General features: G+C 71.2%; 55 protein-coding genes and 4 pseudogenes (1 of these 59 running past the window's edge). 36 read left to right on the forward strand and 23 right to left on the reverse strand.

Translation table 11 applies throughout. The features are described 5' to 3' along the window. The coding region (locus CLM62_RS14650) for a maltotransferase domain-containing protein (RefSeq protein ID WP_143659073.1) at positions 1-661 on the reverse strand (661 nt) is incomplete at its 3' end. Between the two features lie 71 nt (positions 662-732). Then, on the reverse strand, positions 733-1032 hold the full coding sequence (locus CLM62_RS14655) for a DUF5133 domain-containing protein (RefSeq protein WP_095750420.1): 300 nt from the start codon (positions 1030-1032) through the stop codon (positions 733-735). 302 nt (positions 1033-1334) lie between these two features. On the opposite strand from CLM62_RS14655, the gene CLM62_RS14660 reads away from it, so the two are divergent. Continuing rightward, the gene (locus CLM62_RS14660; protein ID WP_095750305.1) at positions 1335-1847 is read left to right on the forward strand and encodes a pep a2; all 513 of its coding nucleotides are present in this window, start codon (positions 1335-1337) and stop codon (positions 1845-1847) included. Beyond that, positions 1844-3985 carry a glycogen debranching protein GlgX gene (glgX, locus tag CLM62_RS14665; RefSeq protein ID WP_095750306.1) on the forward strand — a complete coding sequence of 714 codons (2142 nt, stop codon included), beginning with the start codon at positions 1844-1846 and terminating at the stop codon, positions 3983-3985. Before CLM62_RS14660 ends, glgX begins: the two co-directional genes overlap by 4 nt. A 123-nt stretch (positions 3986-4108) precedes the next feature. Here the strand turns inward: glgX and CLM62_RS14670 are convergent, their stop codons facing one another. Next, entirely contained in the window at positions 4109-4912 is an 804-nt protein-coding gene (locus CLM62_RS14670) for a VOC family protein (RefSeq protein ID WP_095750307.1), read from the reverse strand. A gap of 171 nt (positions 4913-5083) precedes the next feature. Between CLM62_RS14670 and CLM62_RS14675 the strand changes: the two genes are divergently transcribed. Further along, positions 5084-5416, forward strand: coding sequence for an ANTAR domain-containing protein (locus CLM62_RS14675; protein ID WP_095750308.1), 333 nt, complete (start codon positions 5084-5086; stop codon positions 5414-5416). Positions 5417-5431: 15 nt separating this feature from the next. Here CLM62_RS14675 and CLM62_RS14680 read toward each other — a convergent pair whose 3' ends face one another. Then, a complete protein-coding gene (locus tag CLM62_RS14680) occupies positions 5432-6223 on the reverse strand; it encodes a SigB/SigF/SigG family RNA polymerase sigma factor (protein WP_095750309.1) in 792 nt (263 codons plus the stop codon). A gap of 248 nt (positions 6224-6471) precedes the next feature. Between CLM62_RS14680 and CLM62_RS14685 the strand changes: the two genes are divergently transcribed. The 4 genes from CLM62_RS14685 to CLM62_RS14700 all read left to right on the forward strand — a co-directional run bounded on the left by CLM62_RS14685 (position 6472) and on the right by CLM62_RS14700 (position 9363). Further along, positions 6472-6939: a MarR family winged helix-turn-helix transcriptional regulator gene (locus CLM62_RS14685; RefSeq protein ID WP_095750310.1), complete on the forward strand. Its 468-nt coding sequence runs from the start codon at positions 6472-6474 to the stop codon at positions 6937-6939. Beyond that, positions 6936-7826, forward strand: coding sequence for an ABC transporter ATP-binding protein (locus CLM62_RS14690; RefSeq protein WP_095750311.1), 891 nt, complete (start codon positions 6936-6938; stop codon positions 7824-7826). The genes CLM62_RS14685 and CLM62_RS14690 overlap by 4 nt, the downstream gene beginning before the upstream one ends. Further along, on the forward strand, positions 7786-8646 hold the full coding sequence (locus CLM62_RS14695; protein ID WP_095750312.1) for an ABC transporter permease: 861 nt from the start codon (positions 7786-7788) through the stop codon (positions 8644-8646). Before CLM62_RS14690 ends, CLM62_RS14695 begins: the two co-directional genes overlap by 41 nt. A 189-nt stretch (positions 8647-8835) precedes the next feature. Then, on the forward strand, positions 8836-9363 hold the full coding sequence (locus tag CLM62_RS14700) for a hypothetical protein (protein ID WP_095750313.1): 528 nt from the start codon (positions 8836-8838) through the stop codon (positions 9361-9363). 215 nt (positions 9364-9578) lie between these two features. Here the strand turns inward: CLM62_RS14700 and hemC are convergent, their stop codons facing one another. From hemC to CLM62_RS14720, 4 genes are all read right to left on the reverse strand, one after another. Further along, entirely contained in the window at positions 9579-10514 is a 936-nt protein-coding gene (hemC, locus tag CLM62_RS14705; RefSeq protein ID WP_095750314.1) for a hydroxymethylbilane synthase, read from the reverse strand. A 66-nt stretch (positions 10515-10580) separates the two neighbouring features. Then, the gene (locus CLM62_RS14710) at positions 10581-11357 is read right to left on the reverse strand and encodes an NPP1 family protein (protein WP_095750315.1); all 777 of its coding nucleotides are present in this window, start codon (positions 11355-11357) and stop codon (positions 10581-10583) included. 144 nt (positions 11358-11501) lie between these two features. Beyond that, positions 11502-12482: an RNA ligase family protein gene (locus tag CLM62_RS14715; protein WP_095750316.1), complete on the reverse strand. Its 981-nt coding sequence runs from the start codon at positions 12480-12482 to the stop codon at positions 11502-11504. An 85-nt stretch (positions 12483-12567) separates the two neighbouring features. Continuing rightward, complete coding sequence (locus CLM62_RS14720; protein ID WP_095750317.1) at positions 12568-14049, reverse strand: MFS transporter; 1482 nt, start codon at positions 14047-14049, stop codon at positions 12568-12570. 260 nt (positions 14050-14309) lie between these two features. Here CLM62_RS14720 and CLM62_RS14730 point away from each other — a divergent pair, with 260 nt between their 5' ends. The 9 genes from CLM62_RS14730 (at position 14310) to CLM62_RS14770 (ending at position 22573) form a co-directional block, all read left to right on the forward strand. Further along, the gene (locus CLM62_RS14730; RefSeq protein WP_095750421.1) at positions 14310-14963 is read left to right on the forward strand and encodes a TetR/AcrR family transcriptional regulator; all 654 of its coding nucleotides are present in this window, start codon (positions 14310-14312) and stop codon (positions 14961-14963) included. 31 nt (positions 14964-14994) lie between these two features. Then, positions 14995-15717: a response regulator transcription factor gene (locus tag CLM62_RS14735; RefSeq protein ID WP_095750319.1), complete on the forward strand. Its 723-nt coding sequence runs from the start codon at positions 14995-14997 to the stop codon at positions 15715-15717. A gap of 215 nt (positions 15718-15932) precedes the next feature. Continuing rightward, positions 15933-17162 carry a cytochrome P450 gene (locus tag CLM62_RS14740; RefSeq protein WP_095750320.1) on the forward strand — a complete coding sequence of 410 codons (1230 nt, stop codon included), beginning with the start codon at positions 15933-15935 and terminating at the stop codon, positions 17160-17162. Between the two features lie 50 nt (positions 17163-17212). Next, on the forward strand, positions 17213-17410 hold the full coding sequence (locus CLM62_RS14745; RefSeq protein WP_095750321.1) for a ferredoxin: 198 nt from the start codon (positions 17213-17215) through the stop codon (positions 17408-17410). Then, positions 17407-18594, forward strand: a complete 1188-nt coding sequence (locus CLM62_RS14750) for an NAD(P)/FAD-dependent oxidoreductase (RefSeq protein ID WP_095750322.1) — start codon at positions 17407-17409, stop codon at positions 18592-18594. The genes CLM62_RS14745 and CLM62_RS14750 overlap by 4 nt, the downstream gene beginning before the upstream one ends. A gap of 121 nt (positions 18595-18715) precedes the next feature. Continuing rightward, entirely contained in the window at positions 18716-19234 is a 519-nt protein-coding gene (locus CLM62_RS14755; protein WP_095750323.1) for a MarR family winged helix-turn-helix transcriptional regulator, read from the forward strand. Between the two features lie 78 nt (positions 19235-19312). After that, positions 19313-19693: a DoxX family protein gene (locus tag CLM62_RS14760; protein ID WP_095750324.1), complete on the forward strand. Its 381-nt coding sequence runs from the start codon at positions 19313-19315 to the stop codon at positions 19691-19693. Further along, on the forward strand, positions 19690-20169 hold the full coding sequence (locus tag CLM62_RS14765; protein ID WP_095750325.1) for a peroxiredoxin: 480 nt from the start codon (positions 19690-19692) through the stop codon (positions 20167-20169). Before CLM62_RS14760 ends, CLM62_RS14765 begins: the two co-directional genes overlap by 4 nt. 64 nt (positions 20170-20233) lie before the next feature. Then, positions 20234-22573, forward strand: a complete 2340-nt coding sequence (locus CLM62_RS14770) for a SpoIIE family protein phosphatase (RefSeq protein ID WP_095750326.1) — start codon at positions 20234-20236, stop codon at positions 22571-22573. 30 nt (positions 22574-22603) lie between these two features. Here the strand turns inward: CLM62_RS14770 and CLM62_RS14775 are convergent. Further along, a pseudogene (locus tag CLM62_RS14775) lies at positions 22604-22966 on the reverse strand (ATP-dependent DNA ligase); the annotation flags it as partial. A 372-nt stretch (positions 22967-23338) separates the two neighbouring features. Between CLM62_RS14775 and CLM62_RS14780 the strand changes: the two are divergent. Continuing rightward, positions 23339-24058: a carboxylesterase family protein gene (locus CLM62_RS14780; protein ID WP_257003844.1), complete on the forward strand. Its 720-nt coding sequence runs from the start codon at positions 23339-23341 to the stop codon at positions 24056-24058. A 164-nt stretch (positions 24059-24222) separates the two neighbouring features. Further along, a complete protein-coding gene (locus CLM62_RS14790; RefSeq protein ID WP_218835595.1) occupies positions 24223-24633 on the forward strand; it encodes a cyclophilin-like fold protein in 411 nt (136 codons plus the stop codon). Positions 24634-24659: 26 nt separating this feature from the next. On the opposite strand, the gene CLM62_RS14795 is transcribed toward CLM62_RS14790, so the two are convergent. Further along, positions 24660-25613, reverse strand: a complete 954-nt coding sequence (locus CLM62_RS14795) for an AraC family transcriptional regulator (RefSeq protein ID WP_095750327.1) — start codon at positions 25611-25613, stop codon at positions 24660-24662. A 128-nt stretch (positions 25614-25741) separates the two neighbouring features. Between CLM62_RS14795 and CLM62_RS14800 the strand changes: the two genes are divergently transcribed. Together CLM62_RS14800 and CLM62_RS14805 are read left to right on the forward strand one after the other, a co-directional pair. After that, on the forward strand, positions 25742-26137 hold the full coding sequence (locus CLM62_RS14800) for an MmcQ/YjbR family DNA-binding protein (protein ID WP_095750328.1): 396 nt from the start codon (positions 25742-25744) through the stop codon (positions 26135-26137). Then, a complete protein-coding gene (locus tag CLM62_RS14805; RefSeq protein ID WP_095750329.1) occupies positions 26134-26502 on the forward strand; it encodes an MmcQ/YjbR family DNA-binding protein in 369 nt (122 codons plus the stop codon). The genes CLM62_RS14800 and CLM62_RS14805 overlap by 4 nt, the downstream gene beginning before the upstream one ends. Positions 26503-26896: 394 nt before the next feature. Here CLM62_RS14805 and CLM62_RS14815 read toward each other — a convergent pair whose 3' ends face one another. Both CLM62_RS14815 and CLM62_RS14820 read right to left on the reverse strand, forming a co-directional pair. Further along, complete coding sequence (locus CLM62_RS14815) at positions 26897-27499, reverse strand: DNA polymerase ligase N-terminal domain-containing protein (RefSeq protein ID WP_095750330.1); 603 nt, start codon at positions 27497-27499, stop codon at positions 26897-26899. A gap of 43 nt (positions 27500-27542) precedes the next feature. Then, entirely contained in the window at positions 27543-28373 is an 831-nt protein-coding gene (locus CLM62_RS14820; protein ID WP_095750331.1) for an aldo/keto reductase, read from the reverse strand. A gap of 343 nt (positions 28374-28716) precedes the next feature. Between CLM62_RS14820 and CLM62_RS14825 the strand changes: the two genes are divergently transcribed. Then, positions 28717-29691: a TauD/TfdA family dioxygenase gene (locus tag CLM62_RS14825; protein ID WP_095750423.1), complete on the forward strand. Its 975-nt coding sequence runs from the start codon at positions 28717-28719 to the stop codon at positions 29689-29691. A 104-nt stretch (positions 29692-29795) separates the two neighbouring features. On the opposite strand, the gene CLM62_RS14830 is transcribed toward CLM62_RS14825, so the two are convergent. The 5 genes from CLM62_RS14830 to CLM62_RS14850 form a co-directional block, all read right to left on the reverse strand. Further along, positions 29796-30827, reverse strand: a complete 1032-nt coding sequence (locus CLM62_RS14830) for an LLM class flavin-dependent oxidoreductase (RefSeq protein ID WP_095750332.1) — start codon at positions 30825-30827, stop codon at positions 29796-29798. Between the two features lie 97 nt (positions 30828-30924). Continuing rightward, on the reverse strand, positions 30925-32427 hold the full coding sequence (locus tag CLM62_RS14835) for a metallophosphoesterase (RefSeq protein ID WP_095750333.1): 1503 nt from the start codon (positions 32425-32427) through the stop codon (positions 30925-30927). A gap of 56 nt (positions 32428-32483) precedes the next feature. Then, entirely contained in the window at positions 32484-33377 is an 894-nt protein-coding gene (locus tag CLM62_RS14840; protein WP_095750334.1) for an MHYT domain-containing protein, read from the reverse strand. Between the two features lie 213 nt (positions 33378-33590). Further along, positions 33591-34346 (reverse strand): dienelactone hydrolase family protein, encoded by a 756-nt coding sequence (locus tag CLM62_RS14845; RefSeq protein ID WP_095750335.1) that lies wholly within the window; start codon positions 34344-34346, stop codon positions 33591-33593. 139 nt (positions 34347-34485) lie between these two features. Beyond that, the gene (locus tag CLM62_RS14850) at positions 34486-35106 is read right to left on the reverse strand and encodes an L-threonylcarbamoyladenylate synthase (protein WP_179382100.1); all 621 of its coding nucleotides are present in this window, start codon (positions 35104-35106) and stop codon (positions 34486-34488) included. Positions 35107-35245: 139 nt separating this feature from the next. On the opposite strand from CLM62_RS14850, the pseudogene CLM62_RS14855 reads away from it, so the two are divergent. The 3 genes and pseudogenes from CLM62_RS14855 (at position 35246) to CLM62_RS14860 (ending at position 37959) form a co-directional block, all read left to right on the forward strand. Further along, a pseudogene (locus CLM62_RS14855) lies at positions 35246-36179 on the forward strand (MerR family transcriptional regulator). A 56-nt stretch (positions 36180-36235) separates the two neighbouring features. Beyond that, the gene (locus tag CLM62_RS51480; protein WP_257003845.1) at positions 36236-36370 is read left to right on the forward strand and encodes a hypothetical protein; all 135 of its coding nucleotides are present in this window, start codon (positions 36236-36238) and stop codon (positions 36368-36370) included. Positions 36371-36426: 56 nt separating this feature from the next. Continuing rightward, positions 36427-37959 (forward strand): helix-turn-helix domain-containing protein, encoded by a 1533-nt coding sequence (locus tag CLM62_RS14860; RefSeq protein WP_095750425.1) that lies wholly within the window; start codon positions 36427-36429, stop codon positions 37957-37959. A gap of 125 nt (positions 37960-38084) precedes the next feature. On the opposite strand, the pseudogene CLM62_RS14865 reads toward CLM62_RS14860, so the two are convergent. Beyond that, a pseudogene (locus CLM62_RS14865) lies at positions 38085-38669 on the reverse strand (cytochrome P450); the annotation flags it as partial. Next, positions 38609-38740: a hypothetical protein gene (locus CLM62_RS53040; RefSeq protein WP_373559143.1), complete on the reverse strand. Its 132-nt coding sequence runs from the start codon at positions 38738-38740 to the stop codon at positions 38609-38611. The gene CLM62_RS53040 and the pseudogene CLM62_RS14865, both read right to left, overlap by 61 nt. Positions 38741-39025: 285 nt before the next feature. On the opposite strand from CLM62_RS53040, the gene CLM62_RS14870 reads away from it, so the two are divergent. Then, positions 39026-39262, forward strand: a complete 237-nt coding sequence (locus tag CLM62_RS14870; RefSeq protein ID WP_095750336.1) for a hypothetical protein — start codon at positions 39026-39028, stop codon at positions 39260-39262. 148 nt (positions 39263-39410) lie between these two features. Here CLM62_RS14870 and CLM62_RS14875 read toward each other — a convergent pair whose 3' ends face one another. Then, positions 39411-40244, reverse strand: a complete 834-nt coding sequence (locus CLM62_RS14875) for an SAM-dependent methyltransferase (protein WP_095750337.1) — start codon at positions 40242-40244, stop codon at positions 39411-39413. 210 nt (positions 40245-40454) lie between these two features. Between CLM62_RS14875 and CLM62_RS14880 the strand changes: the two genes are divergently transcribed. The 7 genes from CLM62_RS14880 (at position 40455) to CLM62_RS14910 (ending at position 49167) form a co-directional block, all read left to right on the forward strand. After that, positions 40455-40790, forward strand: a complete 336-nt coding sequence (locus CLM62_RS14880; RefSeq protein WP_095750338.1) for a helix-turn-helix transcriptional regulator — start codon at positions 40455-40457, stop codon at positions 40788-40790. Beyond that, positions 40790-41536 carry a cation transporter gene (locus CLM62_RS14885; protein WP_095750339.1) on the forward strand — a complete coding sequence of 249 codons (747 nt, stop codon included), beginning with the start codon at positions 40790-40792 and terminating at the stop codon, positions 41534-41536. Before CLM62_RS14880 ends, CLM62_RS14885 begins: the two co-directional genes overlap by 1 nt. Positions 41537-42080: 544 nt before the next feature. Beyond that, positions 42081-43676 (forward strand): NAD(P)-binding domain-containing protein, encoded by a 1596-nt coding sequence (locus CLM62_RS14890; protein ID WP_095750340.1) that lies wholly within the window; start codon positions 42081-42083, stop codon positions 43674-43676. Between the two features lie 5 nt (positions 43677-43681). Continuing rightward, positions 43682-44815 (forward strand): alpha-hydroxy acid oxidase, encoded by a 1134-nt coding sequence (locus CLM62_RS14895; RefSeq protein WP_095750426.1) that lies wholly within the window; start codon positions 43682-43684, stop codon positions 44813-44815. After that, positions 44812-46206 (forward strand): cytochrome P450, encoded by a 1395-nt coding sequence (locus tag CLM62_RS14900; RefSeq protein ID WP_095750341.1) that lies wholly within the window; start codon positions 44812-44814, stop codon positions 46204-46206. The genes CLM62_RS14895 and CLM62_RS14900 overlap by 4 nt, the downstream gene beginning before the upstream one ends. A gap of 13 nt (positions 46207-46219) precedes the next feature. Then, positions 46220-47494 (forward strand): cation:proton antiporter, encoded by a 1275-nt coding sequence (locus CLM62_RS14905; protein WP_095750342.1) that lies wholly within the window; start codon positions 46220-46222, stop codon positions 47492-47494. Continuing rightward, positions 47491-49167, forward strand: coding sequence for a thiamine pyrophosphate-dependent enzyme (locus CLM62_RS14910; protein ID WP_095750343.1), 1677 nt, complete (start codon positions 47491-47493; stop codon positions 49165-49167). The genes CLM62_RS14905 and CLM62_RS14910 overlap by 4 nt, the downstream gene beginning before the upstream one ends. Before the next feature lie 378 nt (positions 49168-49545). Here CLM62_RS14910 and CLM62_RS14915 read toward each other — a convergent pair whose 3' ends face one another. Further along, on the reverse strand, positions 49546-50247 hold the full coding sequence (locus CLM62_RS14915) for a response regulator transcription factor (protein WP_095750344.1): 702 nt from the start codon (positions 50245-50247) through the stop codon (positions 49546-49548). Positions 50248-50649: 402 nt separating this feature from the next. Here CLM62_RS14915 and CLM62_RS14920 point away from each other — a divergent pair, with 402 nt between their 5' ends. Together CLM62_RS14920 and CLM62_RS14925 are read left to right on the forward strand one after the other, a co-directional pair. Next, a complete protein-coding gene (locus CLM62_RS14920; RefSeq protein ID WP_095750345.1) occupies positions 50650-52335 on the forward strand; it encodes a hypothetical protein in 1686 nt (561 codons plus the stop codon). 51 nt (positions 52336-52386) lie between these two features. Continuing rightward, positions 52387-54693 carry a DUF5682 family protein gene (locus CLM62_RS14925; RefSeq protein ID WP_257003846.1) on the forward strand — a complete coding sequence of 769 codons (2307 nt, stop codon included), beginning with the start codon at positions 52387-52389 and terminating at the stop codon, positions 54691-54693. Between the two features lie 73 nt (positions 54694-54766). Here the strand turns inward: CLM62_RS14925 and CLM62_RS14930 are convergent, their stop codons facing one another. Both CLM62_RS14930 and CLM62_RS14935 read right to left on the reverse strand, forming a co-directional pair. Then, complete coding sequence (locus CLM62_RS14930; protein ID WP_095750346.1) at positions 54767-55141, reverse strand: peptidase M23; 375 nt, start codon at positions 55139-55141, stop codon at positions 54767-54769. Between the two features lie 134 nt (positions 55142-55275). Then, positions 55276-55824, reverse strand: a pseudogene (locus tag CLM62_RS14935) (hypothetical protein). Positions 55825-55892: 68 nt separating this feature from the next. Between CLM62_RS14935 and CLM62_RS14940 the strand changes: the two are divergent. Beyond that, a complete protein-coding gene (locus tag CLM62_RS14940) occupies positions 55893-56627 on the forward strand; it encodes a phenylalanine--tRNA ligase beta subunit-related protein (RefSeq protein ID WP_257003847.1) in 735 nt (244 codons plus the stop codon). Between the two features lie 14 nt (positions 56628-56641). After that, positions 56642-56861, forward strand: partial view of a PLP-dependent aminotransferase family protein gene (locus tag CLM62_RS14945; RefSeq protein ID WP_095750347.1) — the 5' portion only. It continues 1316 nt past the right edge of the window; the window shows 220 of its 1536 coding nt (coding positions 1-220); the start codon lies at positions 56642-56644; the stop codon falls past the right edge of the window.

The raw sequence follows: 56861 nt of genomic DNA on the forward strand, positions 1-56861 counted from the left end.
AGGTGCCGTGGGGGCGTTCGGGGGTGCCTTCGGAGCGGGGGAAGAACTCGTACCAGGAGCCGTACAGGGCGCGTTCGCGTTCCACCAGCAGCGGCAGGGTCTGCGAGGCGGTGACCATCTCCCGCAGTGGATGCCGGGCCAGCACCGCGTCCACCTCCGGCGTCAACGCGGCGGCGAGACGCGGAGCGACCGGCAGCGATTCGTCGCGCAACACCTCCGCGGCCGCCAGCACCGCCGCCCGCGCCGGGCCCTGCGGCACTCCGGCCGCCGCCCGCTCGTACAGGTCCGCGCCCTCCTCCAGGACCAGCTCGGTGTCGATCCCCGCCGGGACCTTGATGCGGGCCGTCCGGCGCCAGGTGGACAGCGGGTCGCTCCAGGCCTCGACGCGATACGTCCAGTTGCCCACGACGTCGGGGGTGACCTCGGCGCCCCATCGGTCCGTGCCGGGGGCGAGTTCCCGCATCGGCGTCCACGGGCCGTGCCCGCCCTCGGGATCCGTCAGAACGACGTTGGCGGCGACGGCGTCGTGACCCTCGCGGAACACGGTCGCGGTGACCTCGAACGTCTCGCCCACGACCGCCTTCGCCGGACGTCTGCCGCCTTCCACGGCGGGCCGGACGTCCCGTACCGGGATGCGGCCGATGGCCTGGGTCGAGCTCATGCATCTCACCTCCGTCGTGCTCGAGGCCGGACCGTGGCCCGGCCGGGGATCCAAGCCGCGCCGGAAGGTGCCTACCTCCCCGCGGGGGAACGCCGGTTCGCCGCCGGAGGGCCGCGTCGGCCGCCGGAACGCGTGCGGGGCCGCTCGTCCTCCTCCCGGAGGTAGGCGACCAGGCTGGTGCACAGATAGCGTTCGGCGGCGTCCGCGGCCTCGCGCGCGCAGCGCTTGCCCATCAGCACGCAGAGGGTGTAACCCGAGTCCTCGAAGGTGGCCCGGATCCTGCGGTCGTCGGGGGCCGCGAGCATCATGCGCTCCCACGCCCGGTACCGCCGCAGTTGCCGGGCCACTTCGGCTTTGGCCGGTAGCAGCATGGCGCCGTTCACCTTCCAGGGCTCGATGGCACGTCTCCCGACCGTCGGGCGGCGGCCGCGCGCGGACACGCACGGATCCGTTACGGTCATCGAGGTCTTCACACATGGTGCACGCACGGCGACCCAGCGTCTTGTTGGATCTTCAACCACTCGGTCGGTCCGCTCGTGTTGCACGGATGGCGTAGGACCCCCACCCTTGAGGTGACTCGGAAGCGATCAGTGCTCACGCTTCGTGTTCGGGGCCCTGGGCCCCGCAGGGGGCGAGGGGAAGCGAGAGCTTCGCCGGTGAGGAGCCAACGACGATGAAGACCGCATCGCCCTGCTACTACCACCTCGACGTGGAGGTCAGCCCGGAACGGGTCGGGCAGGTCAGCCGCATCCTGGCCGCTCACCTCCGGTACTGGGACCTGGAGAACCTGGTCCAGCCCGTCTGCCACGGCGCCGAGCTGCTGCTGAAGGCCATCGACGAGCATGCCACGGACAAGAACGCGTCGATCGAGATGTGGTGGAACGGCCAGCACCTCATCACCGCCATCGGTGAGAACGACTGCGAGCTGCGCCCGGACCAGGACCTGCGTGGCTGCCTGGAACACATCGCCGCGATGAGCGACGGCTGGGGCTGCTGCGCCACGGACACCGGCAGCAAGGTCATCTGGTTCTCGCAGCGCGCCCGGGCCGGCGAACGCGTCCCACTGGTGCCGGTGGCCCCCGCGCCCAGCCTGCGCGAGGGGCTCCAGGTGCCCCGCGAGGTGCCCGTCGCGGCCCTGGCCGGGCCCGCGAGCACACCGGACGGCGTCCTCGAGGACGCGCGGTGACCGTGCGATCGCGCCGGAAAGGGGTGCCCGTCTGGAGCGGGCACCCCTACCCGTTGGGCGCCGCCCACGACGGCAAGGGCACCAATTTCGCGCTGTTCAGTGAGGTCGCCGAACGCGTCGACCTCGTCCTCGTCGACGACGACGGCCGCGAAAGGCGGGTGCCGATGACCGAGGTCGACGGGTTCGTGTGGCACTGCTACCTGCCCGGGATCGGACCGGGGCAGCGTTACGGCTACCGGGTGCACGGGCCCTGGCAGCCGGCCCTGGGCCAGCGGTGCAATCCGGCCAAGCTGCTCCTGGACCCGTACGCCCGGGCGATGGACGGGCAGGTCGACAACCACCCCTCCCTCTTCGAGCGCACGCCGGGCGGCCCGTCCCCGGCCGACAGCGCCGGGCACACCATGCTCGGCGTGGTCACCGACCCGGCCTTCGACTGGGGCGACGACCAGCCGCTACGGACCCCGTACGCCGACAGCGTGATCTACGAGGCGCACGTCCGGGGCCTCACCCGCACCCACCCCGCCGTCCCGCCCGAGCTGCGCGGCACCTACGCCGGTCTCGTGCATCCCGCGGTCGTCGAGCACCTCACCTCGCTCGGCGTGACCGCGGTCGAGCTGATGCCGGTGCACCAGTTCGTCCAGGACGGCGTGCTCAAGGACCGCGGCCTGTCCAACTACTGGGGCTACAACACCATCGGCTTCTTCGCGCCCCACAACGCCTACGCCGCCCACGGCAGCCGCGGCCAGCAGGTCACCGAGTTCAAGTCGATGGTCAAGGCGCTGCACGCGGCCGGGCTCGAAGTGATCCTGGACGTGGTCTACAACCACACCGCCGAGGGCAACGAGAGGGGCCCCACCCTGTCCTTCCGGGGCATCGACAACGCCTCGTACTACCGCCTGGTGGACGGCGACTGGGAGCACTACTACGACACCACCGGCACCGGCAACAGCCTGCTGATGCGGCACCCCTACGTCCTCCAGTTGATCATGGACTCGCTGCGGTACTGGGTCACCGAGATGCACGTCGACGGCTTCCGATTCGACCTCGCGGCCACCCTGGCCCGGCAGTTCCACGAGGTGGACCGGCTGTCGGCGTTCTTCGACCTCATCCAGCAGGACCCGGTGATCAGCCGCGTCAAGCTCATCGCCGAGCCCTGGGACGTGGGCGAGGGCGGCTACCAGGTGGGCAACTTCCCGCCGCTGTGGTCGGAGTGGAACGGCAAGTACCGGGACTGCGTACGGGACTTCTGGCGCGGCCGGCCGCACACGCTCGGTGAGTTCGCCTCCCGGCTGACCGGCTCCGCCGACCTGTACCAGCACAACCGGCGCCGCCCCCGCGCCAGCGTCAACTTCGTCACCGCGCACGACGGTTTCACCCTGCGCGACCTCGTCTCCTACAACGACAAGCACAACGAGGCCAACGGCGAGGGCAACCGCGACGGCGAGAGCGACAACCGCTCCTGGAACTGCGGCGCCGAGGGCGAGACCAGGGACCCGGCCGTCCGGGACCTGCGCGCCCGCCAGCAGCGCAACTTCCTGGCCACGCTCCTGCTGTCGCAGGGCATCCCGATGATCTGCCACGGCGACGAACTCGGCCGCACCCAGCGCGGCAACAACAACGCCTACTGCCAGGACAACGACCTCTCCTGGATCGACTGGCGGCTCACCGACGAGCAGCGCGCGCTGAGCGACTTCACCCGGTACGTGATCCGGCTGCGCGCCGAGCACCCTGTGCTGCGCCGGCGCCGCTTCTTCCGCGGCGAGACCGTGACGCACGCGGGCCAGCCGCTGCCCGACCTGGTGTGGCTGCTGCCGGACGGGCGCGAGATGAGCGAGGAGGACTGGCGGCGCTCCGACGCGCACTCGGTCGGCGTCTTCCTCAACGGCGACGCCATCGCCGAACCCGACCCGTGCGGTCGCCCCGTCGTCGACGACTCGTTCCTGCTCCTGCTCAACGGCTACTGGGAGCCGGTGGACTTCCGGCTGCCGGACGTCACCTACGGCGAGCGCTGGACGACCGTGATCGACACCGCCGAGCCGCACGGAGGCGACGAGTCGGAGCACAAGGCCGGTACGGAGCTGACCGTCGAGGCACGCAGCCTGGTGCTGCTGTCCAGGCCGTCCCGTACCGGCCGGTGACGGGGCGCCGTCGGTGAGCGGGGTCTGGTGCGTCCTGCTGCAAGGCGGAGGGGACCGACGGTATGGGGGAGTCGGCAACCGACGACAGACCCCGCGTTCGCGGCATGCTCCGCCGGACAGGCCCTAGCGTTCGCGGCGCGACGTCACCGTGAACTGCGCGCCGTCCGGGTCGCGCAGCACCGCCTCTTCGGTGCCCTTCGACAGGACGCTGCCGCCGTGCACCTCCGCGGCCCGCGCACAGGCCGCGACGTCCGTGACCGCGAAGTGGACCTGCCAGTGCGGCCGGATCGTGGGGTCGGGAGCCGAGCCCAGGGCGCCCGACTCGATCCGGGCCACGATGTCACCCCGGCTGCGCAGCACGACCTCGCCGCCCTCGTAGTGGACCTCGCAGCAGCCGGGACGGTCCGACGCCCAGTCGAGGACCTCGCCGTAGAAGATCGCGGCGTCGAAGGCGTCGCGCGTGTGGAGCCTGATGAACGCCGGCTGTGCCTGGCGCCAGGTCTCCCAGTCCGCGTTGAGCTCGCCCTCCCAGATACCGAAGGTGGCACCGTCCCGGTCGGCGAGCAGCGCCGCCCGCCCGGGTGGGAAGGACAGCGGCCCCACCGCCGTCGTACCACCGCGCTCCTGCACCCGTGCCACGGCCTCGTCCGCGCTGGGCACGGCGAAGTACGGCGTCCAGGCCACCGCCATCGACCACATGGTGGCGATCGCGGCGATCCCGGCCACCGGCGTCCCGTCCGCCAGCGCGACGCGGAAACGGTCGCCCAGCTTCGCCCGCTGCCACTGCCAGCCCAGCACGGCCGTGTAGAACTCCTCCGTCGCCTCGAGGTCACGGCTGGTCAGACTGACCCAGCAGGGCGCGCCGAACACGGAGTGTGTGGACAGGCGGTCCTTGGTGGCGCTGGGGGGTCTCACGTCGTAGTTCATGACAGTCAGTCCTGTCCTGCTCTCGCCGGCCGGGGGCCACGGGTTCTCGTCCCAGTGTCCGACCGGAACCGCTCGGGGCGCCTGCCGAGTACCCCGGTGGCGGCACCGAAACGATGGCCCGTCCGCGTCGCGTCCGGTGGCGCGCGCACGGACGAGTGACAGGATGGATGCGTGTCACCACTACCGCACGAGCCGGATGAGTCGGACCGCATCTTCGAGCTCCAGGAAGAGGTCGACCAGCTCAAGGAAGCCGTCGCCTCGCACGCCGTCGTGGATCAGGCGATCGGCATGGTCGTCGCCCTCGGCAGGGTGACGCCGGACCAGGGCTGGCAAGTACTGAAGGAAGTCTCCCAGCACACCAACATCAAGCTCCGCAATGTGGCGGACCTGATACTGATCTGGGGCCGCTCCGGGGACATGCCCCCGGAGATCCGCGCCGAGCTGGAGGACGCCCTCGATCGCTACGGTCCGACACAGATTCCGGGCGTGCCGCCGCCGGAGTGACGGCGGCGGCATGGCTCACCGGGCCTCGGTGAGGATCTCCTCGCGCAACCGGTCGAAGCAGCCGCTCAGCAGCCGGGAGACGTGCATCTGCGAGATGCCGAGCTGCTCCGCGATGTGGCTCTGCGTCATACCCCGGAAGAAGCGCAGGTAGAGGATGGTCCGCTCGCGCTCGGGCAGCGCCTCCAGGCAGGGCCGGACGGCCACCCGGTCGACGACCACGTCGAAGGCGGGGTCCGGGCCGCCGATCGCGTCCCCGAGGGCGTACCCGTCGGTGCCGGGCATCTCGGCCTCCAGCGACAGCGCCGTGAAACACTCCAGCGCCTCGATGCCGGTGCGCGCCTCGCTCTCGCTCATGTGCGCGTACTGGGCGATCTCGGCCACGGTCGGCGGCCGCCCCGGCGTCGTCTGCGACAGGTCCTTCGCGGCCTGCCGGACCCGGTTGCGCAGGTCCTGCACCCGGCGCGGCACGTGCAGGGTCCACATGTGGTCACGGAAGTGCCGCTTGATCTCACCGGTGACGGTCGGCACGGCGTACGCCTCGAAGGCACAGCCGCGCGCCGGGTCGTAGTGGTCGACGGCTTTGACGAGACCGAGGGCGGCCACCTGGTACAGGTCCTCGAGGGACTCGCCCCGCCCCCGGAAACGGACGGCGATCCGCTCGGCCATGGGCAGCCAGGCCTCCACCAGCTCGTCCCGGAGCGCCTTGCGCTCGGGGCCCGCGGGCATCCGCGCGAGCCGTTCGAAGTCCGAGGCGGTGTCGGGGGCGTCGTCGTGCGGATGCGGCTTCGTCTTGCCGGTGACAGGCATGCCGCGCACCTCCCTCAGCAGGTGCTGGATGGACAGACACCGTGGGAGGCGCGGGCGCGGATCAGCGGAGAACACCCCGGGGCCCCGGCGGCTGGGCGGGTCTCCCACGGATGGTGCCTCCTGTCCGAAGCACTGAAGTGGGCATTCCCTGAGGCGGCGAAGATGAAACAATTCCGGCAATACGGGCACATCGTGATTTGAACGTTCCTTGGCTTCATTATCTCTGCTACAGAGCTAATGTCGGTGACGTGGAACCAGATGCGGAACCGGAGACTTTCCCCGAGGAGCTCGCCGACGCGCTCGTCGGCGTCCAGCGGCTGATCCGGCGCCGGGTGCGCCGCGAGATGCCCGACCCGCCGCTGCGCGGCGCCGAGGTGGAGCTGCTGCGGCTGGTCGTGGACCGGCCCGGCATCGGCATCTCGGACGCCGCCAAGGACCTGTACCTGGCGAGCAATTCGGTCTCGACGCTGGTCAACCAGCTGTCCCGGCGGGGCTATCTGGTCCGCGAGACGGACCCGGCCGACCGGCGCGCGGCACGCCTGCTGCCGACCCCGGCGGCCGAAGCCAGGCTGCGCGCGTGGCGCGAGCGGCGCGCCGATCTCGTACGGCACCAGGTGTCCCGTCTCGACGATGCGGACCGGGACGCCCTGCGCGCCGCCGTACCGGCCCTGCGCAAGCTGGCCGTCACCCTGCACGAGGAGGCCGAGGAATCATGACGCCGGATGCCGCCGCGGCGCGGGCACGGACGGCCCCGCCGCCGTCCGGGCGGGCCGAGGCCGTCGCCTGCACTCGGCTCGCCTACTCCTTCGGCGAGACGAACGCGGTCGACGGGCTCGACCTGTCGGTGGGGGAGGGCGAGGTCTTCGGACTGCTCGGCCCGAACGGCGCCGGGAAGACCACGGCCATCCGCTGCATGACCACCCTCCTGCCGGTCCCGGCCGGCATGATCCGTGTCTTCGGCCGCGACGCCGCCGAGGACGCCATGGCGGTACGACGCCTGCTGGGGTACGTGCCGCAGCAACTGTCCGCCGACGCGGGCCTCACCGGCCGGGAGAACGTCGCCCTGTTCGCCCGGGTCTTCGACGTCCCCCGCCGGGAACGCGCGGAACGCGTCGGCCAAGCTCTGGCCGCAGTCGGTCTCACCGACGCCGCCGACCGGCTCGCCGGCACCTACTCCGGCGGTATGATCCGCCGCCTCGAACTCGCCCAGGCCCTGGTCAGCGCGCCCCGCCTGCTGATCCTCGACGAACCGACCATCGGCCTCGACCCCATCGCCCGCACCGGCGTGTGGGAGCACATCAACGCCGTCCGCGCGGCCACCGGCATGACCGTGCTGGTCACCACCCATTACATGGACGAGGCCGACCAGTACTGCGACCGGGTCGGCCTCATGCACCGCGGCCGCATCCGGGCCCTCGGCACCCCGGCCGAACTCAGGCAGGGGCTCGGCGAGCGCCGGCGCGCCGCGGGCGCGGTGGCCACGGACCCGCTGCCCACGTTGGAGGACGTCTTCCGCGACATCGCCGGCAGCGGCCTCGACGACCAGTCAGGAGATTTCCGCGATGTCCGAAGCACCCGCCGCACCGCCCACCGCGTCGGCTGACCGCTCCCGCGAAGGCGGCATCGACCTGCTGCTGCGGCCGCCCGAGCCCCGCGCGGGCTGGCGGCTGCTGCCCACGCGGGTCGTGGCGATGTGCGCCGTGGAACTGCAGAAGTTGCGCCACGACCGCACCGAGCTGTACACCCGGGCGGTTCAGCCGGCCCTCTGGCTGCTGATCTTCGGTCAGACCTTCACCCGCATCAAGGCGATCCCCACCCCCGGCATCCCCTACATCGACTACCTGGCCCCCGGCATCATCGCCCAGTCCGCGATGTTCATCGCCATCTTCTACGGCATCCAGATCATCTGGGAGCGCGACGCCGGCATCCTGAACAAGCTGCTGGTCACACCGACCCCGCGCTCGGCTCTGATCACCGGCAAGGCATTCGCGGCCGGGGTGAAGTCGCTGATCCAGGCCGTCGTCGTGATCGTCATCGCCGCAACTCTCGGCGTGGCCCTGACCTGGAATCCGCTCAGGCTCCTCGGTGTCGCGGCGGTGGTGATCCTCGGCTCCGCCTTCTTCTCCTGCCTGTCGATGACCATCGCCGGCATCGTGCTCAGCCGGGACCGGCTGATGGGCTTCGGCCAGGCGATCACCATGCCGCTGTTCTTCGGGTCCAACGCTCTGTACCCCCTGTCCGTGATGCCGGGCTGGTTGCAGGCGGTCAGCAAGGTCAACCCCCTCAGCTACCAGGTGGACGCCCTGCGCGGCCTGCTCCTCGGCACCCCGGCACATCTGGCACTGGACTTCGCGGTGCTCCTGGTGGCCGCCGCGCTCGGCATCACCGCGGCCTCCTCCCTCCTGGGCCGCCTGGCCCGCTGATCACCCCCCGGAACGTGATGTGCGGCACGCGCCGGCACCCCGCCCCGGGGCCCGAGAGCGGATTCTTCCTGCGCACGGCTTGATCACCGATCAAGAGGACGAATTCGCTGGCCACAGCGCATTCCGCTCATTTGACAGTGCGCTGAGCGCAAAGATAGGAAGCAGCTCTCTGAGGTCGAGAGGTGGACTGTGTACGAGCCCAACGTGGTCGGGGACTGGCAGGAGTACGACGAGCATGCCGGTCTGCATGTCCGCGTCCACCGTCTGGAAGCGGCCGAGCCGCCGCGCGGCCGGGACGACGCCGCCGAAGGGCTGACGTACTTCAGGGTCCGCGTGACCGTCGAGAACCGCGGCAGCCGGCACTTCGGCATCCACCTCGAGGACGGCCAGATCGACGTACGGATCGGCCCCGACGGGGAGAGCGCCTTCATCGACTGGCGCAACTCGCAGTTCATCGAGGGCTTCGACGTCTACCCGCTGCGCCGGGCGACCGCCGTGCTGTACGCGGCCGGTCCGGAGGCCTCCCTGAGTCAGGTGGACATCCAGATCCAGCTGCGGGTCGACGACGAGTGGGCCGACCGCCGGCTGTGGGCGGGCGGCATCGGCCTGCACGAGGGGACCGCCGGTGCCTGCGCCCACGCGGGCGCGGGGCGGGAGAGCCTGGCGCACCAGGTGAGCAACTTCCTGCGGGACCAGGCTGAAGAGGGCTCCGCCTGACACGGGCTCTCAGAGCCTGTGTCACATCCCCGGTCGGGCGCGCGACGCCTGGCACGCACTCCCCCACTGCCTTAAAGGCGTGGGGGGACCCCCAGCCGCGTTGCCGAATCGCCCACGTGGCTCCTCCCCCACGCTCGAACCGGCTTCGCCGACTCGCGCGGGGGCACCCCCATCGCCGCCGCGCGCTGATCCGACCGGGGATGTGACACAGGCTCTCAGTGCGGGATGCCGTCGATGATCTCGCGGGCGCCCTGCCGCAGCAGGGCCACGGCGACCGAGGTGCCGAGCGTGGCCGGGTCGAGCCGGCCGGCCCATTCGTGGGCGTTCAGCCGGGTCTTTCCGTCCGGGGTGAAGACACAGGCCCGCAGGGAGAGTTCGCCGCCGCGGTCCACGCGCGCGTACCCGGCGATAGGGCTGTTGCAGTGGCCCTGCAGGACGTGCAGGAACATGCGTTCCGCGGTGGCTTCCCGGTGCGTGTTCGAGTCCCCGAGCGCGCTGACCACGTCGATGAGCTCGGTGTCGCCCTCGCGGCACTGCAGGGCGAGGATGCCCGCGCCGATCGGCGGCATCATCGTCTCGGGGGAGAGGACATCGCTGATCACGTCCCGTCGGTCGATGCGCTCCAGGCCGGAGACCGCGAGCAGCAGGGCGTCCGCCTCGCCGGCCGCCAGCTTGGCCAGACGCCGGTTGGCGTTGCCGCGGAACGGCACGCACTGAAGGTGCGGGTGGGTCGCGGCCAGCTGCGCGACCCGGCGGACCGAGGAGGTGCCGATCCGGGTTCCGGCCGGAAGTTCGTCCAGGGTGAGCCCGCCCGGGTGGACGAGGGCGTCGCGGATGTCGTCCCGCTCCAGGAACGCGGCGAACGTCGTGCCCGCGGGCAGCGGCCGGTCGGCGGGCACGTCCTTGACGCAGTGCACCGCGAGATCCGCCTCGCCGGCCAGCAGCGCGGCGTCCACCTCCTTGGTGAACGCCCCCTTGCCCTCGACCTTGGACAGATCGCCCATCCACTTGTCACCGGTCGTCTTCACCGGCACGACCTCGGTGCGCAGCTGGGGGTGAAGGGCCGTCAGCTCGGCGCGTACCCGCTCCACTTGGGCGAGCGCCATGGGCGAGTCGCGGGAGACGATACGGATCAGTTCGGGGACGGACATGCGGACACGATAGCGTCCTCCCGGGTCCGGGCCGGTCCGGACCCGGGAGGACGAAGCGGCCGACGGTCAGGCGTTGGGGTCGAACGCGATCCCGGACGGCTTCGCCGCCGCCAGGTGGGAGTTGAAGTTGCCGTCCTTCAGACCGAAGTTGGCGCTGCCGAAGTTGTACGCGCTCAGCTTGTCGCGCACGCCGGCCGGGTAGCCGTTCCAGCCGACCAGCGGCGGGTACTGCCAGGTGCCCTTGTGGTTCTCCGGCGGCTCGTCGCCCGAGCCCGCCAGGCGGAAGCAGTGCGTGCCGGCGCCGTCCTTGTGGTAGACGATCTTCGCGTGAGTGCCGTCGAAGCGGACCGCGGAGGCCGCGCTCACGGTGAACGAGCCGTGGTTGGACGTCGACACGTACTTGACCTGGTTGTCCTGCACCCACACCACGACGTGCTCGAAGTCGTGCCGGTGCCCGCCGATGCCGCTGCCGGCGACGGCCTGGTCCTTCTCGAAGTACAGGCCGTACATGTAGGCGCACCAGCCGTTGTTGCACTTGTAGCGCGAGTAGCTGTTGGTGTTGTCGAGGTCCGAGGCGTCGCGGCAGTCGCCGTTGAGTGCGCCGGAAGGGTTGAGTCCGCCGTTGATCGTGCCGTCGGGGCCGATGGCGGGAGTGGAGTAGCACCCGTCGGTGTCGTAGTCGAAGGCCGGCTGGTAGGTCTTCTCGGCGGCTTCGGCGTTGGCGGGCAGTGCCCGCGGCGGGGCGGCGAAGGCGACGGTGGGGAAGGCGACGACGAGGGCGGCGGCGCCGGCCAGGCCGGTGAGCCATCTCCTGCGGTGAGCCTTGAACGACGGTGACGACACTGCGTCCTCCTCTTGGTCCGGGCGCAGCCCAACGGCTGTGGGGGGCAAGGGAGTTCAGCTTCCCGACTTTTCATGTCCGCGCCAAGAGGGGCGCAGGCGTCTCTCCGGTTACGGCCGCCCCAACAGTTGGGTCTTGACGGAGGCTCAGAGCAGGTCGTCCGGCAGATCGGCCGCCGAATCATCGGGCGTGAGGTCCGGCCGCAGGCGCAGCCAGGACGGCTGGCGCAGCATCCCGGCCCGGGTACGGGTGCTGTAGCGGACCTCGCCGACCAGCCGGGGCAGCACCCAGTGGGCGCCCGCCACCGGCGGGACGGGATCGAAGGGGCACACGTCCGTCGCGGCGGCCCGCAGCAGCGCGGCGAGCTCGGTCCGCTCCGCCTCGCTCCAGCCGGTGCCCACACCGCCGACGTAGCGCAGGCGCCCGGCGGCGCGCTGTCCGACCAGTAGGGCGCCCGGCAGGCCCGTGAGCCGTCCCTTGCCCGGCAGCCAGCCGCCCACGACGACGTCCGCGCTGCGCATGTTCCGGATCTTGATCCAGGCCCGGGAGCGCACCCCGGGCTCGTACACCGAGTCCAGCCGCTTGCAGACCAGGCCCTCCAGGCCGTGCTCGCGGGTGGCCCGCAGGGCCTGCTCGCCGTGGCCGACGAGCGCTCCCGGGGTCGACCAGGCGGGGCCGGCCAGGCCCAGCTCCTCCAGCAGTGCACGGCGCCGGGCGTAGGGGAGCTTGAGCAGGGACCGTTGCCCCAGGTGCATCACGTCGAACAGCACCAGATGGACGGGGACCTCCAGCGCCCGGCGGGCCGCCCTGCCGGCCGCGTGGACCAGGCCCATGCGGGACTGCAGCAACTGGAAGTCGGCACGGCCCTGTTCGTCCAGGGCCAGTACCTCCCCGTCCAGCACGGCCGGCGTGGCGCCGAGGGCACGGCCCAGCGGCCGCAGCTCGGGATACGCGGCGGTGACGATCTCCCCGGAGCGGGCGCGCAGCATGACGCTGCCGTCCCCGGGGAGATAGATCACCACCCGCTGGCCGTCCTGCTTGGTCTCGTAGGCCCAGCGCGCGTCCTGCGCGGCGGGCGGCAGGGTGCCGGGCGTGGCGAGCATGGGAGAGATCAGCGGGAGGCTCACGGGTCAGTTCTCGACGGCTCCGCTCACCCGCACGCCCGCTTCCCGCCGGTTTCCCCTGAACGGCGCCGTCCGGCGAGTATCCGCCTCAGTTCACCGAGGGTGCGCCGGCCGACGATTCCGCGGCCACCGGGGGCGTGGCCGCCACGGCCTCGGTCCGCCGCCCCGGAATGAACGCGGCGATGGCGAAGGCGAGGAGCGCCGCCCCGGCGCCGATGGCCATGACCGTCTTGAAGCCGTCCTCGGACGGCAGGGCGTAGCCGCCGAGGTCGATGGTCATCTGCGCGAGGATGACACCGGCGATGGCGCTGGCCACCGACGTGCCGATGGACCGCATCAGGGTGTTGAGACTGTTCGCCGCGGCCGTCTCGCTCGCGGGCACCGCGCCCATGATCAGAGCGGGCATCGAGCCGTACGTGAAACCGATGCCGGCGCCGATCACGCAGGAGACCATCACCAGGTGCCAGACCTCGGACATCAGCACGATGTTCAGGCCGTAGCCACAGGCCACGATCAGCGCGCCGATCATCAGCGTCACCTTGGGGCCCTTGGCCTTGGAGACGGCCGCCGAGACGGGGGCCGTGGCCATCATCACCAGGCCGGAGGGGGCCATGACCAGGCCGGCGGTCAGCAGGGACCTGCCGAGGCCGTAGCCGGTCCGGGTGGGCAGCTGGAGCAGCTGCGGCAGCACCAGCGACATGGCGAACATCGAGAAGCCGACCGCCACCGAGGCGAGGTTGGTCACCAGCACCTGGCGGCGGGCGGTGGTGCGCAGGTCCACCAGCGGTGCCTCCGTGCGCAGTTCGTACCAGCCCCACGCCAGCAGGACGAGCACGGCGGCGGCGAACAGGCCGAGCGTGGTGCCGCCGGTCCAGCCCCAGTCGCCGCCCTTGGAGATCGCCAGCAGCAGACAGACCAGGCCCACCGCCATACCGATGCCGCCGACCAGGTCGAAGCGGCCGCCGGTGCGTACCTTCGACTCCGGGACGAAGGCCGGGACGAGCACGAGAGCGATCAAGCCCATCGCGGCGGAGGCCCAGAACAGGACGTGCCAGTCGAAGTTGTCGGCGATCAGCGCGGCCGTGGGCAGGCCCAGGGCGCCGCCGACGCCGAGGGAGGCGCTCATCAGGGCGGTGGCCCCGGCGAGCCGCTCGGCGGGCAGCTCGTCGCGCATGATGCTGATGCCGAGCGGCACGACACCGGCCGCCAGACCCTGCAGGGCCCGGCCGACGATCATCGGGACCAGGACGTCGCTCAGCGCGCACACCACTGAGCCGGTCACCAGCATCACGACGCTGATCAGAAGCATGCGGCGCTTGCCGAACATGTCGCCGAGGCGGCCGACCACCGGTGTCGCCACCGCCGCCGCCAGCAGCGTCGCGGTCACCGCCCACGCCGTGTCCGAGGCCGGGGCGTCCAGGAGCCTCGGCAGGTCGGGGACGATCGGGATGACCAGGGTCTGCATCAGCGAGACGACGATTCCGGCGAAGGCCAGCACCACCACCACGGCGTTCGAGCTCGGCGGGGCGTCATCCCCCGCGTCGGCGGGTCTGGCAAGGGTGTCGGACATGGCGGAGGCCTTTCGGAGGCGCGGTGAAGGAGTCAGGAACCTGAGCGAGCATAAGTCAGCTGCTTGACTTACATTAGGGGCAGGGCGTGCGTGCCCGTGATGCGATTCAGGGGCAGCCGTCGGCCCATGCGCGGGACCGTCCAGGAGGTGCAGTTGCGTAGGCTTCCGTCACTGGAAAGCGCCGCTGAGGCGGCGGACCCGCGGCGGCTCGAGGGGCTGGCCGTCGCCGGGGTGTCCGAAGCCCCGGTGCGGTGGTGATCATGGCGGGCGGGACGGTGCGGGCCGAACAGGTCAGCGCGACACGGGAGCTGATCCTGACCGCGGCGGAGCGGCTGTTCGCCGAGCGCGGCGTGTACGCGGTGTCCAACCGTCAGGTCAGCGAGGCCGCCGGGCAGGGCAACAATGCGGCGGTCGGCTATCACTTCGGTACCAAGGCCGACCTCGTACGGGCGATCATGCGCAAGCACGCGGCTCGGATCGAGGAGATCCGCGCCCGGCTGCTGGCCGCGACCGGTGACTCCACGGACGTGCGCGACTGGGTGGACTGCCTGGTGCGCCCGGTGCCGGAACACCTCGCGGCGCTCGGCAGTCCCACCTGGTTCGCCCGGTTCTGTGCCCAGGTGATGACCGACCCGGCGCTCCAGCAGATCATGGTGGAGGAGTCGCTCTCCTCGCCGTCCCTGAGGCGGATCGTCGAGGGGCTCAACCGGTGTCTGCCCGATCTGCCCGCCGAAGTCCGCGCCGAACGCGGCGAGATGGCGCGCCATCTGATCGTGCACATGGCCGCCGAGCGGGAGCGGGCCCTGGCGGAGAACACCCCCACGCCCCGTTCCAGCTGGCACGACGCGACCACAGGCCTGGTGGACGCGGTCGTCGGCATGTGGCTGGCACCGGTCACTCCGGCCGTTACTTGAGTCAGGCAAGCAGAGCGGTAGGGTGAGTCGCATGTACGGCAGCACCCGTGAGAAACCGGCGCTCGCCCGCGGGGCCGGCCAGCACCTCCTGATCGTCGTCGAGGAGCCGGACGTCGCCGAGCTGCTCTCCACCACCCTGGAACTCGCGGGATACCGGATCACCGTGGTCGGCACCGGAGCCGAGGCTCTGGCGCGGCTCGCGGAGCGGCGGATCGATCTGGTGGTCGTCGACGCGGCGCTGCCGGACGTGGCGAGCCTCGGCCGGAACCGGCCGGCTGTCCTCAACCGGCCGCCGGTGCTCGTGCTGACGGCGTACGACTCCCTGGACCGGCTCGTGCCCGAACTGGGCCTGGGGGAGCGGGACTACGTCACCAAGCCCTTCCGGGTCGCTGAGGTCCTGGCCCGGGTGGAGGTCCTGCTGCGCGGCAGAGGCGCCGGACAGTCCCGGAACACCGCGCTGGAGTACGGCGATCTGGTTCTGGACGACACCCTGTGCGCGGCGCGGCGCGGGACGCGGGCGCTGGATCTGACGCCCGCCGAGTACCGGCTGCTGCGTCATCTCCTGGTCAACGCGCACAGGGTGCTGACGAAGGAACAGATCGGCCGGTACGTCTGGGGCGACTTCCGCGGCGACAACGCGATCGAGCAGCTCGTCTCCCGGCTGCGGCGCAAAGTGGACCGGGACGCGCCCGTGCTGATTCACACTCGCCGAGGCTTCGGCTACTGGCTGGGGAGCGCCGACGCCGAGTCCTGAGGGTGCGCCTTGAGAGGCCGACCTCATTTTCAACTCCCTTACAAAGCACGGGATTTGCCGCCCAAAAACCCGGTGTGATCTGAGTCACGTCAGCCTTCGGTCAGGAAACTGACGGGAAGGCGTCAGCCCCTTCTGTTTGCATGTGTGCATCGAGGCCTCGACGACTTCACCCCGGTGCCCCCCTTCAGGCGGAGCCCCCCACCCCGAGGAGAACCATGGCCGACACCCTGACCGGTACGACGCCCGAGGCGGCCGCAGCGGTCCCCGAGTTCCCGATGGCCAGGGCGGCGGGCTGCCCCTTCGACCCGCCGCCGGCCCTCCAGGCCCAGCAGGACGAAGGGCGGCTCGTCAAGGTCCGCCTCTGGGACGGCAGTACGCCCTGGCTGGTGACCCGCTACGAGGACCAGCGCGCCCTGCTCCTCGACCCGAGGGTCAGCGCCGACATCACCAGCCCCGGATATCCGCTCCAGGCGCCCAGCAACGGCAAGAACAACATCAGCTTCATCCTGATGGACGACCCGGAGCACGCCCGGCTGCGGCGCATGGTGACGGCGCCCTTCGCGGTGAAGCGGGTCGAGGCGCTGCGCCCCGGCGTCCAGAAGATCGTGGACGACCTGATCGACGACATGCTCGCCGCCGGCGGACCCGTCGACCTGGTGGAGGCGTTCGCCCTGCCGGTGCCCTCGCTGGTGATCTGCCAACTGCTCGGAGTGCCCTACGCGGACCACGACTTCTTCCAGGAGAACAGCAAGACCCTCATCAAGCGGGACGCGGCCATGGAGGACCGCATGGCCGCCCACGGGAAACTGATCGGCTACCTCGACGATCTGATGGGCCACAAGATGACCCACCCCGGCGACGACCTGCTCTCCGGGCTCGTGGAGCGCGTCGACTCGGGCGAGCTGGCCCGCCAGGAGGCCGCCCAGATGGGCGTCCTGCTGCTCCTCGCCGGCCACGAGACCACCGCCAACATGATCGCCCTCGGCACGCTCGCGCTACTCGAACACCCGGACCAGTTGGCCCTGTTGCGCGACACCGACGACCCCAAGCTGGTCGCCTCGGCGGTGGAGGAACTGCTCCGTTACCTGAACATCGTGCACGGCGGCCGGCGCCGGGCCGCGCTGGAGGACATCGAGATCGCGGGGCAGGTGATCCGGGCCGGCGAGGGCATGATCATGCCGAACGACATCGCCAACCGGGACCCCGAGGCCTTCCCCGACCCGGACCGGCTGGACATCACGCGCGACGCCCGCCGGCACGTGGCCTTCGGCTTCGGCGTGCACCAGTGCCTGGGCCAGCCGCTGGCCCGCATGGAGCTCCAGGTCGTCTACAGCACCCTCTACCGCCGCATCCCGGCACTGCGGCTCGCCGCCGAGGTGGACACCCTGCCGTTCAAGCACGACGGATCGGTCTACGGCGTCTACGAACTGCCCGTCACCTGGTGAACGCGCCACCGACGGCCCACCCCCCACCGATATCGAACGAGGTACAGAACATGCATGTGGAACTGGACGAGCCGAAGTGCGTCGCGTCGGGACAGTGCGTGATGGCCGCCCCCGAAGTCTTCGACCAGCGGGACGAGGACGGCATCGCCTTCGTCCTGGACGACAAACCCCCGGCGGACTCCCTCGACGACGTGCGCGAAGCGGTGGCGATCTGTCCGGCCGCCGCCATCCGGCTGGTCGAGCAGTGAAGCGGATCGTCGTCGTCGGTGCCTCGGCCGCCGGGCTCGCGGCGGCCGAGACCCTCCGCCGCGAGGGCTACGACGGCATCCTCACCCTCGTCGGAGACGAGGCGCTGCCCCCGTACGACCGCCCGCCCCTGTCGAAGCAACTCCTGGCCGCGGAGTGGGAGTCCGACCGGCTCGCGCTGCGCACCTCCGCCGACCTGGCCGCCCTCGACCTCGACCTGCGGCTCGGCGTGGCGGCGACAGGCCTCGAACTCACCGACCGCACCGTCGCGTTGGCCGACGGCTGCGAAGTGCCGTACGACGGACTGATCGTGGCCACCGGGGTGAGGCCGCGCAGACTGCCCGGAGAGGGCGCGCACGTGCTGCGCACGCTCGACGACGCCCTGAGGCTGCGGGACCGGCTCGCGCCGGGGCGGCGGCTGGTCGTGGTGGGCGCCGGTTTCCTCGGCGCGGAGGCCGCCGCCGTGGCCTGGCGCCTCGGCGCCCGGGTCACCCTCCTCGAACCCGCCCCGGTGCCGCTGGCGCACGCGGTCGGCACGGAGGTCGGTGAGGTACTGACCCGGGTCCATCTGGACCGGGGCGTGGACCTGCGCTGCGGGGTCACCGTGACCGAGGTGACCGAGGACGGGGTGCGGCTCCCGGACGGCGAGCTGGTCGAGGCCGACGAGGTGCTCGTCGCCGTCGGCTCGCTGCCGAACACCGAATGGCTCGACGGAAGCGGACTGCCCCTGGGCGACGGCGTGTTGTGCGACGAGTACTGCGAGACCACGCGGAACGTTTACGCGGCCGGTGACGTCGCCCGCTGGTACAACCCGCTGTTCGGGGTGGCGATGCGCATCGAGCATCGCACCAACGCCGCCGAACAGGGCATGGCCGCCGCCCGCAACCTGCTCCGCCCCGAGGCACGCAGGCCCTTCGCCCCGGTGCCGTACTTCTGGTCCGACCAGTACGACATGAAAATCCAGGCGTACGGCTTCCTGCGCGGCCACGACGAGGTCGCCGTGGTGGACGGGGACCTGGCGGAGCGCCGGTTCGTCGCCGTGTACCGCACCGGCGACCGGGTGAGCGGTGCCCTGGCGGTCGGTATGCCGCCCAAGGCGATCCGGCTGTGGCGGCAGGCGATCGCGGCGGGCGCGGTGTGGCACGAGACCGTGCGCGCCGAGGCCTCGGTGAGCGAGGCGTCGTAAACGGTCCGGAGGGACGCCGGCAGCCGTGCGGGGCGCCGGCGTCCCACCGCGACGCCGGGGCGCGCGGCATGCAGGGCGTCAAATTACTTGAGTTACGCAACAAGATGCTAAAGTGGCTCGTATGTCCACACCACCGCTCCCCGACGTCCCGTCCCCGGAAGTCATCGAGATCGAGCGGGCGCTCACCCGCATCACCTACCTGAGCACGCGCGCCCGTCAGCACGACCGCCTGATGGCCCTGGCCGACGTACCGCTGGACCGCGCGGCCGTGGCGCTGCTGCGCCAGGTCGCCGATTCCGAGCCGCTGCGCCCCGGGGAGCTGGCCACCCGGCTGGGCGTGGAGGCCTCGCACGTCACGCGCACGGTGCAGCAGCTGCAGAAGTCCGGCTACGTCACCCGCGTCCCCGACCCCGACGACCGCCGCGCCCAGCGCATTCAGCTCACCGACGCCGGACAGCGGGCCATCGACCGGATCCGCGACGCCGGGGCGCGCGGCATGCAGCTGGCCCTGGCCGAGTGGTCGCCCGAGGAACTGCGGCAGCTCGCCACGCTCTTCCACCGCATGGTCGACGACTTCCTCTCGCACGCCGTCGACTACGAGGCCGAACAGCAGCCCGTGTCCCCGGCGGGCGGCGCCTGACCCGCGGGCCGGGCCCTGGCCGGAAGGGGCGTACTACGGTCCAGTAACATCGCGCGGCAGGTCACCAGAGGAGGAACCGTGCCCCGGTCCGAACGCTCGCCCCTGCTGCTCGCCGGCCTGCTGGCCGCCGCGGGTGTCGCCCACTTCGCCGCTCCACGCCAGTTCGACGCGACCATCCCGCGCGCCCTGCCGGGTGCGCCCCGGACCTGGACGCACGCGAGCGGTGTCGCCGAACTGGCGCTGGCCGCGGGCGTCGCCCTGCCGCGCACCCGGCGGGTGGCCGCGCTGGCCACGGCCGCGTTCTTCGTCGGGGTGTTCCCCGCCAACGTGAAGATGGCCGTGGACTGGCGCCACCGTCCCACCCCTTTGAAGGCCGCGGCCTTCGGACGGCTGCCGTTGCAGGTGCCCCTCGTGCTGTGGGCGCGCAGCGTCGCCCGGACCGGGGAGGGCCGGTCGTGACCGGACGTGTGGAGATCGGCGACACCATCGAGGACTTCACGCTGCCGGACGAGACCGGCACGCCCCGCAGCCTGTCCGGCCTGCTCGCCGACGGACCCGTGGTGCTGTTCTTCTACCCCGCCGCCCTGACCCCGGGCTGCACCGCGCAGGCGTGCCACTTCCGCGACCTGGCCGCCGAGTTCGCCGCCGTCGGCGCCAGGCCCGTCGGCGTCAGCGGCGACCCCGTCGAACGCCAGCAGGAGTTCGCCGGACGCCACACGCTCGGCATGCCGCTGCTGTCCGACACCGACGGAACGGTCCGGGAACGCCTCGGTGTCAGGCGGGGCTTCTCCCTCGCTCCCACCAAGCGCACCACGTTCGTCATAGCCGAGGACCGGACGGTCCTGGAGGTCGTCCGCAGCGAACTGCGGATGAACGCGCACGCCGACCGCGCCCTCGAAGCACTGCGCACCCACCGGGCGAAACGCGGGAAGTGACGGGGCTGCCCCGGTTGCCGCACCACGCTTGATGCGGTGCGGCAAAGGGACCATCCTGGATGATATGGAGCATGCCTCCGCTGCGGCGATCACCGATGCCCGCGGCATCGTGACGGGGTGGAGTGACGGCGCCCGGAGGCTGACGGGATACCCGGCCGAGGAGGTCGTGGGACGGCCGGCGCGGGAGCTGCTCGCCGAGGACCCGCCGGACGGGGTCGTCGCGAACCTGGCGGGCACCGTCGCGCTGCGGCACCGCGACGGCACCTCCCTCACGCTCCCCCTGCGGGCGTGCCCCGTGCAGGGCCCGGACGGCGCACCGGACGGTTTCGTCATCACCGCCGACCAGCCCAGGGGGCCCGAGACGACACTCGCCGGTCGGGCCTTCCAACAGGCGTCGGTGTCGATGTCCGTCTTCGACACCCGCCAGCACTACCTGCGCCTCAACGACGTGGCCTGCCGGGTGATGGGAGTGCCCGAGGAGACCCTCCTCGGCCGGTATTTCCTGGACACCGTGGAGGACGCCGTACACAGCCGCGGCTTTCTCAACAAGCTGCGCCAGGTGGCCGAGACGGGCCGGCCGGGCCACTACGAGAGCTTCACTGGCGCGCCCTCCCTCAACAGGGAGCACTCCTGGAACACCGAGATGTGGCCCGTACGGGACGCCTCCGGCGAGCTGACCGGGGTCGCCCTGGCCGCGTTCGACAGCACCGAGCAGTACTGGGCCAGGCAGCGGCTGGCCCTCCTCAACGAGGCATCGGCCACGATCGGCACCACCCTGGACGTGGTGCGCACCGCCGAGGAGCTCGTGGAGCTCCTCGTGCCGCGGTACGCCGACTTCGCCAGCGTGGATCTGCTGGAGTGGGTCCTCGGGGCGGAGGAGTCCCCCACGGTGCTGGACGGCGAGGTCGTCCTGCGCCGCGTCGCCCACGGCTCCGGCACCGAGGGCACCCCGGAGGCGGCCGTGCGCCTGGGCGAGGCGGACATCTATCCCGGGTACTCGCCGCCCGCGCGGGCGCTGCGGCAGGGGCGGGCGGTCCTCAGCCAGGCGGGCGAGCCGGATTTCATGCGCTGGGTCGCCGAACGCAACGCACGGGCCCCCGCGGGCCGCCGCCACCGCAGGGGCGTCCACTCGATGATCGCGGTGCCGCTGCGGGCCCGGGGCACCACACTGGGCGTCGCGGTGGCCATCCGCATCGCCCACCACGACGACTACGGCGCCGACGACGTCGTCCTGGCCGAGGAGCTCGCCAGCCGCGCCGCCGTCTGCATCGACAACGCCCGCCGCTTCGCCCGCGAACGCACCACCGCCCTGGCCCTGCAGCACAGCCTGCTGCCCCGGGGGCTGCCCGGACAGGCGGCGGTCGAGGTGGCCCACCGCTATCTGCCGTCGGGCTCGCTGGCCGGCATCGGCGGTGACTGGTTCGACGTCATCCCGCTGTCCGGCAGCCGGGTCGCCCTGGTCGTCGGCGACGTCGTCGGCCACGGCATTCCCTCGTCGGCGACCATGGGACGCCTGTGCACGGCCGTCCGCACCCTCGCCGACGTGGACCTCCCGCCGGACGAACTCCTCACCCACCTCGACGACCTGGTCACCCACCTCGCCGCGGACGACCGCGACAACGAGGCGGCGGAACTGGGCGCCACCTGCCTCTACTCCGTCTACGACCCCGTCTCCCGCCGCCTCAACCTGGCCGCCGCGGGCCATCCGCCCCCGGCCCTGCTGCTGCCCGACGGCACGGCACAGCTCATCCCGCTGACCGCGGGACCCCCGCTCGGTGTCGGGGGCCTGCCCTTCGAGGCGACCGAGATGGACCTGCCCGAGGGCGCCGTCGTCGCCCTGTACACGGACGGACTCATCGAGGACCGGGACCGCGACATCGACCATGCCACCGACGAGCTGTGCCGGGCCCTGACCGCGCGCGCCGGCACCCTCGACGCCCTCTGCGACACCGTGCTGAAGGCCGTGCTCCCGGAGGAGCCCACCGACGACGTGGCCCTGCTGCTGGCCCGCACCCGGGCGCTGGGCGCGGACCGCGTCGCCACCTGGGACGTGGAGCCCGACCCCGCGCACGTGGCCGCCACCCGGCAGGCCGCCACCGAGCAACTGACGGCGTGGGGACTGGACGAGGCCGCCTTCGTCACCGAACTGGTCGTCAGCGAACTGGTCACCAACGCGATCCGCTACGGAGAACCTCCCATCCAGCTACGGCTGATCCGGGACCGCGCCCTCATCTGCGAGGTCTCCGACGGCAGTTCCACCTCCCCGCACCTGCGCCGTGCCCACGCCTTCGACGAAGGAGGCCGCGGCCTGCTCCTGGTCGCCCAGCTCACCCAGCGCTGGGGCAGCCGGCAGACCGGCAACGGCAAAACCATCTGGGCCGAGCAGTCCCTGACGCCCTTCTGATCACTCCGATCACTCCGAGGAGCGGCCCGCTCAGGCCGCCGACCGCTCCCGCACCACCTCGCCCGGCTTCTTGTCGTCCCGCAGCCCGAGGAACCGCGGATGACGCAGCATGCCGTCCCGGGTCCACTCGGTGAACGCGATCTGCGCGACCAGCCGCGGCTGCACCCATCGCGCGCCCGCCTCGCGCACCGGACCGTCGAACGGTGACGCGGAGACCCGCAGGCGGTCCAGCCGCCCACACAGATCCAGGAGCGTACGGCGGTCGAACCCGGTGCGGACCTTGCCCGCGTACCGCAGCGTGCCGCCCTGGTGATAGCCGATGAGCAGCGCCCCGAGCCCGACACGGCTGCCGGCCGGCTCGGTGAACCCGCCGACGACGAACTCCTGGCCCTGGGCATCACCAGGGGGTGATCAGGTCGGTGTGGTGGACCTCGTAGTGGATGTGGGCCGGGCGGTAGAGGCTGCGGCCCAGGGCCGCAGCGATCCCCTTCCCGGTGGCGCCGTGCTGTGCCTGCACGGCTGGCTTCCCCTGTCCAAGGTCCACCGGGCGCGCTGACGGCAGGACCTCAGGCCGTCCAGACCGCCGCGGCGGCCTGGCTACGAGAAGGAGGTACAGAGAAGTGTCACCTGATGACCACCGGGTGACTGCTGTCCGCTCGGCGATTTATCGGAGTCCAGGGAATGCTTGGAGAGCGTCACCGCGAGCGATCAGCCGCCGACACGCCGCGCGAAACACCCGAACCGCACCGGAAGGAATCTCCCGCCATGACCGCGACCGCGCCCAGGGCTCCGACTGCACCAGGGGTGCGGTCCTGGTGGGGAATCCCGTTCGCCACCGCCGAGCGATACCGCCGCCCCGTGGTCGCGGATTTCGATCCGGACCGCCCCTATGACCGCAAGGGCGTCGTCTCTGTCCAGCCCGACAGCGGCGACTGGCTCGCAGCGGACAGCGGGATGGGCGAGGACTGCCTGAACCTGAACGTGTGGGCTCCCGAGCAGCCGGCCGGGAGGGAGCTTCCGGTGGCCGTGTACATCCATGGCGGCGGATTCGAGTACGGCGCGAACACGCAGATCACCTCGAACGCCGCCGGTCTCGCCGCGTCGGGGCGCGTGGTGAGCGTGTCGGTCAACTACCGGCTCGGCGCGCTGGGCGCGCTCTCGCTGTCGCAGTACGGCGGGCGGCTCGCCGAGGTCAGCAACCTCGCCCTGCAGGACGTCATCGCCGCGCTTGCCTGGGTCAAGCAGAACATCGCCTCCTTCGGTGGCGACCCCGACGACGTCACCGTCTTCGGCCACAGAGCCGGCGCCTACTCCACCCTCTGGCTGCTCGGGGCCTCCTCCGCGGACGGCCTGTACCGGCGACTGGCCGGGTTTTCCGCCGTCACGGACCGGCCCACCTCGGGAAGTGTCGGCAACCCTCCCTACGAGCCCAGCGCCCACTACCAGGCGGTCCTCGACCTGTTCGAGAACATCGCCCGCCCCTGACGGCCGTCGGACGATACGCAACAGCGCAGGGCCACCACGGGCCGATCACCCGGGTTCCTGCGCCTGGAGCCCCGGCTGGACCTTCCCACGGGGCGAGCACAGTAAGGAGCTCGGCATCAGCCAGCCGACAGCAGGCGGTGACGCTCCCGATGAACCTGGCGTATGTGTCGGCCGCCGACGATCACTCCAACAACACCCCAGAGGGCAGAACCCATATGAGAATCCGACTGACCGCCGGAGAAACCGTCCTCAACGCAACCCTCGACGACAACGCGACGGCACGCGACTTCGCCTCACTGCTTCCGCTGACGCTACAGATGAACGATCTGTTGAAGCGCGAGAAGTACGGTCACCTGCCCCGGTCTCTCGACGCAGGAGGCGAGCCGCAGTCCAGCTACGAGATCGGCAACATCGTCTACTGGTCACCCGGTCCCGACATCGCCATCTTCTATGACCACGACGGCCAGTCCATCCCCGCCCCCGGCATCGTCATCCTCGGCGAAATCGACTCGGGGGCCGATGCTTTCAAGAAGTACGACGGCAGGGTCGACGTCACCATCGAGGCCGTCGACTGAGACCCAGCCGGAAACCACCGAGATCGTCAACCAAGGAGAGGAGGGGGGACGGTCGTGGCCTCGCCGGCCGCGAAGGCGGCCGGGGTGAGGCCGGTGCGGTCGCGGAAGAAGCGGCCGAAGTTCGCGGGGTCACTGAAGCCGAGGTGAACGGCCACAGCCCGGGCGTCCCACCGGGCACCTCCCAGCAGGCGCCGGGCTTCCAGGAGGCGCCGCTCGTCGATGAGTTCACGTACTCCCTTGCCGGTGGCGTCCCGGGCGGCGCGGCTGAGGGTGCGGACCGAGCAGCCGAGCAACTCGGCGTAGTCCGCGGCTTGGTGCAGTTCGCGAAAGTGCAGCTCCAGGGCGTCCAGGAAGCGTCCGTACCTGTCGGCGCGGCCCGTGTCGGCTGTGGCCGTGCCGATGGGGGCGATGCCCGGGGAGTTGGCCAGGCGCAGCAGCAGCGATTCGAGCAGGCTGCGCCGCAGGGCGTGGTGGATGTCGAGGGGGCGGCGGCCGAGTGCTCGGTGTTCGTCCAGGAGCTGGAGTGCCGTCTGCTGGAGCCAGGCGGTGTCGTCGGCGTGCGGGCTGAGCACGGCAGGGGCCTCGTGCCCGGTGAGCGGGGCCAGGAGACGGGCGAGGTCGGGCCGTAGCACGTCCGGTTCGAACAGGATGAACGGGCCGCGGGCCGCGCCGGGCGGATGCCAGCGCTGCGCGTGCCCGGGACGCACCCACAGCCACTGGCCGGGGGCGACGGTCCGCGTGACGTGGTCGACGTCGTGCCGCAGCTCACCCTTGGTGACCGCGATGAGGTAGTGGAAGGTGGCACGGCCCGGACGGGGCGGGTTCCACGGCCAGTCGTCGTGCTGGGCGAAGAAGTCCTCGACGGTACTCACCTCAAGGCCGTACGGAGTACCGACCGGGGGCTGGAAACCGTACAGCGGAACAGCGGCCGGTCCGGCCGCGGTTCCGCTCGGGTCGGGGTGTCGCTTGTCGACCATCACGTGTCCGCAGCCTACTGCTCTCTTTGTCGGCTTCGAGGGAAGGATGGGACGTGCCGCCGCGACCGCGCGCGTGCCCTCCGCGTCCTTCGATGCCGCAGCCCGTCACCACCTGAGGAAGGCAACGCCCCATGAACGGATCGGCCCTGCACAAGATCGCCGCTGACTGTGCCGAGGGACTTCCCGGAACAGCGCTGGAGCATCCCTTCGGCCCCGACTGGGAGGTCTTCAAGGTGCGCGGCAAGGTGTTCATGCTGATGACCGAAGTCCCGGGGCGGCCCGTCGTGATCCTCAAGGCGGACCCCGGCGAGGCACACGTCCTGCGGGAGCAGTACAGCCACATCACCCCCGGCTACCACATGAACAAGAAGCACTGGATCACCCTGGAGAGCGGAGAAGGCGTCGACAAGGAGCTCGTCAGGGAGCTCGTCACCGACTCCTACCGGCTCGTCGTCGCCCACCTGCCCAAGGCCGAGCGGCCTGTCGACCCGCACACCTACGGCACCGGCGCACGGGCGGCCCGGTGAGCGCGGCCGGCGACCGGCTCCAGGACACCGCCCGCCAGGCGGCCCTGGCCCTCCCTCACGTCAGCCACGGTTACCCCTTCACCCCGGGACTCGACGTGTACAAGGTCGCGGGCAAGGTGTTCCTGATCGTCACCGACGACCCGGACGAACAGATCATCACGGTCAAGTGCGAACCCGAACACGCCCGCGCGCAAGTACGCGGCTACGCCTCGATCACACCGGGCCGCTATCTCGACAAACGCCACTGGATCTCACTGGGGCCGGGACCCGGCATCACCGAGCGGCTGGTCACCGACGCGGTCGAGGATTCCTACGACCTGGTCGCCGAGCGGCTGCCGCGACGCGACCGCCCCAGTGCCCGATGAGCGCCGCGAGCTTCCCCGCGAACGGCGAGCCCTCGCTCGTCAGCGTCCCGTGCACCGCTTCAGGCCACCGATGACAAGTGGATCGACTTGCCATTCACCCGTGGGTGCAAGCGTTCGCTCAAAGTCTTCGGACAACGCTCCCCGGCAGTCCAACACTGTCCGATGCAGGCGCCTTGGCCGGGGCAGAGAGGCCGAGTTCGCGATGGACAACGGACAACACAAAACCCTGTCGATAACTTCCGCTCGAAGACCCACTCCCGCCCGGGGAACTCCCGGCGGTCGCTCAGCGTCGCGAGCATCGGCCGCGCGGCGAGCTCCGCGCCCCGAGCCGCTTTCCGCAGCAGCCTCCGCTGCTCGGCCGGGAGCGTGGCCAGGAGTCCGGCGGCCATCCACCTCACTCCTTGGGACCGTCGGCGGCGACCTGGGCGAGGGTACGGCCGGAGCGAACGGAACGGGCCCGATGGGGGTCGGGCGTTCCGTGCCTTCGGGCGCGGCCCTCGGCCTTCTTCACCAGCAGCCAGGACTCGTTCTTCCCGCCGCGGAACCGGGTCAGGGCGTACTCGCCATGCAGCTTCGATCCGTGCAGCCGGAATGTGGCGTGCCCGTGCTCCAGCGACTCCCCGAAGTCGACGGACCGCCCCTTCCGGTCGTGGCTCAGCGACTCGTACGTGCCGTGATCCCAGACGATCACCGTGCCGCCGCCGTACTCGCCCTCCGGGATCACGCCCTCGAACTCCTCGTACTCCAGCGGGTGATCCTCGGTCGGCACGGCGAGCCGCTTGTCGTGGGGATCGTCGGACGGTCCCTTGGGGACCGACCAGGACTTCAGTACGTCGTCGACCTGGAGCCGGAAGTCGAAGTGCATGGTGCCGGCGTCATGGATCTGCACGACGAACCGGGGTTCCTCACCCAAGGAAGCCTGCTGCCCCTTCGGCTCACCGGTCCGGCCGAAGTCACGTTTGCCGCGGTAGTCCCGCAGCCGGTCGTGCTCAGCCACGGTCGCCTCCTTCCTCGACCGCCCCGAGTACCCCCTCAAGGGGTCAGAACTCCTCATGAACCTCCGGATCACCGCCGATACGCCGGTGGGCGCGGTCGGCGATCGCCGTCATCTGCTCGGGGCCCAGTTCGAAGCCGAAGACGTCGAGGTTCTCCCGCTGCCGCTCGGGGTCCCCCGACTTCGGGATGGGGAGCGCGCCGAGCTGGATGTGCCAGCGCAGCACGACCTGGCCGGGCGTCACCCCGTGGGCCTCGGCGACCGTACCGACCACGGGATCGTCCAGCAGCGACGTACCCCGGCCCAGTGGGCTCCAGCTCTCGGTGAGGATGCCCTTGCCGGCGTGGAAGGCGCGCAGCTGGTCCTGCGGGAAGAAGGGGTGCAGCTCGATCTGGTTGACGGCAGGCAGGACCCCGGTCTCCTTCTCCACCCGCTCGATGTGCTCGGCCGTGAAGTTGGAGACGCCGATGGACCGGACGAGGCCCTCCTCGCGCAACTTGATCATGGCCTTCCACGAGTCGACGTACTTGCCGACGCGGGGGAGCGGCCAGTGGATCAGATACAGGTCGACGTACTCCAGGCCCAGGCGGGCGCGGGACTCCTCGAAGGAGGCCAGGGTCTCCTCGTAGCCGTGGTGCCGGCCGGGCAGCTTGGTCGTCACCACGACCTCCTCGCGAGGGACTCCGCTGCCGGCCATGCCACGGCCGACACCGGTCTCGTTGCGGTAGTTCGTCGCCGTGTCGACCAGGCGGTAGCCCGCCTCCAGCGCACTGCGTACGGCCTGCTCGGCTCGCGTGTCGTCCATCGGCCAGGTACCGAGGCCGAGGGCGGGGATCGTCGTGCCGTCATTGAGCGTGTACGTCGGGATGCTGCTCACTGTCGGACCTTCCCTTGACTGTGTCGTACACCCAGCGTCATGGACAGGGTGAGCCTTGATCAACCGGACCGGCGGTCTGCCGTGCGGCTCGGCCACCGCCCGGCGCGAAGAGTTCGAGGAGCGAGCCGTCGACCAGTCCGGCATCCCCGACGGCGTCCTCGTCGACGCCCTGGTCCGCGCCCGCCGGCGGGCCCGTCCACCGACGGACCGCGCCCAAGCCCGTGCGCCCGACACGGAGATGACCGTACGACGCCCTGTCGCCCCGCACAGCGAACGCTGTCACGATCTTCAGAGAGCCGGCACAGACCGAGCCGGTACGGACGGACGGATCATCGGAGCGCGAATGACGACGGACAGGACCGGTGGGGACCGCTCGGAGCAAGCCACGGGCATCGAGGTGAAAGCGGCCGCCGGACACATCGGAGCCGAGATCACCGGCGTCGACCTGGCCGGCGACCTCGACGACGTCGTGGTTGCCGCGATCCGGGCGGCGGTGCTGCGCTGGAAGGTGGTGTTCTTCCGCGGGCAGCGGCTCGACCACGCCGGACACGTGGCGTTCGCCCGCCGCTTCGGCGAACCGGTCGTCCTACGGCGGCGCGGGAGCGCCTCGCCGCGGGACTTCCCGGAGATCGAGACGACCGCCGACCGGCTGGAGCTGGGCGGCAGGTTCGGCATGGAGCACGAAGAGTGGCTGCGACGCCGACGGCACACCCTGCTGCGCGGCTGGCACTGCGACCACGGCGCCCGCATCGACCCGCCGGCCGCGACGATCCTACGCGCCGAGACAGTTCCTCCTTACGGCGGCGACACCACCTGGTCCAACCTGGCGGCCGCGTACGCCGGACTCTCCGGCCCGGTACGGGAGTTCGTGGACGTGCTGCGTGCCGAGCACCGACTGGGCGTCGGCTACCAGCCACGGCCGGGCGACGACGCGTACGTCCGGCATCTGCTGGACCATCAGGTCGCCTCGCTGCACCCGCTGGTGCGCGTCCACCCCGAGACGGGGGAGCGCATCCTGTACGTCAACGGCTACTACGTCGAGCAGATCGCCGACCTCTCCCGGCCCGAGAGCCGGGCGATCCTGGACATGCTGCTGGAGCAGGCGACCCGTCCCGAGTACACGGTTCGGTTCCGCTGGGAGCCGGGCAGCGTGGCCTTCTGGGACAACCGGGCCACCATCCACCTGGCGCCCAGCGACAACGTCCACCTCGACTTCCCCCGGATCATGCATCGGGTGATGCTCGCCGGTGACGTCCCGGTCGGCGTGGACGGCAAGCCGTCGGAGCCGCTCGTCGGGACGGAACCCGGCCGCTGGTGACTCAGAGCCTGTGTCACATCCCCGGCCGGGCACACGCCGTACAGCCTCGGGGGCACCCCCATCGCCGACGTGCGCTGATCCGACCGGGGATATGACCCAGGCTCTCAAGCGACGCCGGGCCGCCAACCCAGCGCCGGCCCCAGCTTCGTCGCCATGTCGGTGAGGATCTGCACGTAGTCCTCGTGCTCGAAGGTGAACGGCAGCGCGAACGCCACCTCCTCGGCCTCGCGGAACGCGGCGTGCGCCTGGAGCCGTTCGGCGATCTCCGCCGACGTGCCGACCAGGTCGGGCGCGAACATCAGCCGCGCCGGACCCTGCGGTGCGGTGGTGCGAGGGGTGCGCTTCGCCGCGTACTCCTCGTACTTCGCGCGCTGTTCGCGCGAGGCGGAGTCGGTGGGGATGACGACCAGGCCCTGGGAGACGCGGGCCTGAGCGCCGTCGGGGTGGGCGGCGCGGAAGGCGCGGATGTGCGACAGCTGGATGTCGGCGAAGTCCGCCGGCCCCTCGGGATCCTCCGCCTTGACGACGCTGCTGGTCAGGAAGTTCATGCCGTGCTCACCGGCCCACCGCGCCGAGCCGATGCTGCCGCCGCCGTACCACAGGCGACGGCCCAGGCCGGGGGAGTGCGGCTGCACCTGGTCCGAGAACACTTCGAACCCCTCGACCCCGCTGAAGTCGGTGGCCGGCTTGCCGCGTACGAAGTCCAGCAACCGCCGCACCCGCTCGTAACCAAAGTCCTCGGCCTCGGCGGTGTCGGGGTACAACGCGCCCTTCACCTGCTCGTAGTGCATCGGCGGGCCCACACTCACCCCCGGGTTCAGGCGGCCACCGGACAGCAGATCGACGGTCGCCAGGTCCTCGGCCAGCCGTAGCGGGTTCTCCCAGCCCAGCGGGATCACCGCGGTGCCGAGCTCGATACGGCTGGTGCGCTGCGAGGCTGCCGCCAGGACGGCGACCGGGGACGAGATGCCGTACTGCAGATGACGGTGGCGGACCCACGCGCTGTCGAAGCCCAGCCGCTCGCCCAGTTCGATGATCTCCAGCGTGGACTCGTGCCCCCGGCGCGGGTCGGCCGCGTCGAACAGGCCGATGGTGAGGAAGCCCAGCTTGCGCAGCGGTCGTGAGGTCGGTGGCATGGGCCCCTCCGTCGTTCGTCGTTCATGTCGTACGGCAGTGCCAACCGGAGGGTGACCAGTGGTGTTCCCCTACCATCCAGGTCAGATACCACCCGGGTCAGACCAGTGGAATGGTGACCTCGTCCTCGACCGGCGGGTCGATCTCCTGGGCGCGGTTGCCGGTCGCCGCATAGCAGCGCAGCCGGACCGTCTCCGGGGTGGCGTCCAGGCGGAGGAAGCACTTGAAGAACGGCGGGCTGTACGTCGCCGAACTCGGGGAGAACAGCTGCGTGTAGATCTTGCGCACGGGAAGCCGGAACCGCGAGGTGCGGTCGGGTCGGCCCCCGGCACCCAGGAGGCTCGCCACGAGACGCGTGCGCCAGGTGACCCGCGCGGGCCCGCCCGGGGTGCGGGTCGGCGGGATGCCCAGCCGCTCGGCGATCACGGTCGTGGCCTCGGCCTCGGTAAGGGTGAAGAAGCGGCGCAGGTGCAGCCGGCGGCCGTAGAGCCTGCTGTAGAAGGCGAGGGAGTCGCCGCGCAGCGGGTAGCAGCGGAAGTCCTTCTCGGTGACGTTCCCGACCGAGATATGGGGGATGGTGTGGGTGGCGTGCATGAACGCACCGCCGCCGCCCGAGACGACGTACTGGATGGTGCGGCCGTCCACCTGCACGGGGTAGCGCTGGTAGTTGTGGATGTCGCCGCCTATCGCCGCGACGTAGTGGTGAGCGGGGTCGCGGACGATGTCGTCGACGGTGCCGCCGCCCTCGATCGCGCAGGGGTGGTGCTCGCCGTCCACGTACAGGGGCGCACCCGTGATGAGGATCTTCGGGCGCGGTCCCTGGGACACCTCGCGCAGCCAGGCGCCCTGTTCGGCGTCGAGCGTGCCCAGCAGACCCGTGTCGATGCCTATGATCCGGACCGGGCCGGAGTCGATGGCCCAGTACGGGCCCGGCTGGACGGCCTGTTGAGCGTTCGAGGAGCGCAACTTCCGGTCCTCGTCGAGGCGTTGGCCGTCGTTCGCGTGCGGCCGGTGCCACAGCAGGGACCGCAGCCAGGCGCGGGAGAGGGGGCGGGACGCGGGCTCGGGGGCCAGGGGCGGGGCGTCGTCGCAGAAGACGCGCATGAAAGCGCCGAGGTCCTCGTACCAGTCGTGGTTGCCGGGTATCGCGTAGATCGGCGCCTGGTAGTCCCGGTACGGCCGGAAGAACTTCGTGCCGTAGTCGTCCGCGCTGCCCACCGGGTAGATCACGTCACTGGCGAGGACGGCGAACCGTGTGTCCTGACCGACCTTCAGAAACCCTGGTACGACGGCGTACTGCGGGTCGTCGCCCTCGCCGGTGTCGCCGATGACCAGGAAGGAGAACCGGTCCGGATCGTCGCGCCGGATCACCTTGTCGGCGGGGGCGCCGGCCGCCGCACGCTGCGCCACCCACCTGGTGCGGGTACGGCCCGTCGGGTCCCCGAACCAGGACGCCACCACGCCGTTGCGGGACACCCACAGCGTCTTCGGGTTGAGCCACGAGAGCTTCTCGACCTTGTGCGGCATCAGCCGCTTGTACGCACCGTGTTCCGCGGTGCCCCAGCCGGCGCCTTCGGCGGTATCGCGTGAAGAGTCAGACACCGGTGCACCGTAACAATGATCCAGACCGGCCGAACCCCCGCCCAGCGAACCGGGGTTCACCAACGGTGGGCGTGCGACGGCGCCCTCGACGGATCCCGCGGAGCCTGTGTGGCGCCCGCCGCGGTCTCGAAGGGGGAGCCGGGCTCCGGCGCGGGCGGCTCGGCGGGTGCGCTTCGGGTGGCACGCCGTGAGGAGGCGGGCGGATTCCGGTCGCCGTCGCCCAGGACCAGCAGCGGGTCGAACATCACCACCACGCCGGCCAGGAGAAGGAAGATGACAGGGCCCAGCAGCATCGGCAGCAGCAGGGAGGTGGGCGAGTCGCCTGCCCAGGTGCCGCCCGTCGTGTCGTGCACATGGACGCTGACGGCGGCCATCCCCGTGTAGTGCATACCGGACACGGCCACGCCCATGACGAGACTGGCTCCTAAGCTGGTCACGAAGCCACGGATCGAGACGGCCGCCCACAGGGCCGCTGTGGCGGCGATGATGGCGATCACCACGGAGAGCGCGACGACCGACGGGGTGTATCGGATGTCGCCGCTCAGGTGCATGGCCGCCATGCCCAGGTAGTGCATCGCGGCGACACCTAACCCGGTGATCACGCCCGCGACGGCCAGCGTGGAGCTGCGGGCGCCGCGATACCCCACGGTGAACACGCCGATGCCGACCACGACGATCGCCACGGCGAGACTGAGCACCGTCAGGCCCACGTCGTAACGGATCCGGGTCTCCTCGACCTGGAAACCGATCATCGCGATGAAGTGCATCGTCCAGATGCCGCAGCCGATCGAGGCCGCGCCGAGCGCCAGCCAGCCGGCCTTCCACGACTGTCCGCCGAGCAGCGTCCGGACGATGCAGCGCAGGCCCAGAGCCCCGCCTAAACACGCCATCAGATAGGCCGCCACAGGGGTTACCGCTCCGTAGCGGAACCCGTCAACTGTGCCTTCCATAGCCAACTCCCCCCGAGTCAAGGCTGATTTCGGGGAAGGTTTACGCGTCAAGCACTTGCAAAGCAAGGGCTTACCGGGGGTAGGAGAAGAACTCTTTCTCCCCAGGGATCGACTCCGGTCACACAAAGGCGAGTTCCAGCCAGACACGCCCTTCGGCGCGTGAAGGTGTGACAGTCTCCTCGGCAGCGTGCCGCGGCGCGCCGTGCCGCCGGGTCAGAACGTGCGCTTCAGGAGATCGAGCAGGGCCTCCCAGTGCCGCTCGTCCGCCGCACGGTCGTACGAGGCGGTGTCGGCCTGCGTGAAACCGTGGTGCGCCCCGGGATAGACCTCGCAGCGGTGCCGGACGCCGGCCCGGGTCAGCGCCTCCTCCAGGCGTTCGATCTGCTCGACGGGCAGCGAGGGATCCTCGTCGGCGTGGCCGAAGTACAACTCGGCGGTGATGTTGCCGGCCACCAGATGCGGGCTGTCCGGCGCGTCGGTCGCCAGGCGCCCACCGTGGAAGCCGGCCGCCGCGGCGACCCGCTCCGGGTAGGTGCCGGCGGTGAGCAGGGAGAGCCGGGCACCCATGCAGTAGCCGGTGAGGGCGACCGGGCCGTCGGCGGCCTCGGCGCGGTCGGCCAGCCAGCCCAGGTAGGCCTTGGCGTCCCGCATCGCGAGCTCCGGCGTCAGCGCCTGCATGATCGGGCGGATCCGCTCGAAGATCTCCGGCCGCGCGCCCGGATCGATGAACTCCGGCAGTTCGACGACGGGGGTACGTCCGTGCCGGTAGAACACGTTGGGCACCAGGACCGTGTATCCGTGCCCGGCCAGCCGGTCCGCCATGGACGTCAGCCGCGGGCGCAGCCCGAAGGCGTCCATGTAGAGCAGGACCGCGGGATGCGGGCCGCCGTCGCCGGGGTGGGCCAGATAGGCGTCGGCGGTGCCGTCCTCGGTGGGGATGTCGACAGCGGTTCCCTGTATGGCGTTCATGTCCGGGGCTGCCTCTCTGCATGGGGGAGTCGGCGAAGGACCTGCCGGGCCGCGTGCGGCGGGGCAGATCGAGATCATGGTGACACGCGACATTCCGGGCGTCGCAGCCGCCCCCCAAACCGCTGCGGGGCCCCTCGGCTCACTCGAACCGTGTCGTGTCGCCCGCCCCCCGCCGTACGATCTCGGCCTCGCCGCCGGAGAAGTCGATGACTGTCGTCGGCTCGGTGCCGCAGTCCCCGGAGTCGACCACCGCGTCCAGGACGTGGTCCAGCCGGTCCTTGATCTCCCAGCCCTGCGTCATCGGCTCCTCCTCGTCGGGCAGGAGCAGGGTGCTGGACAGCAGCGGCTCGCCGAGCTCGGTGAGCAGGGCGTGGGTCACGACGTGATCGGGGATGCGCACGCCGACCGTTTTCTTCTTGGGGTGCTGGAGCATGCGCGGCACCTCCTTCGTCGCGGGCAGGATGAAGGTGTAGCTGCCCGGCGTCGACGCCTTGATCGCGCGGAAGACGTCGTTGTCGACCCGTACGAACTGGCCGAGCTGCGAGAAGTCCTGGCAGACGAGGGTGAAGTGGTGCCGGTCGTCCAGCTTGCGGATCGTACGGATCCGGTCGATGCCGTCACGGCTGCCCAGCCGGCAGCCCAGCGCGTAGCAGGAGTCCGTCGGATACGCGATCAGCGCACCCGACCGGACGCTGTCGGCGACCTGGGCGATGGTGCGGGGCTGGGGATTGTCGGGGTGCACGTCGAAGTACTTCGCCATTCTGCGAGCTTATGCCGTACGGGGGGCGGTGGGCGGGGAGCGCGGGGTGTGGCGCTGCTTGGGGCCGCTCTCGGCCGACTCGACGCCGGGCGGGGGCGCAGACTTGAGTCTCCCCCGGGGGAGACACGAAAGTGAGGTCATGGACGACGCAGACGGCGTGTACTCGATCGGCGAACTGGCCCGACGCACCGGCCTGACGGTGAAGACCATCCGGTTCTACTCCGATCACGGCATCGTTCGGCCGCACACCCGCCGGCTACCGACGCTACGGCCCCGACGCCGTCGCCCGCCTGGCCTTCGTACGGACACTGCGCGAGCTGGATCTCGGCCTCGACACCATCCGGCAGATCCTGGACCGGGAACTGACACTCGGCGAGGTCGCCGCGCGGCACGCCGCGGCGCTGGACGCGCAGATCGGCGTCCTGCGTCTGCGGCGGGCGGTGCTGACGGCGGTGGCCCGACGCCGACCCACCCCCGAGGAGACCCGACGCATGCACGAACTCGCCCGACTCTCCGCAGCGGAACGCCACCGCCTGATCTCAGACTTCCTCGACGCCGTCCTCGCGGACTTCGACGGCGGGCCCGTCCACGCGGCGATCCGCCGCTCCATGACACCGGAACTCCCCGACAGTCCCACGGAAGAGCAGATCGAGGCATGGGTGGAGCTGGCCGAACTCGCCCTGGACCCGGACTTCCGCGCCGGAGTGCGCAGCATGGCCGAGGGCCATCTGGCCGACCTGCCCCCGGGCGGCTCCGCGCCGCCGCGCCCGGACGTCGTCGCGCTCGCCCGCGACCACGCCGGAGCCTGTGTGGCCGGCGGAATCACACCGGATTCCGCCGAGGCCGCTCCGGTCGTCGCGGCACTCACCGCAGCCTGTGCCCGCGCCCTCGACCAGCCCGACGACCCCGGCCTGCACCGACGCCTGCTGCACCGCCTGGACACCGCCAACGACCCACGCACCGACCGGTACTTCGAACTCCTGGCCCTGATCAACGGCTGGCCCCCACCGGAACGCCGCACACCGGCGCTCGACTGGTCGGTGGCGGCACTGCGGGCGAGGGCAGCCCCATGAGCCAACGGTCCCGTCGGCCCGATACGTCGGCCCAGGCATACGTTCCACCCGGGGACATGACCGCCGTACGACTGGAGGCGGCCGCCAGGCCGACGGCTCCCCCGCTCCTCCTGCGGCCATGGAGCCCGGCAGACGCCGCGGACCTCGTCGGCGTGTACCCGGACGACGGGGCGGCCCCCATAGAAGGGTGAGGTAACGTCCCCGAGCGGTACGCGTGGACGATGCGAGGGGCGAGGGGAAGGCCGACGTGGCTGGCCGGGATGGCGGGATCCGTCATACGGAGGTGAAGGACACCGCGGAGACGGCATGGGCGCAGGAGTTGCTCGACCATCTGCGGCCGTCCGGGCGTGACGTGCGCAGGCTCGTCAACTGGCTCGCACACACCGTCCAGGGCACGGCCTGCCTGCAGGACGAAGCCGGCACCCTCCTCGCCGGCCCCCGTATGCCGCTGGACGAGGACCTGGTCGCGGACATCGTCGCCCGACGCATCGCCACCGCCGCGTGGGAAGGACAGGGCCGCCACCTGCGCCTGGTCCGAGTGGAGCTCCCGCAGTCGGCCTCGGCCGGTGTACTCGCCGTGGCCCGCACGACCCCGTTCGACCGGCGCGCCTTCGACATCGTGACGCACACCGCCCAGGTCGTCGAACTCCTGCTGCGGGCGCACGAGACCACCGAGGCCGGACGCCGCCTGCGACGGGCCACGTCCGATCTGCGGCTGGCGATCCTGCAACTGCTCATGGTGGAGGACACCGTCGCGGCACGCCGCGTCGCCGCGGGTCTCTGGCCAGGTCTGCTCGACACCGACACGGCCTGCGTCTACGTACTCGAAGGCACCGCCGAGGAGCGCGACCGGCTCGCCGAGGAGTGCCTCGACGCGACCGAGGAGCGGGCCCTGGTCGTGCGCTGCCCCGCCATGGCCGGGCACGTGATCGTCGTGACGCCCGGCGAGGCCGCGAGCGAGGCACTGCGGTCGCTGATCGACCGGAACCCCGGCACGTTCCTCGGTCGCAGCGTCCCGCAGAGCCTCGCCCGGACCGCCACCGCCTACGGGCAGGCCGTCAGCGCCCTCGCCGTCGCCCACTTCCGGTCGGACAACGCCGCGGTGTACGCCGAACGAACCCACCCCGAACGCCTGATGGACCCCGGCGCGCTCCGCGACTGGACCGCCCGCGTGCTGCGCCCGCTCGACACGCTGCCGCACCACACACGCGCCGAACTCCTCGCCACCACACGGCTCGGCCTGGAGTTCACCGCGGTCAACACGGCGAAGGTCCTCGGCGTGAGCCGCAACACCGTGCGCGCCCGCATGGAGCGCGTCGAAGCCCTGCTGCGCACGGACTTCTCCGACCTGACCGTCCGGGCGGTCGCCCACCTGGCCCTGAACACCCAGGTCGGCCTCGTCGAGGCACCGCCCGAGCCCGACGGCGCGCGCCCGGACCGCGCCCGGCTCGCCGATCTGCTCTCCGGAACGGCCGTACGGTCCTGGGCGCACGACCTGCTGGGCCGGCTGGACCGGGACGCCCGGGACCTGCGCCGGACGCTGCGCACCTGGATCGTCGCCGGAGGCAACTCCGAACGAGCCGCCCAGACGCTTGGCATGCACCCGCAAACCGTGCGGGAGCACGTCCGCAGTGCGGAACCGGTCCTCCAACGCCAGCTCCTCGCCGCGGGCAGCGACCTCTACGAGGTCGTCCTCGCTCATCTGGCCGTCGGTGATCTCGAACCACCCGTCCTCGACCGGACGAAACCGGGCCATCCGGACTCACCTGTGCACGGGTGAGCCCCGGGGGCGGCGCAGCGGGCACCGGTGCGATTCACAACGGTTCCTGCCGGCACGTAAGTTCTAGGCACCGCGGGGGCACGACCGGAACGGGGGACCGGTCGCGCTCCCGCGACGCGGCGCCTTCACCCGCGCAACCGCACGGGGATCTCCTGCCAGCCGAAGGCGATGAAGGACGGCACCTGCCGCAGCTCGCCCTCGGCGACGGCGAGGCGCAGGCCGGGAAAGCGGTCGAACAGCGCGGGCAGCGCGGTGAGGGCCTCCAGCCGAGCCAGCGGCGCTCCGACGCACCGGTGCACGCCGATCCCGAACCCGCAACGTCTCGTCCACGACGGCGTCCCACCCGGTCTCCCCGGACCGCACGGCCGACAGCTGCGTGGGATGCCGGAGCAGGGAGACGACCGCGTTGCCGATGAGGTTGACCGTGGTCTCGAATCCGGCGCCGATCACCAGCAGCAGCGTGTACAGCAGCTCCTCGTCGCTGAGCCGGTCGCCGTCCTCGTCCCGCCGCGGATCAGCTCGGTGGTCAGGTCGTCGCCGGGGTGCTCACCGCGGTGGGCGATGAGCGCGGGCAGCACCGTGCCGATCTGCCGCTGCACGGACGCGGCGTGCTCCGGACTCGGGTCGGAGGTGTCCATGATGGCCGCGATCAGCCGGCCGGTGTCCGCCCGCAACCGGGCAGCTCCACCGGCACGATCGGGCCGAGGGCGCGCAGCCGGGCACTCTCACCGGCGATGTCGGCGCCGAACGGATCGAGGGCGATGCGGTCGGTCATGGTCACGACGGATCTCCTGGCTGGTCGGGGGAGCGAGGGCTCAGCCGCGGCCTGCTCGCGGCGGCGCGGGGGAGCGCTCGCCTCATGGTCCGGTCGGAGCGGCGTGTGCGCCAAGTCCGCGTCGGCGTACGGCTGTTACAGCCTCACAGTGTCGGTGCCACACGGGCGAGCCCATCGGCCGCCGGGTCCGGTCATACGGTCACCAGCCGCACGGTGCTGCCAGGCGGTGTGCCCGGTCGGAGGAGGGGTACTCGGGCCTTCCCGGAACGACAACCGCTGGAGGAGGCCCGAATGACCAGCAGCACGGAGACCGGCGGCGTGACCGGTACGCCGGACAAGGACTACAACCTCATCTGGTACGTGGAGGCGTGCCTGAACAACGCGCTGCGCCTGGAGACCTACATCCAGGACGCGGAGCGCGACAAGGACACCGAGGTCGTCGACCTGTTCCGCAAGGCTCAGGCGGACAGCCGCAAGGGCGCCGAACTGGGCAAGGGGCTCCTGCGCGCGCGGCTCAAGGGCAGCTGACACCGGCTCGCGCCCGAGGCCCGGTCGCCGGGGAACCTCCGGTGCTGGGCCTTGGGCATGCGGTCGTCGGAGGCCACCGTGATGGACACCGGTGGCTCGGTGGACACCCGGCCTTGAGGGGCCACCCTCTGACCGGGGATCCCGGACGTTACCGCTTGCGCCCCACTCCGCAGTAGGCATCGACGGACGCAGCCGGGTCGGCCGGGTTGGCCGAATCACTCGGTCCCGGACGCCACTGTGTGACTCGGACGACGCCGGGATCCACCAGCTCCAGCCCGTCGAAGAACCCGGCGATCTCCGCGACACCGCGCACGTAATACGGCACCGCACCACTCGCGTTGTACGCCGCCGACGCGGCGATCATGCCCTCGCTGGTGGCCGTGCTGTCGCTGATCACCAGGTGGCTTCCCGACGGCAGGCCCGCCATGAGCCGGCGCACCAGTTCGCACGCCTGCTCGTAGTCGGCGACATGGCCCAGCGTGTTGAGGATCATCAGGGCGACCGGCTGGGAAAATTCGAGGGTGCCCGCGGCGGCACGCAGGACAGCCTCCGGGTCGTACAGGTCGGCGTCCAGATAGGCGGTCCTGCCCTCGGGCGTGCTCGTGAGCAGGGCGTTGGCGTGAGCCAGCACGATGGGGTCGTTGTCGACGTACACGATCCGGGCGTCCGGGGCCACGCGTTGCGCCACTTCATGGGTGTTGTCGGCGGTCGGCAGGCCGGTGCCGACGTCCAGGAACTGGCGGATGCCCTGCTCGCCGGCCAGGTGGCGGACGGCCCGTCCGAGGAAGTGCCGGCTCGTGACCGCCACGTCGACGAGGCCGGGGAAGATCTCCTTGATGTGGTCCCCGAGCTCCCGGTCGACCTCGTAGTTGTCCTTGCCGCCGACGAAGTAGTTCCAGAAACGGGCCGAGTGCGGCCTGGTCGTGTCGATCCGGTCGGGTATCCCCGCACCGGCGGTGGTCCGGGTGTTGGCGTCCGACACAGCAAAGCCTCCTGCGCATGGGCGTTGGTGATCAGGACTCCAACCTAGGCGAACGCGCCTACAGCTCACGTGAGTCGGAGATCCCGGTCGACCACACCATGGCGTTTCGGCCAGTCTCTTCGGCCAGTCTCTTCGGCCGGTCCGTGTGCGCATGCCCGGTCCGAACAATCCACGGTTTCCTGAATTCAGGATCTCCTGTACCGTAGCGACGTGCTGACCATCGCCTCCGATATCGACACCCTGACCCGCTTCGGCCGCGCGCTCGCCGACCCGATCCGCTGCCGCATCCTGCTCGCCCTGCGCAAGGCGCCCGCGCATCCGGCCGACCTGGCCGAGGAGTTGCGGATCTCCCGCACCCGGCTGTCGAACCACCTCGCCTGCCTCCGCGACTGTGGCATCGTCGTCGCCGTCCCCGAAGGCCGCCGTATGCGCTACGAACTGGTCGACGCCCGCCTCGGCCACGCCCTGGACGACCTGCTCGGTGCCGTTCTCGCCGTCGAGGCCGACCGCACCTGCGCGGACGCCGAGGAGAAGGGCTGCTGCTGATGGCGACGTCCATATCCCTCGGTCCCACCCCGACCCGCCGCACCCAACTGGCCCGGCGCATACGTCTGTTGGTCGCCGCCACCATCACCTACAACGTCATCGAGGCGATCGTCGCCCTCACCGCCGGCACCCTCGCGTCCTCCACCGCCCTGATCGGCTTCGGCCTGGACTCGGTCATCGAGGTCTCCTCCGCGGCCGCCGTGGCCTGGCAGTTCTCCGCCGCCGACCACGCCGTGCGCGACGCCCGGGAGAAGACTGCCCTGCGCATCATCGCGCTGTCCTTCTTCACCCTCGCCGCCTACGTCACCGTGGACTCCGTCCGGGCCCTGACCGGCACCGGCGAGGCGCAGCACTCCACGCCCGGCATCGTGCTGGCGGCCCTGTCCCTGGCGGTCATGCCGTTCCTGTCCGCCGCCCAGCGCCGCGCCGGACGCGAACTCGGCTCCGCCTCCGCGGTGGCCGACTCCCAGCAGACCCTGCTGTGCACCTACCTGTCGGCCGTCCTCCTGATCGGCCTGCTCGCCAACTCCCTGCTGGGCTGGAGCTGGGCCGACCCGATCGCAGCCCTCGTGATCGCCGCCGTCGCGATCAAGGAAGGTCGCGCTGCATGGCGTGGCGACCACTGCTGCGCGGTACCGGTCGCAGGCGTCGAGGCGGCCGACAAGGCAGACGAGGCACAGGGCGGCTGTGGCTGCGGTCCCAACTGCTCCTGCTGCGCCCCGGCGAAGGGCGTGGGCGCCCGGTGAGCGTGGGCGCCCGGTGAGCGTGGGCGCCTGGTGAGCGTGGGCGCCCGGTGAGGGCCGGTCGGCACCTGTCGAATCCCTGTCATCTCTGAGGCACTGTTGCCCCCGCCTGTCACACGTCACTACCGTGCTCGTTGAGATTTCAATGGGAAATCCAAGGGAAGGGCCTGTCATGCCCCTGCCAGAACGCGCGGATGTGCCGTCCCCGGCCGCCACTGCGAACGCTTCCCGAACCTCTCCTCTCGTGCGTGCGGTGCGGCCGTACCTGCCAGTTGGCTGACGTGTCCCGGCCCACCCCCGCATCCCGGCACGGGTCCCCGGATCCGCGCCAATCAACAGAGGCAGGCACGCGTCACCCACCACGGTGACCGGACGCGTCCACCCTCGCGTCCCCCTGTGGTCCCCACCGGGCAGGCATTCGCGCCGCGCTCGTCGCCCGTGCAGGACATCGTCCGCCGCTTCACGCGTTCACGCACCATGCCCTTCCACGTCTCACCCCCCACCGGCCCCGGGCCCGCCCCCCCGCCCGGAGCAGAAGGAGAGACCCGTGAACTCCACGCACAGCGAGCCCCTCGACCACCTCGTGATCGGCGCCGGCCCCGCCGGGCTCCAGCTCGGGCAGTTACTCCAGGAGGCCGGGCACGGATACCGGATCCTGGAGAGCGGCCAGGCGCCCGGCACCTTCTTCCGTACCTTTCCCCGCCACCGCAAGCTGATCTCCATCAACAAGGTGTACAACGGCACCGACGATCCCGAGTTGAACCTGCGGATGGACTGGAACTCCCTGCTGTCCCCGGACGACCGGCTGCTGTTCTCCCGTTACAGCAAGCGCTACTTCCCGCACGCCGACGACCTGGTGCGCTATCTCGCCGACTTCGCCGAGGCGTTCAAGCTGGACATCGCCTACGACACCCGGGCGGAGCGGATCCGGCGCGATGCCGACGGCGCATTCGTCGTCACCGACCAGCACGGGCAGGAACATCGCGGCCGCCGGCTGATCATGGCCACCGGGCTGACCCGGCCCAACACCCCGGACATCCCCGGTATCGAGACCGCCGAGGACTACTCCGTCGTATCCGTGGATCCCGAGGAGTTCACCGACCAGCGCGTCCTGATCATCGGCAAGGGCAACTCCGCGCTGGAGACCGCGGACAACCTCGTCGAGACCGCCGCGGTGATCCATGTCGCCGGCCCGCACTCCATACGGATGGCATGGAACACCCATTACGTCGGCCATCTGCGTGCGGTCAACAACAACTTCCTCGACACCTACCAGCTCAAGTCGCAGAACGCCCTGCTGGACGGCCAAGTGCTGTCGATCGGGAAGGATCCCGCCGACGGCATGTACCGGGTCCGCTTCAGCTTCTCCCGCGCCGACGAGGTCGTGAAGGAGCTGCGCTACGACCGGGTCGTCGTGTGCACCGGCTTCCGCTTCGACGCCTCGGTGTTCGACCCGGAGTGCCGACCCGACCTGGTCATCGACGACCGCTTCGCCGCCCTCTCCCCGGCCTACGAGTCGGTGAACGTGCCCGGCCTGTACTTCGCGGGCACCCTGATGCAGCAGCGGGACTTCAAGAAGTCCACCGGCGGCTTCATCCACGGATTCCGCTACGCCGTACGCGCTCTGAGCCGCATCCTCGACGAGCGCCACCACGACCGGCCCTGGCCGCGGCAGCCACTGGACGCGTCCCCGTCGGCGCTGGCGGACGCCGTGGTGGCCCGGGTCAACCGCAGCTCGGCGCTGTGGCAGCAGTTCGGCGTGATCGGGGACCTGATCGTCACGGCACCGGGCGAACCGGCCCGTTACCACGAGGAAGTCCCGGTCGCGTACGCCCACGAGAGCGAACTCACCGAGAGCGGCGACTACTTCACCATCACCCTCGAGTACGGGCCCGACCACGACAAGGTCGACCCCTTCGACATCACGGTGCGCCGCACCGCCCAGAACTCGGTCGACGACGCCTTCGACGCGGCCTATCTGCACCCGGTGATCCGCCACTTCGTTGGCGGCGAGCTGCTGGGTACCCATCACATGGCGGAGAACCTCGAGAACGAGTGGGACCACCCGGAGGTCCACCAGGCCCCGCTCGCCGAGTTCTTCGCCCGTGAGTCGGCCCGCCGGCCGAGCCCCGCCGGGCGGTGAGCGGCGTGCAGTACACCGTCCACGACTTCGAGACCGCGGCGCGCGTCAAACTCGACCCGGTGTACGCCGACTTCATCGCCGGCGGGGCACGGGACGAGATCACCGTACGGGCCAACGAGGCGGCGTTCGGGCGGTTGCAGCTGCTGCCCCGGGTGCTGCGGGGCAGTGCTGTACGGGAGCTGGACATCACCCTGCTCGGCAGCCGTGCGCGACTGCCGGTCCTGCTCTCCCCGACCGCCTTCCACAAACTGGTCGATCCGGAAGGGGAGCTGGCGACCGCGCGTGCCGCGGCCGCCGCCGGAGCGATCATGATCGTGAGCATGGCGTCCACGGTGGCGGTGGGCGAGATCGCCGACGCGGTCCGCGCGACCGACGACGACGTACCGCTGTGGTTCCAGCTCTACATCCAGCCCGACCTGGAGCTCACCGAGGCGCTGGTACGGCGGGCCACCGACGCCGGATGCACGGCCCTGGTGGTCACCGTGGACTCCCCGGTGCTGGGCGCCGGCGAACGCAACCGGCGCAACGGCTTCCACGACCTGCCGCCCGGACTGCGCTGCGAGAACCTGGTGGACCTGCGCGACGGTGAGCACGGGCACGTACGGCAGATCGCCATGTCCCCGGAGCTGAACTGGGAGCACATCACCTGGCTGCGTGGCGTGACGAACCTGCCGATCCTGCTCAAGGGCGTGCTGCATCCCGAGGACGCCCGGCTCGCGGTCCGGTACGGCGTCGACGGGCTGATGCTGTCCAACCACGGCGGCCGCCAACTCGACACCGTCCCCTCCACCTTGGAACTGCTGCCCGAGATCCTCGCCGCCGTCGCGGGCCGTATCCCGGTCGTGCTGGACGGCGGCATCCGGCGCGGCACCGACGCGGTCAAGGCGCTGGCGCTCGGCGCTTCCGCCGTGGGCATCGGCCGGCCCGTGATGTGGGCCCTGGCCGAGGGCGGCGAGAAGGGCGTACGGCGGCTGCTGGAGCTGCTGCGGGAGGAGCTCGACGACACGATGGCCCTCTGCGGGGCGTCCGGGCTCGCCGACCTGACGCCCGATCTGGTGCGGGTGCCCGCCTGGGGGCCCGCACCGGGCCCGGCCGTGGTGCCGGGAGCGGACAACCGATTCGGTGGGGTGGTCGCGTGAGCCCCACCGGATGGCTGATCACCGCTGCGACCGTGGCCCTGGGGGCCGGTCTGCCGTACTGGCTGCCCAGAGCGGTGATCGCGCTGCGGGTGCGTATCTTCGCCTGGGTTGGCGGCGAGGAGGGCATCCGGGCGCCGGGCCGGGAGGTGCCCGCCGAGGAGTTCAAGAAGGTGTACGGGCATCCGGCGGCCAACGGCCGCAGCCGGGGCGCCGCGTTGTCCGACCTGTTCTGGTACTGGCTGTCGCCCGGCCCGGAGGTGCACCAGGAACACCTGGAGCCCGGACCGCGCTACGACGACGTGGCCAGGACCACGCGGCAGATCCTGGCCGGACTCTCCCGGGAACAGTGGACGGAGCTCGTCGGCCGCTGCACCCGGCGGGTGCTCGACGAACTCCCCGACGACACGCGGGTGCACCGGGTCAGACTGCGCGACCTGATGATGCCCGTCTGGGCCGAGGTCTACTACGAGGTCGTCTTCCGCGCCCCCTGCCCGCGCTCCGTGCGGGACCTGATCACCGGCAACGCGAACGACGTCGTCAGCGCCCTGAAGTGCACCAGCCTGCGCCACATGGACCGGCGGGCCCGGCTCACCGCCCACCTGCGGGACCGGCTCGCCCACGACCCTCCGCCCGTGCCGCTGCCGTCCTCGCTCTCCGAGCGGGAGCAGGCGTTCTACTTGCAGGGCACGTTCTTCAACACGGCCGTGGTGCAGATGTCGGAGGCGATGGCCCATCTGCTGCTGGCCCTCGCCACGCACCGGCCGGTCCAGGACCGTCTGGCGGCCGGCGAGGCGGACCCGGACTTCCTGGACGGGGTCATCAACGAGACGCTGCAGCACTTCCCGCTGTTCGGCGTGGCCCACCGGATCACCTCGGGGGAGATCCCCCGGGACGGACGGAAGCCCATCCCTGCCGGTTCGGTGCTGCTGTTCAACTACCCCGAGTACCAGGGGTCCGGCGGAGATCCGTTCGACCCGGACCGGTGGCTGGATCCCGACACCAGGCCGTCCGCCTTCATCCCGTTCGGGGTGACCGCCAACCGTCCCTGCCCCGCCCGCGGCTTCGCCGTCCTCACCATGCGGGTCGCGGCCGAGGAGACGCTACGGCGGTTCCGGCTGGAGTCCTCGGCGGAGCACACCCGGTCGCTGCCCAGCCGTGGCCCCTGCCTGCTCGTCCCGCGCACCGGCGCGACGGAGTGGACCCCGGCCCGTCGGCGGACCCGGCTCGCGGCGATGCGGCTGGCCGACCGCTGGGAGGGAGTCGGACGCAGCGTCGTCCAACTCGTCCTCGGCAGCTACATGGTGTGGGACGCCCGGCGCCAGGGACTGTGCCGGAACCACTTCGCCGCCTCGTCCGGCGGTTCCGCCCCCTCCGTCGCCGCCGGCCGTTGAGAGGAACGAGACCATGAATCCCGTGGAGCTCGCTCCCGCCTTCTTCCTGGCCGTCGTCGTGATTCTGCTGACGTGCCGTCTGGTCGTCCTGGTGGCGGGCCGCTTCGGCCAGCCGCCCGTGGTCGGCGAGATGATCGCCGGCGTGCTGCTCGGACCCTCACTGTTCGGGCTCATCGCCCCCGGCGTCTCCGCCGAGGTCTTCCCGCCGGAACTGAAACCGGTGCTGTACGTGGCCGGGCAGATCGGTCTGGTGACCCTGATGTTCGCCGCCGGATACGAGTTCCGGGCGCACGCCGGACGCGGGCTGGCCGGCACCGCCGTCGCGGTCTCCTCGGCCGGGGTGGCGATTCCGCTGGCGCTGGGCGTCGGCCTGACCCTCGTGGCCCACGGCCACGTCGGCATCTTCGTCGACGGCGTCTCGGTATGGGTGACGGCGGCCTTCGTCGGCGTCGCCCTGGCCATCACCGCCTTCCCGATGCTGGCCAGGATCATCACCGAACGGGGGCTGGCCGGCTCCCGGTTCGGCTCCCTCGCCCTGGCGTCCGGGGCCACCGACGACGCCGTCGCCTGGATCATGCTCGCCGGGGTGCTGAGCGCGGCCTCCGGCGAGGTGGAACCCGTCCTGACGGCGGTCGGCGGCTCCCTGCTGTTCGTGGCCGTACTGTTCCTGCTGGGACGCCGCCTGCTGGCGTGGATCGTGAACCGGCCCGGCCTCGGCGACGACACCCGCCTGCTGTTCACCGTCGCCGTGCTGTTCTGCGCCGCCTGGTTCACCGACATCATCGACCTGTACGCCGTGTTCGGGGCGTTCTGCGTCGGGATGGCCATGCCGCGCGGCGAGGCGTCCGAACGCCTAGTGCGCACGACCCAGTCCGTCACCCAGGTCGTGTTCGTCCCGATGTTCTTCACCTACTCCGGCCTCAACACCCGGTTCGACGTGTTCTCCGACCCCTCGGTGATGGCGTTCGGCGCGGCCGCGGTCGTCCTGGCGGTGGCCGGCAAGTTCGGCGGCTGCTGGGCCGCCGCCCGGCTGCGCGGTGAACCCGGCCCGGTGGCCGTCCGGGTCGGCGCCCTGATGAACGCCCGCGGGCTGATGCAGCTGATCGCGCTGAATATCGGGCTGTCGGCCGGCATCGTCAGCGAGGAACTGTTCACCGCGCTGGTCCTCGTCGCCCTGGTCACCACGATCATGACCGTGCCGGTACTGAGCTGGCTGGACCGCCGGGACGCCCGATCGCCGGCGACCGAGGAACCGGCACTTCAAGGCGAGAAGGCGGCGGCGAGGTGACGCCGAGCGGGGCCGAGGCGCTGGTCGGCCAGCTGGAGCGGGAGGGCGTCCGCCATGTCTTCGGCGTGCCGGGCGTCCAGCTCGACCACGTCCTGGACGCTCTCGCCCGCGCCCGGGCAGCCGGAGGCCCGATCGAGTACATCGCCGCCCGGCACGAACAGGGCGCGGCCCACATGGCGGAGGCGTACGCGCGCACCAGCGGGCGGCCCGGCGTCTGCCTGGTGGTCCCCGGCCCCGGTGTGCTCAACGCCCTGCCCGCCGTGGCCACCGGGTACGCCTGCTCGTCGCCGATGCTGTGCGTGGCGGCCGACATCCCCTCACCGCTCGCCGGCCGGGGCCTGGGCATGCTGCACGAACTGCCCGACCAGGACGGCGTCCTGGCCTCGGTCACCAAATGGTCGGCGCGGGCCGAGACACCGGCCGGGATCCCCGGTCTCGTGCACGAGGCGATACGGCAGTCGCGGTCCGGCCGCCCGAGACCGGTGGGCCTGACGATCCCGACGGACGTGCTGACCGCGCGGGCGGAGACGGCCCCGGTGCCTGCCGGGCGGGCACCGGACCGCGATCGGGTGTCCGGGCCGCCGGAGCAGGACGTCCTGCCGGAGATCGCCGCAGTGCTACGGACCGCCCGCCGCCCCTTGATCCACGCCGGCGGGGGAGTCCTCGCCTCGCGGGCCGGTGCCGCCCTGACCGCCCTGGCCGAGGAACTGTCCGCCCCGGTCGTCATGAGCCGCAACGCGGGCGGCGCGGTACCGGCGCACCACGCCCTCGCCTTCCCCAGCCTCGCCGCACCCCGGCTGCTGCCCTCCGCGGACGCGGTCCTGGTCGTCGGCAGCCGCTTCCTGACCCCACGCGGCACGGCCCTCCCAACCGCACCGGAAGCGGCCGTCGCCCTGGTCAACGCGGACCCCGCCGACCTGGGACCGCCCCGCAGGGCCGACCTCACCCTGTGCGCCGACGCCCGGACGGCGCTGGAGAAACTGCGGGCCGAACTGACCGCCGCACCGGAACCCCGGGCTGGGCGGGAGTCCGGATGGCCGCCGGGCGAGCTGGCCGACGTACGCGCCTGGTGCGCGCGAAAGGTCGAGAGTGTCGAACCCCAGTGGTCGTACGTCCGCGCCCTGCGCGAGGCGATCCCGGACGACGGTTTCCTGGTCAACGAGCTGACCCAGGTGGGCTATCTGGCCGCCGTCGGCTACCCCGTCCACCACCCCGGGACCTTCCTCACCCCCGGCTACCAGGGCACCCTGGGCTACGGCTACCCGTCGGCGCTGGGTGTCAAGGTGGGGAACCCGGACCGGGCGGTCGTCTCCGTCAACGGCGACGGCGGGTTCTGCTGGAACATGCAGGAACTGGCGACCGCCCGCAAGTACGGCATCGCGGTGACCGCGGTCGTCTTCAACGACAACGCCTACGGCAACGTCCGGCGGATCCAGGCGGACGAGTTCGAGGGCCGGTTCATCGGCAGCGACCTGGCCAGCCCCGACTTCGTACGGCTGGCGGAGTCGTTCTCGGTACCAGCCGTACGGGCCGAGACCCCGGCCCGGCTCGCCGGAGCCCTCAAGGAATGCCTCGGCGAACCCGGCCCCTCCCTGATCGAGGTACCGGTGACTGAGATGCCCAGCGTGTGGCCACTGCTGCTCGGTGGCTCACCCGGATCGGTCCGGGACTGACACCTCATGTCCGGGCGCATCGGCACCGCGCTGCCACCTCACCTCCTCGGGTGGGCACCCAACTGGGGCGGACAACGTCGAGGTGCGCCTCGGTGTGGAGGTGACGGATGTGCGCCTCGACGGCGGCGGCGCCACCGTGGAGGCTGCCTACGCGACGGGGCTGTCGGCCGATCCGCGACGTCCGCCTGGTCGACGGCGCGGTGGCGGGTGGGCAGGACGAGTACCGCGAGGACGGCACGTCCTGGACGTGTGGATGCGCGGGCAGTCCTGCGTAGCGGTGCTCGCCCGCCCCGACCACTCTGTGTACGGCGGTGTTCACTCCGCGAGCGACACCGGTCTGCTGCTCGCGGCCGCCCGTCAAGGGTGGGGCGGGCCCGGTCAGGCCGCCGCCGGCCGCACCAGGCCCGATTCGTAGGCGAAGACCACCGCCTGGACACGGGCGCGGGCGCCGATCTTGGTGAGGATGTTGCTGACGTGGGACTTGACGGTGGTCGGGGCGATGGACAGCCGCGTCGCGATCTCGGAATTGGACCAACCGGAGGCGACGGCGGTGAGCACGTCGCGTTCGCGCTCGGTGAGGGTGCCGAGCCCGGCTTCCTGTTCGAGCGGGCGGACGGGGCGCTGTTGCCGGACGGTGTCGATGAGTGCGCGGGTCAGGCCGGGCGTGATGACGGCGTCCCCGGCGGCCACGATGCGGATGGCCGCGGCCAGTTCGTCAGGGGTGGCGTCCTGGGGAAGGAATCCACCGGCTCCGGCGCGCAGAGCGGCGTAGGCGTACCGCTCGTGGCTGGTGGGGGTCAGGACGAGTACGCGCGGGGAGCGCCCTGCGGCTCTGACGGGTTCGGGTGCTTGCGAGACTGTGGCGGGCCGGGTGATGCGGCGGATGGCGTCGATCCCGTCCGCTTCGGAGATACGGCTGTCCATCAGGACGACGTCGGGGTGGAGCGCGGCGCTCATACGAACCGCCTCGATCCCGCTGGTCGCCGCGCCGACGACGGTCAGGTCGGGCTCGGCCGCGAGGAGCATACGGAGGCCGAGGCGCTGCAGGGACTGGTCATTGACGATGAGTACGGAGGTCATGGTGGGCGTTCTCCATGCTCTCTGAACGAAACTGTTTCGTTCACCTTGGACCAGAGTAACTCCCGCCGCTAACGAAACGACATCGTTTTGCTTGTGGCCTGGGTCACTTCTTGGCGGTCGGTGTGAGTGTTCGGGTCCCGGGCCCGGTGTTCCGGGTAGCTCCGCAGGATCCGCTCGGAGTTCCGCGTGGCGTCGGCGCGCGTCCGGGGACGGGGCCAGCCGGTCCGGGAGCAGGTTCGTCAGCGTGAACGGATCAGGCTGGCCCGGGAACGCACGGCGAGTTCAAGGAGGCGAGCAGCCCCTGCGGCACATACGGAGATTTCCGCCACAAAGAGGCCCGACTCCGGGAAAATCGTCTCCGGGACATCACCTGCCGAGCGGCAGCACAGTCAGGAGACACGCATGGAGTACTACGACCTCGGCCCCTACAGCCGCTCGGTGACGACCTCGTCGGCCGAGGCCCAACTGTGGTTCGACCGCGGGCTGTCGTGGACGTACGCCTTCCACCACGAAGAAGCCGTCTCCTGCTTCGAGGCGGCGGCCGCGGCCGACCCCGACTGTGCCATGGCCCACTGGGGCATCGCCTACGCACTCGGCCCGAACTACAACAAGCCCTGGGAGTTCTTCGACGGCCAGGACCTGGCCAGGACCGTCGACCGCACCCACGCCGCCGTCGAGCTGGCCCACGACAAGGCGGCCGAGGCCACCCCCGTCGAGCGGGCCTTGATCGGCGCACTGCGCGCCCGTTACCCACAGGCGAAACCGGCCGAGGACTGTTCGGTGTGGAACGCTCCCTACGCCGAGAGCATGCGCGCCGTCCAAGCACTCGCCCCCGACGACCTGGACGTGGCCACCCTGTACGCCGACGCGCTGATGAACCTCACGCCCTGGCAGCTGTGGAACCTGCGGACCGGCGAGCCGGCCGAGGGCGCCCGCACGCTCGAGGCAAAGGCCGTCCTGGACCGCGCGCTCGCCACCGAAGCCGGCCTCCGGCACCCTGGCATCCTGCACCTGTACGTCCACCTGATGGAGATGTCCCCGACGCCCGAGGCCGCCCTGCCCGTCGCCGACCGGCTGCGCGGCCTGGTGCCGGACGCCGGCCACCTCCACCACATGCCCTCGCACCTGGAGGTGCTCTGCGGCGACTACCGGCGGGTGGTCTCGGACAACAGCGTCGCCATCGCGGCCGACGAGAAGTTCCACGCACGAGCCGGGGCGATGAACTTCTACACCCTGTACCGGTCGCACAACTACCACTTCAAGATCTACGGCGCGATGTTCCTCGGCCAGTCCGAGACCGCCCTGGAGACCGCCGCGCAGCTCGAAGCGTCCATCCCGGAGGAGCTGCTGCGCGTACAGAGCCCGCCCATGGCCGACTGGCTCGAGAGCTTCCTCGCCATGCGGGTCCACGTGCTGATCCGTTTCGGCCGCTGGGCCGACATCCTGCGGCTGCCCCTGCCCGCCGACCCCGAGCTGTACTGCGTGACGACCGCGATGCTCCACTACGCCCGCGGCGTCGCGTTCTCGGCCACCCACCGCATCGCAGAGGCGGAGGCCGAACGCCGGCTGTTCCACGCGGCGGCCGCCCGCGTCCCCGAGACGCGGACGCTGTTCAACAACACCTGCGCCGACATCCTCGCCATCGCCTCGGCGATGCTCGACGGCGAACTGGAGTACCGCAAGGGCCGGTACGAGGCCGCCTTCGCCGCGCTGGAGCGGTCGAACGAACTGGACGACAACCTTCCCTACGACGAGCCCTGGGGCTGGATGCAGCCCACCCGCCACGCCTACGGCGCCCTGCTCCTCGAACAGGGCCGCGTCGCGGAGGCCGAGGCGGTCTACCGCGCCGACCTCGGCCTCGACGACACGCTGCCCCGAGCGTCGCAGCACCCCGGCAACGTCTGGGCCCTGCACGGCCTCCACGAATGCCTGATGCGCCTGGGCAAGACGGGGGAGGCGCAGATCGTGGCCCAGCAACTGCGCATCGCCACCGCGCTGGCCGACGTACCGATCGAGGCGTCGTGCTTCTGCCGCCTCGAGACGGACGCCCATACGTCTGCGGGTGGGTGCTGCACCTCGGGCGACTGACGGTTCAGCGGCCCATGCCGGTGGTCCACCACGGCCCCGCACCTTGGGGCCGTGGGGATCCCCGCCGACATCCCCGAGGGCGGCGGAAAGGTCTGCCGGGAGGAGGCCGCGCTGCACGGCGACGCCATCGGCGTGGAGATCGGCGACCTGCGCCCGCGCTTCGCCGAACTGGAGCAGCACCTGCTGCGTCACGGCCGGGTCCGGCACTGGTCGGAGTGGTGGCACCAGTACGTCGAACTGCCGCTCGGTGACAGTGACCACGACACCTACCGGCAGGTCATGCTGCTCATCGGCAGCCTCTTCCGGCGCCTCGCCCCCGGGGATCCGCGGCGGGTGCGCGTGGACGAGGACCGCGAGCGCCACATGTGGACGCGGATGCGCGAGCACCTGGCCGCCACCGGCACCGATCCCGCGGACTGCCTGTACGTCTGCGGGGCCTTCCACGCGGCCAGCCGCGTGGCGGAGTTCGGCGTCCACGGTGCCGACACCTTCGAGATCGGCCCGCGCACCGCCACCAAGTGGCAGCACGGACTGATCCCGTCCAGCCACGCGGCCATCGAGGCACAGTTCGGCCTCGCCGCAGGCTCGGTGTCGATCGCGGCGACGGTGTGGGCGAAGAACCTCAAGCGCACGCGCGTACGGCCGTATCGGCTGGCAGGACAAGCCGGCGCGAAGAAGCCGAAGAAGGCAGCGGCCCTACCCGCACCGGTGGCGGACGCCCCGACTGCGGACCGCCTCACCGGCTTCCTGCGGCAACCGCCCGTCATCGACCGCCTGGACGAGGCCGAACTGCTCGGCTGGTCGGTCGATATCGTGCGCGCCGCGCGCCGGGCCGGATACCTCGCCTCCACCGCCGACGCCATCGCCGTGTTCGAGACGTCGATCCTGCTGGCCGGGATGCGCGACCGCGCGGGGCCCACGCCGTACGACTTCCAGGACGCGGCCGTCACCTGCATCGAGAAGGACACCGTGCCGGGCAGGCGCGACGTGCGCCGCCTCGTGGAGATCATGATGGGCGGCGACCGGGTCGGCCAGGTCGGCTACGACGCGCTGCCGCCCCTGGCCCGCGACGTGCACGACCGGCTCGCTCCGCTGAACCTCAAGCTGCAGCAGCGCGGCGTGCAGCGGGCGTTGCTGGACATCGCCGGCCGGCCGGAACTTCAGCCGTGCTCCGACGTGTTGTGGATGCTGCGGTATCTGATGCCGCACGGCGCCGCACGGCCGATCATGGGGGAGCGGCGGCTCGGCGAACGGCCCATCCAGGAGTCGTGGGACCTGGCGCTGGGCACCCACCAGCGCGCCCTGATCGAACTCGGCTACGAGGGTGTCAGCGTCGAACAGGTCCTGGAACAGCGCCTCAGGCGCACGGCGTACGGCCCGCAGGCCACGGCGGCGACGGTCCTGGAGGCCGTCGAGGACGCGACGCTGTACCTGCGCAGCCGCCGCCTGGCCGACGAGCTGGGCACCCGCGCGCTGGAGGTCCTGGCCACCGAACGCAGCGTCGACGGCGCGCCCGAAGTGCTGCGCCGGGTACGGCGGTTGCTGGCGTACTACCGAACCAGCGAACCGGCGCTGCCGCCGTGGATCGAGTCCTTCACCAAGACCGGCTACGCCCACTACTGCACCCTGCTGCCGACCGCCTTCGGCGACGACGACGCGACCGTCGGCCAGGTCGCAGCGATGCTGGGCTTCCTGTTCAGCATGGAGAGCCTGGCGCTGTCGCTCGGCTGCGACCGGACCCAACTGGAGCTCGCGGTCGCGCAGTCCCATCCGCGACAGGCGTCGAAGACGGCGCTGCTGTGGGCGGCTCAGGTGCAGTTGGGCCACCTCTCCCGCGCCGACCTGAGGATGCGGTGCGAAGACCTGCTGGGCAACCCCTTGGTGGTGCCCGCCTACCCGCGCTACCTCAGCGGTTTCCTGCACGCGCTGGAGCCGGTGCCGCAGCTGGCGGACTTCGTCGTGGAGGCGGTGTCGACCGCGTTCGGACGGCTGCCGGACCCGGTCCTGCTGCCATGGCTGCCGACCCTGATCACCACCCTGCGCTCCGGCGGCTCGGAACTGGCTCCGCTGCTGATCCGCGAGGCCGGGCGGATCTTCCCCGGCCGCCTCGCGGCGCTGGACGAGTGGGTGCCGCCGTGGCGGGCCGCGCCGCCTTCGGCGCGTCCGGGGCGCCGCGCGGACGGCGGCCGTGACATCGCGCTGCTCGCCGTCCACCCGACGACGTGCGACGCGGTGGCCGAACTGCTGGGGTGCGACGAGCCGTGGCAGCAGGCGGATCCACGCCGGGAAGGCGTCGCGCTGCTGGACAGCCACCCCGCTACGGCGACAGCACTTCAGGCGCTGCCGGCCGGCCGCTGATTCGGGCCGACTGAGCCCCGATGGGGCGCACCCGGCCCCCGCCAGGTGCGCCCCATCGGCACGCTCGTGGACCTCAGCAGTCCGGGACACCCTCGATCTTCTCCCCACCCTGGAGGTAGAGGTTGTTGACCCAGGCGATGTCACTGCCGGCGAACTCCTGGACCGCGGTCCACCAGCTGTTCTTCCCGACGCCGGGATCGTCGACGGGCTGGCCCTGCTGCTGGCACACGGCGTCCAGCCAGTACTGCGAGCGGACCGCGAGCACGTTGGAGTCCGTGGTCGGGTGCTCGCGCAGCTGGACGTCGGTCGCCCAGATGTAGACGTCGGTGAGCGTCGGATCGCCGTCGTTCGGCGCGGCCGGAGCGGCCGTCGCCGTGGTGGCGAGGCCGCCTGCGGCGAGCGCGGCCACGGCCAGGGCGGTCACGGAGCGCTGGATCTGCTTCTTCATGTGTGCATCCCCCATGAGTCGGTGGTGCGATTGCGCGTGTTGCTGTGCGGCGCTTGGCCTGCCCTCAGCACTCTAGGGAGAGGTGTCGCCAGGGTGTCCCTGACAAATGTCAGGGATCCGTTGTCAGCCCCCGTTCACACGTGCGCCCTCGACCGGTGCGACTGCGCGGTGCGTCGCGGCAGCAGCGCCAGATGCTCCTTACGCACCAGATCGAACCGCAGGGCCAGCCAGACCAGATGCTCGCGCTTGGCCCCCACCCGTGCACCGTCCCTGCCGGCGTACGGTGACGAGTCGTCCTCGTACTCCGTCCGCAGCCGGAGCTTCACGGACGTCAGGTAGTCGATGTGGTAGTTCACCGCCGAGCGGGTCAGATCGCGGCACGAATCCAGCGGACTCAGACGCTCGACGCTCTTCATCAGGTCCCGCGCCGTCCTGCGCATAGGCGTGCTGCGGCGCGAAGACCTTGAAACTCGCGGTGCCGGTCAGCGCGGGCAGCACGACCCTGGAGAATTCGAACGGCACGGGGCGCGCCGAGCCGCCCCGGCGCGACCTTCACGTGTTTCGCCCGCTCCTTCGAGGTTTTCCACGACATACGTGGATGCCGTGCTGAAGTTCGACAGCCGCCAGAAGAACCGAATGCGGTCTCCGGTCCGACCTGTTATGGACCAACCAGCCCGTCCCACTTTGGCTCTGTCGGCAGGACCATGCCCGCGGCAGGGTGGGAGCACAACGAACCTTGTGGAGGCCCTCCTTGAGCATCGCGTTCCGGCACTCGGACGCCGTCCGTTCCGACCACCCCCAGCTCGCCGCCGGCGCGCTGTACGCCACCGGCATCGGTCCCACCGCCGACGTCGGCCCGCGCGTCGCCTCGTACACATCCCGTGCCGTGGCCCGGCTGACCGGCGCTTCCGAGAGCGAGTTCCCCGAAGTGCTGGCCTGGCGGCGGACCTTCTCCCGGATGGGGCTCAAGCCGACGCAGTACCGGTGCGCCTCGGAGTCGCTGCTGCGACGGCTGAGGAAGGAGGGGCAACTCCCGCGCATCCATCCGGTGGTCGACCTGTGCAACGCGCTCTCGGTCGCGTACGCGGTCCCGGTGGCCGCCCTCGACGCCGACCGCATCACCGGCCCTCTGCTCGAGGTCCGCCACGCCCGCGGTGACGAGCTGTACACGACCTTCGGCGGCGACACCGAGCATCCCGCACCCGGCGAGGTCACCTTCGTCGACTCCGCCGGCCGGGCTCACGCCCGCCGCTGGACCAACCGGCAGAGCGGCCACTCGGCGGTCGGCGAGCACACCAGCCGCATCCTCGTGGTGACCGAGGCCATGCACGACGGTGGCGCGGAGGTCGTACCGGAGCTGCTCAAGACCCTCGCAGAGGAACTGACCACGCTCTGGCCGGCCGCCACCGAGGCAGCCGTCCTCACCTCGTCCCAGCCGGAGTTCACCTTCGATGACCAGGCCTCGCCCGATGCCCGGACGCCGTAAGGGCGCATGACAGCATGGGCCTGGTGAACGACGGGGAAGGCGCGACGGGCGGATCGGCATCGGCCGCCGTGCCCACGTCGGCGGACGGCCACTCGCCCTACGGCTCCGACTTCCTGCAGCTCGACGCCGGTGAGGCGCCCGGGTCCGGCAAGGCCGACTGGCTGGCCCGGCGGCTGCGCCAGGCCATCGCCGACGGGCGGCTGGCGGTGGGCAGCAGGCTGCCGCCCACCCGAG

The organism is Streptomyces sp. SA15 (assembly GCF_002291145.1).
Classification (GTDB): Bacteria; Actinomycetota; Actinomycetes; order Streptomycetales; family Streptomycetaceae; genus Streptomyces.

What these genes read in the sequence shown, in the direction of transcription:
- CLM62_RS14845 (WP_095750335.1), bottom strand. Translation starts at nt 34,346, where the DNA reads ATGAACGCCATACAGGGAACCGCTGTCGACATCCCCACCGAGGACGGC.
- CLM62_RS14915 (WP_095750344.1), bottom strand. Translation starts at nt 50,247, where the DNA reads ATGACCTCCGTACTCATCGTCAATGACCAGTCCCTGCAGCGCCTCGGC.
- CLM62_RS14850 (WP_179382100.1), bottom strand. Translation starts at nt 35,106, where the DNA reads ATGGCGAAGTACTTCGACGTGCACCCCGACAATCCCCAGCCCCGCACC.
- CLM62_RS14680 (WP_095750309.1), bottom strand. Translation starts at nt 6,223, where the DNA reads ATGCCTGTCACCGGCAAGACGAAGCCGCATCCGCACGACGACGCCCCC.
- CLM62_RS14800 (WP_095750328.1), top strand. Translation starts at nt 25,742, where the DNA reads ATGAACGGATCGGCCCTGCACAAGATCGCCGCTGACTGTGCCGAGGGA.
- hemC (WP_095750314.1), bottom strand. Translation starts at nt 10,514, where the DNA reads ATGTCCGTCCCCGAACTGATCCGTATCGTCTCCCGCGACTCGCCCATG.
- CLM62_RS14720 (WP_095750317.1), bottom strand. Translation starts at nt 14,049, where the DNA reads ATGTCCGACACCCTTGCCAGACCCGCCGACGCGGGGGATGACGCCCCG.
- CLM62_RS14690 (WP_095750311.1), top strand. Translation starts at nt 6,936, where the DNA reads ATGACGCCGGATGCCGCCGCGGCGCGGGCACGGACGGCCCCGCCGCCG.
- CLM62_RS14755 (WP_095750323.1), top strand. Translation starts at nt 18,716, where the DNA reads ATGTCCACACCACCGCTCCCCGACGTCCCGTCCCCGGAAGTCATCGAG.
- CLM62_RS14730 (WP_095750421.1), top strand. Translation starts at nt 14,310, where the DNA reads ATGGCGGGCGGGACGGTGCGGGCCGAACAGGTCAGCGCGACACGGGAG.
- CLM62_RS14905 (WP_095750342.1), top strand. Translation starts at nt 46,220, where the DNA reads ATGAATCCCGTGGAGCTCGCTCCCGCCTTCTTCCTGGCCGTCGTCGTG.
- CLM62_RS14780 (WP_257003844.1), top strand. Translation starts at nt 23,339, where the DNA reads ATGACCGCGACCGCGCCCAGGGCTCCGACTGCACCAGGGGTGCGGTCC.
- CLM62_RS14655 (WP_095750420.1), bottom strand. Translation starts at nt 1,032, where the DNA reads ATGCTGCTACCGGCCAAAGCCGAAGTGGCCCGGCAACTGCGGCGGTAC.
- CLM62_RS14695 (WP_095750312.1), top strand. Translation starts at nt 7,786, where the DNA reads ATGTCCGAAGCACCCGCCGCACCGCCCACCGCGTCGGCTGACCGCTCC.
- CLM62_RS14830 (WP_095750332.1), bottom strand. Translation starts at nt 30,827, where the DNA reads ATGCCACCGACCTCACGACCGCTGCGCAAGCTGGGCTTCCTCACCATC.
- CLM62_RS14740 (WP_095750320.1), top strand. Translation starts at nt 15,933, where the DNA reads ATGGCCGACACCCTGACCGGTACGACGCCCGAGGCGGCCGCAGCGGTC.
- CLM62_RS14825 (WP_095750423.1), top strand. Translation starts at nt 28,717, where the DNA reads ATGACGACGGACAGGACCGGTGGGGACCGCTCGGAGCAAGCCACGGGC.
- CLM62_RS14885 (WP_095750339.1), top strand. Translation starts at nt 40,790, where the DNA reads ATGGCGACGTCCATATCCCTCGGTCCCACCCCGACCCGCCGCACCCAA.
- CLM62_RS51480 (WP_257003845.1), top strand. Translation starts at nt 36,236, where the DNA reads ATGACCGCCGTACGACTGGAGGCGGCCGCCAGGCCGACGGCTCCCCCG.
- CLM62_RS14735 (WP_095750319.1), top strand. Translation starts at nt 14,995, where the DNA reads ATGTACGGCAGCACCCGTGAGAAACCGGCGCTCGCCCGCGGGGCCGGC.
- CLM62_RS14670 (WP_095750307.1), bottom strand. Translation starts at nt 4,912, where the DNA reads ATGAACTACGACGTGAGACCCCCCAGCGCCACCAAGGACCGCCTGTCC.
- CLM62_RS14745 (WP_095750321.1), top strand. Translation starts at nt 17,213, where the DNA reads ATGCATGTGGAACTGGACGAGCCGAAGTGCGTCGCGTCGGGACAGTGC.
- CLM62_RS14660 (WP_095750305.1), top strand. Translation starts at nt 1,335, where the DNA reads ATGAAGACCGCATCGCCCTGCTACTACCACCTCGACGTGGAGGTCAGC.
- CLM62_RS14770 (WP_095750326.1), top strand. Translation starts at nt 20,234, where the DNA reads ATGGAGCATGCCTCCGCTGCGGCGATCACCGATGCCCGCGGCATCGTG.
- CLM62_RS14930 (WP_095750346.1), bottom strand. Translation starts at nt 55,141, where the DNA reads ATGAAGAAGCAGATCCAGCGCTCCGTGACCGCCCTGGCCGTGGCCGCG.
- CLM62_RS14920 (WP_095750345.1), top strand. Translation starts at nt 50,650, where the DNA reads ATGGAGTACTACGACCTCGGCCCCTACAGCCGCTCGGTGACGACCTCG.
- CLM62_RS14870 (WP_095750336.1), top strand. Translation starts at nt 39,026, where the DNA reads ATGACCAGCAGCACGGAGACCGGCGGCGTGACCGGTACGCCGGACAAG.
- CLM62_RS14840 (WP_095750334.1), bottom strand. Translation starts at nt 33,377, where the DNA reads ATGGAAGGCACAGTTGACGGGTTCCGCTACGGAGCGGTAACCCCTGTG.